The sequence below is a fragment of the Paenarthrobacter sp. FR1 genome, assembly GCF_051106045.1.
GTDB lineage: Bacteria > Actinomycetota > Actinomycetes > Actinomycetales > Micrococcaceae > Arthrobacter > Arthrobacter nitroguajacolicus_A.
In genome coordinates this window covers 114757-171465 of sequence record NZ_JBPFSF010000007.1, presented here as the reverse complement: position 1 = coordinate 171465, position 56709 = coordinate 114757, and the positions used below count along the sequence as shown (strand labels likewise).

Sequence of the window (56709 nt, the reverse complement as noted above, 5' to 3'; positions counted from 1 at the left end):
CCGGAGGGCATGCCGGCCATGCGGTACACACGCTTCCTTCAATCTCCGGTCCCTTGGACCATGCCTCTCCCATGATGGGCCTGGGGCACTGTCTCGCAGCCGTTGCCACCATTGCCGTCCTCCGCTACGGCGAGGTCACCGGCGTGCGCCTACTGACTGCCCTTGGCCTGAGGCTGATTCCTTTCCTGAGGATCATCCAGCCTTTGGCTGTGGAACCCGGGGCCAGCGTCATCCCTTCGGACTGGGCTGTCCGCCCGCTGCGGAATCTGGGTATTCCGTTCCTGACCATGCGGCACCGTGGACCACCGATGCTTCCTGCCCTGTCCCAGGCGCCCGGCGCCTTCGTCACCTCTTAAGCCCCGCCAGCCCAGCTACGGGCGGCGATCCCTTTCACGGACTGCCGAACCTTTGCCACAGGCCGCGGGGCGGGAAGCAGCCATGGCAAGACAAATCTTGCGCAAATTTTCATGGCGAAACCCAGGACTCAGCGGACCTACGCTTGCCGTCATACTGCTGTGCATGGCCTTCGGGCTGGCCACTGCGCCGGCGGCGTCCGCCCACGACCAACTGGTTTCGTCCACCCCTTCCACCGGCCAGCGCTTGGACGCGCCGCCGTCGGGCATTGAACTGAAATTCAGTGCCCCGCTACTGGCCATCGGCCACGAAGTCCGCGTCGTAGATGCGGCATCAAACAACTGGGTCCAAGGAGAGTCTGTCCTGGACCGCGGGACCTTGACCCAACCGCTCGCCCCGGGCATGCCCGACGGGGAGTACCAGGTCAGGTGGCGCGTGGTATCCAGCGATGGCCACCCCATCAACGGCAGTTACTCATTCCTGGTGGGGGCCGGCGCCACAGCCGGCGCCATTACGGCCCCCGGAAACACGGCCACCTCCGGCGTCCCCTCCGGATCGGCCGAATCCGGGGACATGGCGTCCACGGTCCAGGTACCCGATTGGCTGATTGCTGCAGCCCTCGGGGCGGTCGCAGGCCTCGCCTTGTACCTGGGCTGGGGACTCTTCACGCGCCGACGCCGGTCCAGCCCGCGGGACGGCTAAGTCACCAACCTGCCGTCCCACCTGTTCCGGAGCTGTTTCAGCCCGATGCAGGACACCATTTCAGAGAGAGCATCACTATGACAAAGAGAAAAATCCTTCCCGTTTTGTCCCTCCTAGCAGCGGCCTCGTTGGCCCTTTCAGGTTGCGGACAAAGCGACGCACAGACCTCCACCACCCAGTCCGCTTCCCCCAGCCAGTCATCCGAGCCATTGACGGTGAGTGACACGTGGATCAAGACTGCCGACTCAGGGATGTCAGCGGCCTTCGGGTCGATTCGGAACACGAGTGACAAAGATGTGACCATCGTCAGCGCGGCAGCACCGGTGGCCACCATGGTGGAACTGCACGAAACCGTGATGGGTTCGGACGGCACCATGAAAATGCAGGCAAAACAGGGTGGCTTCGTTGTTCCGGCACGGGGCGAACTCAAGCTCGAGCCCGGAGCCAACCACATTATGCTCATGGACCTGACAAAGCCCGTCCAAGCCGGTGACGAGGTCACGTTCGAGCTGAAAACGTCCGACGGCGGGACGGTCACCTTTACTGCCCAAGCGAAGGACTTCTCGGGTGCCAATGAGAACTACACGGCGGGCGAAGGCAGTGGGTCGGCAACGCCCGCGCCGTCCAAGTAGGGCAGCAGCTGTGGCAACTCCCGGACGGGAAAACACCACACCCAAGCCCGGAGCCGGAGTGCGGCGGCGGCACCTCCTCTTTGGCGGTGCTGCCGCGGGTGTCGGAGCATTGGCCGCCGTGGGCACGCAACTCGCCGGGAAGCCGGTCCCACTGCTGCCAAGTGATTCCGGGGACGGGGCGAATGGTGCCAGGACTGTGCCGTTCCACGGTGACAGGCAGGCGGGCGTTGGCACCGCTGCCCAGGCCCACGGTGTCTTCCTTGCCTTGGGCCTGAAGGAAGGGACAACGCCTGAGCGGCTCAAGTCCCTCCTGAAGCTGCTGAGCGACGATGCCGCGAACTTGACCCAGGGAAAGGCTGCACTGGCCGATACAGAGGGCGAATTGGCGCTCCGGCCTGCACGGCTGACCGTCACGTTCGGCTTTGGTCCTGGCCTGTTCCGGGTTGCGGGTACCGTGCCGGTCCCGGACGGCTTATCCGGACTTCCGGCATTCTCCATCGACAAGTTGGTACCGGAGTTCTGCGGCGGGGACTTGTTGCTGCAGATATGCGCCGACGATCCCCTTTCGGTTGCGCATGCGCAGCGTATGCTGCTCAAGGACGGCCGCCGTTTCACCACGGTGCGCTGGGCCCAAACAGGGTTCCGCCGCGCCTACGGAACAGAACAGTCCGGAACCACCATGAGGAACCTTTTTGGCCAGGTGGATGGCACATCGAATCCAGCGCCGGGGAGCGCGGAGTTTGAGAGGGTTGTCTATGGCGACGGCGGTACCGGGTCGTGGGCACCCCACGGAACCTCCCTGGTGATCCGCCGGATCAGCATGGACCTGGACAAATGGGACGAGCTGGACAGATCCGGACGGGAAGAGTCCGTGGGCCGCAAATTGGCGAACGGCGCTCCATTGACGGGCACGGCTGAGCACGACGAGCCGGACTTTGCCGCCGTCACGCCCGTCGGGTTTCCAGTCATAGCCGATTTCGCCCATCTGCGCAGGGCACGCCCGGAAGACCCGTCCCAGCGGATCTTCCGGCGGGCCTTCAACTACGACTCCGTTCCCGGGGCCGGGAGCGTGTCAGATTCCGGATTGATTTTCGCGTCCTACCAAGCGGACATCGGCCGGCAGTTCGTTCCCATCCAGCGCCGCCTCGACGAGCTGGACCTGCTGAATCTATGGACCACGCCCGTGGGTTCGGCCGTCTTCGCGATTCCGCCGGGATGCGCTCCGGGCGGTTTTGTCGGCGAAGGGCTTTTCGCCTGAAACACATGAAGGACCGGAGCGCTGGCTCCGGTCCTTCATGTTGCCGTAGCGGCTTGCCTAGCGGCCGGTGCCGCCGTAAACAGTAGCCTCGGCGTCGCCGTCGAGCTCGAACGCATTGTGGATGGCGCGAACGGCGTCATCCAGGGCGTCGGCACTGGTGACGACGGAGATGCGGATTTCCGAGGTGGAGATCATATCGATGTTGATGCCTGCGTCGGAGAGTGCCTTGAAGAAGGTGGCCGAGACGCCGGGGTGGGAACGCATGCCTGCGCCGATGAGGGAGAGCTTGCCAACGTGCTCGTTGTACTCGATGCTCTCAAAGCCGATCTGGCCCTCCGCAGCACGCAGGGCTGCCAATGCGTCCGCACCTTCGACGATGGGCAGCGTGAACGAAATATCCGTCCGGCCCGTGCCGTGGGTGGACACGTTCTGGACGATCATGTCGATGTTCGAGTGTGCGTCGGCGATCACCTGGAAGATCGCGGCAGCCTTGCCGGGGATGTCGGGGACGCCCACAACGGTGACCTTGGCTTCGGACCGGTCGTGTGCAACGCCGGAGATGATTGGCTGCTCCAAGGCAACTCCCTCTTGAATCGTGAACTTTTCGTCGGCGCCAGGGATGACCCAGGTGCCTTCGTTCTGGCTGAATGACGAACGGACGTGCAGCGGCACACCGAAGCGGCGGGCGTACTCCACACAACGCAGGTGCAGGATCTTGGCGCCGGAAGCTGCCAGCTCCAGCATTTCCTCGCTGGAGATGCGGTCAATCTTCTGGGCAGAGGACACTACTCGGGGATCCGCGGTGTAAATGCCATCCACGTCGGTGTAAATCTCGCACACATCGGCTTCAAGGGCAGCAGCCAAAGCAACGGCTGTGGTATCCGAACCGCCGCGGCCCAAGGTGGTGATCTCGTTGGTGATGCGGCTCATGCCCTGGAAGCCCGCCACGATCGCAATGTGACCCTTGTCCAAGGCAGTGCGGATTCGGTGGGGGTCGACGTCGATAATTCGCGCCTTGCCGTGGATACCGTCGGTAATCATGCCGGCCTGGGAGCCCGTGAAGGACTGCGCGGAGGCGCCGAACTTGTTGATGGCCATGGCAAGGAGGGCCATGGAAATTCGCTCGCCGGCGGACAACAGCATGTCCATCTCGCGGGCGGGAGCGGAGTCCGTGACCTGACTCGCCAGATCCAGGAGTTCATCGGTGGTGTCGCCCATCGCGGAAACAACAACCACAACCTCGTTGCCGGCCTTCTGCGCATCCACGACGCGCTGTGCGACCCGTTTGATGCCATCAGCATCTGCAACCGAGGAACCGCCGAACTTCTGAACGATCAGCTGCTTGGTAATGGCAGCCTCGTTGGAGAGCTCTTCGATCTTCACTTCGGTAGTGGGCATAGTCATGCGCGCACCCTCACTGCATCAATAGGGTTCGAACGCGGCATGCTGGATTCCAAATTGGAGCACGCCTGCGTAGCTTATTTGCCCAGTTTATCGCCGCGTGGAGTGCTGGCAGGAATTGTGACCATATGGCGGCCACACAGACAGCGGCCGGGGGAGCTCACCACCCGGCAGTGTTCGGAGCGCCCTTGAAAGGGCCCACGATGTTCCGCGTAATCCAGCCGCCGTAGAAGTTGCCGTCCTGAGGCGTTACCTGCTCGCCGTCCACCTCGCAGGAGTCCATCCGGCCGGGATAGAGGGCCACCCGGATCCGTAGTGCTTCGAAACCGCGGCTGGGTTCCGGGTACGTCCACCCGGCACGGGAAGCCACCAACCCGCCTGCTGCTACATCGAAATACCCGGCCATGCCCTTGTATTCGCAGAAGGTGGCTCCGTCCACGGGGACGAGCACCCCGGGCGCAAAGGCATCGAACGGCAGGTAATAGACGGGCGGATGACTTGTCTCCAGGACACGCACTGAATCCACGGTGTCAGCAATGACATGACCACCCAGCCGCACCAGGATCCTCTCCGAACGGGCCTCCACCCGCGGCGGCCGCGGATAGTCCCACACTGATTCCTGTCCAGACTCGGGAGGGATTCGGTGCGGCCGCTTGGAACGTGGGAAACCGGAAAGGGAAACCATGACTCCATGGTGCCACCTTCTCCCCGGAATGGATGTTGGTGCCGGCCCGCCCGGCGTACCATCCACATCATGAGGATTGCGTGTGGCAATGGCCGGCGTCCCTGACCGTCCAGGTGGCTCTGGGCCGGGAGGGAATGAGCCCGAATATGAGGTCATCGGTGGCGGGATGATCGATGACCAACGGCGGATGGCTGATACTCCACGGGCAGGCTCGGATTCGCGAACGCATCCCGGTGCGGTCTTCAGGACTGCCGCTGGTGCGGCATGGCAGAGCGCCCGGAACTCCTTCACTTCCTGGTGGTTTTGGCTCGCCTGCGCCGCAGGAGTAGCCCTGTCTTGGGGGTTGGCTGCGGTGGTGGTTGCGTGGGCTGATTCCAACGGGTGGTTCGAACGGAGCGTGCCGGGCGCCGTCTTGTTGATCATGGCCGCGATCCTGGCATTGGCCGCAGCCGTGCTGGGAACCGGCTGGGGATTCCGCCATGCGGGAGGAAGTGTCCTGGAGCTGCTGCTCGCAGGAGCCATGCGGGGCGTGGCCTTGGCCGCGTTAGCCTGCAGTGCCTTGTTTGCGGTGGGCTTCAGCGTCGGCGGGCCGATCGCGTTGGCCGGTGCCGCCGTCGTTGTGATTGTGCTTGAAGCAGCAGTGTTCGGGCTGATCGGTGCTGGATCGAGGGCGTGGTTCGCAAGCGCTGCGGCCGGTGTTGCACTGGCTACGGTGCTGGTAACCTTCCTCTGCTTCGGCAACGTGGCCGTCACCCTCCTATTGCTACCCGGGACCACGGAAATGGACCAGGCTTCCGTGCCCGTGAATGTGCAACGGGACGACTCCGGAAGGGTTACCTCCTACCTGTGCGTGGGCGATCTTCGCCCCGTGGAGGTGGCACACACGGAACGGGTTGCCTGGTTGGCGGCGTCCAACCCCGCTCTGCTGCTGGGCAGTGTCGGTGCCGAGTTCGTGTCCACTGACAATGACGTGGGCTGGCTGTTGGCCGGACTTCAGTGGGCTGCCGATGGGCCGTCCCGCGAAGTCCCATGCCTGGGAGGCGAATCAAGCGACGGGCAAGCCCCCGCGATGCCGGTGGCTCTGACTGGCTTGGCGCTGCAGGGGCTGGTGGCTGCGGTGGTGGTTATTCCGGGGCGCTGGCTGGCGTCCCGGAGGCTGGCTGCTGGATCGCGGTCCGGCTAGGGTTCCGCCGCACATACTCGGAGATCACTACGCCCGAGTCGAAGGCCGTGGTGCCTGCCTCGTCGAAAGCACGTGGCTGGTAGGTGCCGGGTGCAAAGAGCGGAATCCCGTCGCCAAAGAGCAGCGGGCTGCGTTTGAGCACAAGCCTGTCGATTTCATTCGCCAGCTGTGTGGCCAGCTCTCCGCCACCACAGAGCCAGATCGACCGGCCAGGCTCCGACTTCAACCGTCGCACTACCTCCACAGGGTCCTCGGAAGTCAACGTCAGGTTTGGATGTTCGCCCGGGATGTCAGCCTCGGACTTTGTCCGGGAGAACACCACTTGGCGGAGGTGTTGATACGGGCTGGTCATGCCCACTGGCAGTCCTACAGCGTAGGTGTTCCACCCCATGAGCACGGTGTCGAACATGGTCCCAGTGCTCTTGATGCCCATGGCGTCGGCAATGACCGTGGGGATGGCATCGGAAAAGCGTTCATTTTGGGCTGCCATATGATCGCCCTCCACGGGAAAAGCGTCGAACTCGCCTCCCGGTCCGGCAATGTAGCCGTCCAGGCTGACGGCAACGTAGTAGACAAGTTCTCGCACGGGACCCCAATCACGGTTGATGTTGTGGTTGCGAGATTACAACAGGGCGTTGCGCCGGCCTTCGAAGGCGCGTCCCAGGGTGACCTCATCGGCATACTCAAGGTCTCCACCGACGGGCAAGCCGGACGCCAGCCGCGTCACCGTGATCCCGATGGATTTGAGCATGCGGGCCAGGTAGGTGGCCGTGGCCTCACCTTCCAGGTTGGGGTCCGTGGCGATGATGATTTCCTGGATGGCGCCGTCGTTGAGCCGCGTCAGGAGTTCGCGGATGCGCAACTGCTCGGGGCCGACCCCCGCAATGGGATTGATGGCGCCGCCCAGCACGTGGTACCGGCCGCGGAAGGAACGGGTCCGTTCCACAGCCAGCACATCTTTGGACTCTTCGACCACGCAGATCACGGAGGGATCCCGACGGGGGTCACGGCAGATGTTGCATGTTTCCTGCTCGGTGACGTTGAAGCAGACGGAGCAGAACTTCACGCGTTCCTTGACCGTGGTGATAGCCGTGACCAGGCGCTTCATGTCCTCGGGGTCGGCCTCCAGGATGTGGAACGCCAGGCGCTGCGCTGACTTGGGGCCCACGCCGGGAAGCCGGCCGAGCTCGTCAATCAGCTCTTGAACTGCACCTTCGTACACAATGTCCTCGTTTGTTTGAAATCAATGCCGGGATCAGCGGGTTTGCAGGGGAGAACCGTCCAAGGCGCGCTCTTCGATCAGCTTTCCGCCCAGAATACGCTCCACCGCAGCGCGCCCAAAGACCCTCGATTCCTCGATGGTTTCGTCCTCGGGACTCGGAATGTCCTCCGGCGTGGCGGCTGGGGCTGCCTGCGTCCGAACAGGCGCCTGCACACGTCCTGCCTGGGCTTCGGGGCTGTTTGTGAGCCGTTGGTACAGGCTCTGGCGTCCGTTCGGATTGCCCGACGGCGCGTCGTCTTCGAGCGTCGCTACGGAACCGCGTGCTTCCTCAGGTTGCGTCGCCAACGACGGCCACGTGGGGATGCTGCCGGCGGCCGGTGCACCCGAAGCGGCCGCGCTGGACGCCTGAGTTCCCGGCCAGTTCGACGCCGGTGCGACGTCCCAGCTGGAGCTTGGGTTCTCGTCGGCGTTGGTTGGGTGACCGTACGATGCGGCGGGGGTCGGCTCCGGGACCTGTGCCGCGGCCGGCTCATAGTCCGGGGTGTCCGTTGCTGGAACGACGGCTTCTTCAGCTGCCTGCGGTTGCTTGCCGACGTTGGATTCCGTGCCAACCACCCATGTGCCCGGAGCTTGTTCCACAGCGCGGGACCACGGGTCATCCGAGGGGGCGTGTGCCGTGGTGGCAAGAGGCGCGGCGCTGCGTCCGGGCGCGGATACTGGTGCCGGTGCCGGTGCCGGTGTTGCAGGGGTCGCCGGGGCTGCCTGTGGGTTGCTCCGGGGTCCTTCCTGGCGGCTGTAGGGGGGCTCCCAATCAGCCGGCGGCTCTTCGTCCAGGGGAGGGGCATCTTCGTCCAGGGGCGGGCCCCAGTCGTCGTCAGGGTAGGAGTACTCGCCTGCGGAGGAGGCGACGGTCTCGACGACCGCGGGCACTGCCGGGGCAGGAGCGGGGGCCGGGCTCGGAGCGGGGCCCTGGGGCGGGGTGGCTGCCTGAGCGGGCACCGCAGGGGCAGGAACTGATGCTGCTGCCGGGATGGGGGTCGCCGGTGGCTGGGGCTTCTCTGCCGGAGCCACGTCAGCTGCACGGGATGGCGCCGAGGACGCAGTTGTGCCCGCCTGAGGGCTTGCCGATGGAACGGTCGCCGAGGCAGGGCCGGCTGGTGCGAGGCCCCATGCCGAGTCGACCGAAGACACCGGTGTCGGTGCCGTCGTCGACGCGGCCGGTGACTGCATGGCCGCAGCGGGTCCGCCCGCCGGTGTAGTCGTGCCTGCCGGTGCCGGGGCGCCCATTGGCGTTGAAGCAGCCGGACTCTCCCGGCTAGTAGGCGCTTTTGGGTTTGGCTCAGAGCTCGCTGAGCTGTTGCCGCCGGCCACTGCGACGATCTGGCAGTCGATGCCGATGGTCTTGTGGATTGCCTGGCGAAGGTTCTCGGAATGGTCAGCGCGTCCAAAGGCGCCAGCAAGGCCGCCGGTGGTGAATGCGAGGGTCAGTACCTGACCGTCGAACTGGGCAACTTGGGCGTTGGGTTCTACAAGGGCCCACGTGCTGCGCTTGATCTTGGTCAGCGTTTGGAGCACATCCGGCCATGCCCGGCGAAGGGCCTCGACATCCCCGCTGCCTCCGGCACTCGGAGCCGGTGCTGCCTGAGACGGTGCTGCCTGAGACGGCGCTGCCGGGGGCGTTGCTTGGGATGGCTGTGCCTGCGGCGCTGCGGAGGCAGGCGCTTGGACAGGCTCAGGCTGCGGGGTTTGTGCCGGGCTGGAAGCAGCCGCAGCACCCGGAGCAGCCCCAGCACTCGGAGCAGCCGGGGCCGGCGGAGCCTGGGCTGCGCGACCGGAGGCCGGACGTTCCTCCACGGGCCAATCGTTGGTGGACACCCTCGGTGCCGAGATGGCATCGCGCGGACCAGCTGCAGTGGATGGTTCCGGAACGGCAGGGACTGAAGCCGCAGGGACCGAAGCCGCAGGGGCCTGCTCCACTGCTGCGGGCTCAGTTGCAGGTGCGGGAGAAGCCGTGGGGGCCGGGGCCGGCTGTGTAACGGGCGCGGCCGTAGGCGAAACAGCCGAAGCAGCCGCAGCTATAGGCGTGCCTGCAGCAACAGCCGGTGTTCCGCCGTCGCCGGTGTAATTCAGGCGGCGTTCCACGCGGTCGATGCGCGCCGCGATGCCGCGCTCGGTCTGTTCAGCGCTGGGCAGCAGGATGCGCGCGCACAGCAGCTCAAGGTGGAGCCGGGGCGAGGTGGCGCCCGTCATTTCCGTGAGCGCGGTGTTGGTGACATCCGCCGCCCGGGACAGCTCGGCTGCGCCCAGGTTGGTTGCCTGGTTCCGCATACGGGCTATCTGGTCCGCGGGCATGCCCCGGAGGATGGCTTGGGCGCTTTCCGGCATCGCCTGCACGATGATGAGGTCTCGGAAGCGTTCCAGCAGGTCCTCAACGAAGCGCCGGGGGTCGTGGCCCGTCTGGATGACACGGTCCACGGCGCGGAAAACTGTGGCGGCGTCGGCGGCAGCAACGGCGTCGACGATGTCATCCAGCAATGAAGCGTGGGTGTAGCCGAGCAGCGCCACTGCGAGCTCGTAGTCCAGGCCATTGGGTCCGGCGCCTGCCATGAGCTGGTCCAGGACGGACAGTGTGTCGCGAACGGAACCACCACCGGCACGAATAACCAGTGACAGCACGCCGGGTGCCACCGGAACGTTCTCCTGCTGGCAGAGCAGCTCGAGGTACTGCATGAGCGGCTCGGGCGGCACCAACCGGAAGGGGTAGTGGTGCGTGCGTGAGCGGATGGTGCCGATGACCTTGTCAGGCTCCGTGGTGGCAAAGATGAACTTGATGTGTTCCGGCGGCTCTTCGACGATCTTGAGGAGCGCGTTAAAGCCGGCCGAGGTGACCATGTGGGCTTCGTCAATGATGAAGATCTTGTAGCGGTCCCGTACCGGGGCGAAGGTTGCGCGCTCGCGGAGATCGCGGGCGTCGTCCACGCCGCCGTGGCTGGCTGCGTCGATCTCAATGACATCCAGGGAGCCGGAGCCGCCGCGGGCGAGTTCGATGCAGCTGGGGCACTTGCCGCATGGTGTGTCAGTGGGGCCCTCGGCGCAGTTCAGGCACCGTGCAAGGATGCGCGCCGACGTGGTCTTGCCGCAGCCGCGGGGACCGGAGAAGAGGTAGGCGTGGTTCACGCGGTTCTTCCGGAGCGCCGTCATCAGGGGCTCTGTGACGTGTTCCTGCCCGATAACGTCCGCGAAAGAGTCCGGGCGATACCTTCGATACAGGGCAGTTGTAACAGTCACAAGTGAAACCTACCTATAGGGACTGACAGTTAAAGTAAGTGACCCCTCATGCACCCGCCAGAGCCCATCTACCCTTGCTACCTTCCGGTCCTGGGGGAGTTCAACAGGATGACGCCACATGAGGGGCCGTCGATAAGCTTACCCGAACTTGGTGCGGGGTTCGAATCGGTGCGGACGGCTGTGGATAACGCTCGACGGCGGGTGGTTGGGTCACCTTCCTGTCGGAGCCAGGTGGTAAACCCATAGTCAACGACGACGGTTAGCGGGGAGGTTTGCGGCTGTGGGGTGCCATGGGTAACGGCGATTGGTTGGATGTGGCCGACGCCTCCAACGAGATTCACAAGGACGTGCTGGCGGCGGTTCGAGCATTGGTGGCGGTGGGTTGGAGGCTGCGCAGGCAAGGGCACAAGTTTTATTTGTATTGTCCCTGCGGGCCGGAGGGTGCGCAGTTGAGGGTGGATGGCACGCCCAGGAATGCTACACAGCGGGCGAAAATCCTGCTGCGTGATGCCCGGCGATGTCCTGGGCAGCACGATCTGCTGAGAGGGAGGAGTTAGTTGTTGTCACTTGTCAACAACCGGTGATATCCTGAGGTCATGAGCATCGAGCAAACATTCGAAGTGAGGCTAAGGCTCGAGGAACTTCCGGACGAGATCGAAGACCTGTTGGTGGCGGAACTTGGCGGCATTGTTTCCCGCTTTGCAGGCGTTCCGTATGTGACCTTGCTTCAAGCAGCGCCCAACGGCCGGAAGGCTGCCCTGCGCCTTGTTGCCCGTGTGGTGGAACTGGGTGGCAAAGTCCGATCCGTCGATTTCGACTATGTCACTCGAAGCGAGATCGCAGAGCGGTTGGGGGCGACGAGGCAGGCCGTGACCCATTGGACAGCAGGACTGCGCCAGGCCGGCTTCCCCTTTCCCCGTCCGGCGATCCAAGCGGGGGTCTTTTTGTGGTGTTGGTCCGATGTTGTGGACTGGGCTGTGGCCTCGAATCACCCCGTTGACGAGGATGTCAGCCTCTTGTCGGCTGATGAGATCGCAGTCGTCAATGGTGAGTTGGCCGCTGGGCGACTGCCCATCTTCGCCTAGTGGATTCCCCGAATCACCGCCAGCCGTACACCGGCCACGTCATGAAGGCCGGTTCCTCGTAAGGGTGCGCCGCCCGCAGGGCCAGCACCACGCCGTCGAGCGCTGCTTCCTCAACCACGCACTCAACCCGGGTTTCGGGCACCTGTTCCTCGATGCCGACCGCTCCCACGAAGGGCTGCGCGCCGGGCTGGGGAGTGAACCGGCCTGTGCCGGGAGAAGTGTAGAAGCAGTGGGAGTAGTTGCCGATTCGTCCCGCGCCGGCGTTGCCGATTGCCAGGAGAACCTCTTCGATATGCGTCTCGGGGACGTAAACCACCAAGGCATGGAGCTGCGTCATGGGGACATCTTGTCAGTAACTTTGGCCATTAAGCAGCCCGCACCATTGCAAATCCGTGGGCCGCAGCGGACCATGGGTATGTACACCGATTGGGGCAATCTCAAGGTTGTGAGCTGCGGGGCCTGGGAGCGAGGGGCCGGACCCGGTAGCTCAACGGTGGTACCGCAAGAATGGGCGCGTTGGGGGCGTCCATTTTTCCGTTAAGCAGCTATTGCCCGCAGCCGCTGTGAGGGGGCAATTCTGCCCGATTACACGATGCCGAAATTCTCAGGTACAGTAGTATCTGCTTTCGAATCGGAAGCAAGGAGAATTCGCCTAGCGGCCTATGGCGCACGCCTGGAACGCGTGTTGGGTTAACGCCCTCGGGGGTTCAAATCCCCCATTCTCCGCGTTTGGCCCCAGTCCTCGGACTGGGGCCTTTTGCGTTCCTGGGATACGTCGGCTGAGCTTGTCTACTCGGCGTCGGCTTGCTGCTCCGCATCCAACTGCTGCGCCTCTGCCACGCGTTCCAGCACTTCGCGGCAAGCTGCCGTGGCTGGGTGGATGCGGCCGGCTGTCCTGGTGGACGTGAAAACGGTCCGCTTGGGCAGGCCCGGGAGATCCAGCAACTGGACGGTGCGGGTCCGGCCGGTCCAGACGAGGTCCGGCATGAGGGCCACAGCGTTTCCGGATTCGATGAGCCGGATCTGTGCTTGGAGGTCGGCGGTCTCGTATCGCACGTCCGGTTCGAAGCCCGCGGACCGGCAGGCCTGCTCGGCCCAATGTCGGGATGCGGCGCCGCGCGGCTCCATGACCCACGGCATGGACGCCGTGTCCGCGAGGGTGGTCACTGACTCTCCGCCAAGTCCCACTGGGGGAGTCGCCAGCCGGATGGCGTCGCTGGTGAGGATGACCCGGTCCAGGCCGCTGTGGTGCGGGGCCGCGTGGCCCGGGTATTGCTCGGCCACCACCAGGTCGAAGTCCCGCGCCCAGGTTTCATAAAGGGCGGTCTCCGGCTCACGCTGGGTCATTTCCACCCGCACCTCGGGGTACTCCTGGCGCATGATGCTGAGGAAGTCCGGAAGGAGTGCCAACGCAGCGGATTGGAACACAGCCAAACGCACCGTTCCGGTGACCATGGAAAGCGAAGCCGCGAGCTCGGTTTCAGCCCGTTCCAAAGTCTCCAGCAGCGCAGCGGTGTGCGCCACGAGGATCTCGGCTTGGGGTGTGAGCTGGACCCGTCGGCCGGCTTTTCGCAGCAATTCAACGCCGGCTTCCTTTTCCAGCAAGGTCAATTGCTGGGATACCGATGAAGGGCTGTACTGCATGGCATCGGCCACTTCCGCGAGGGTCCCGCGGATCTTCAATTCGTGCAGCAAACGCAGCCTGCGGACATCCAGCAAGGCGGCCTCCAAAGGTTCGGGATGGGTAATCAATATTCGTCAGAAAAGATCGCTTTTCCTAATGAGATTGTAGATCCATACTGATGGAAACAAACAAACTTCTCCGTCTCAGAAGGAGCCCCCATGACCAGCACCCTCCCGGATGCCACCGCCCCGCGCACCCAGGATTCCGGGCAGTTCGATGCTTTGGCTCAGGAAGCCATCGCCTTGGTCCGCCATTGGCTTACCGAAGCCGGCAAGATCCCCGTGGATGTCTCCGCCCAGCGACTCGCCGGCGTCCTGAAGGACCCGAACGGCCTTGACTTCACGGTTGGATTCGTCGACGGCGTCATCCGCCCTGAGGACCTGTCCGTCGCCGGCCGTAAACTCGCCGAGCTGGCTCCGAAGGTGCCCAAGTTCCTCCCGTGGTACATGCGCAGCGCTGTGCGCGTGGGTGGCGTCATGGCCCCGATCGTCCCGCAGGTCGTCATCCCGATCGCCCGTCGCGTGCTCCGCGAGATGGTGGGCCACTTGATCGTTGACGCCACCGACGCCAAGCTCGGTCCGGCCATCGCCAAGATCCGCCAGGACGGCGTGCACCTGAACGTGAACCTCCTCGGCGAAGCAGTCCTGGGCGAGCACGAAGCGCAGCGCCGACTGGAAGGCACCCTCAAGCTCCTGGCCCGCGAGGATGTGGACTACGTCTCCATCAAGGAATCCTCCACCGTGGCTCCGCACTCCCCGTGGGCCTTCGACGAAGCCGTCGACCACGTCGTTGAGAAGCTCACCCCGCTCTACCGCCTCGCAGCGTCCTTCCCCAAGCCCAAGTTCATCAACCTGGACATGGAGGAGTACAAGGACCTCAGCATGACCATCGCGGTGTTCAAGCGCATCCTGGACATGCCCGAGTTCAAGAACCTGGAAGCCGGCATCGTCCTCCAGGCCTACCTCCCGGACGCCCTCGGCGCCATGCAGGAACTGCAGGAATGGGCCACAGCCCGCCGCGCAAACGGTGGCGCTCCCATCAAGGTACGTGTAGTCAAGGGCGCCAACCTGCCCATGGAGCAGGTTGAAGCCTCGCTGCACGACTGGCCGCTGGCCACCTGGGGCACCAAGCAGGACTCGGACACCAGCTACAAAAACGTCATCAACTACGCCCTGACACCGGAGCACGTTGACGCCGTCCGCATCGGCGTCGCCGGCCACAACCTCTTCGACGTCGCTTTCGCCTGGCTCCTCGCCAAGCAGCGCGGGATTGCCGGGCCGGAACAGAAAGCAATCGAGTTCGAAATGCTCCTGGGCATGGCAACCGGCCAGGCCACTGCGGTCCGCAAGGATGTCGGCAGCCTCCTGCTCTACACACCGGTAGTCCACCCGGGTGAGTTCGACGTCGCCATCGCCTACCTGATCCGCCGCCTCGAAGAAGGCGCTAGCCAGGAAAACTTCATGTCCGCGGTCTTTGAGCTGAGCGAAAACGAAGCCCTGTTCCAGCGTGAACAGCAGCGCTTCCTGGACTCCCTGGCCGGCATGACGGCCGAAGTTCCCGGCCCCAACCGCAAGCAGGACCGTCGCCTCCCCGCCGAGCCCGCACCGCTCGAGGGCTTCAGTAACACCCCTGACACGGACCCGGCGCTCCCGGCCAACCGTGCCTGGGGCCGCGACATCCTCAGCCGCATCCCCGGTTCCACCGCCGGCAACAAGATCGTCGAGTCCACCAAGGTCTCCGACGCCGCCGAGTTGGACCGCATCATCGCCACCGCGGTGGACCACGGCAAGGCCTGGGGTGCCCGCCCCGCTGCCGAGCGTGCCGCCATCCTGCACCGCGCCGGTGAGGTCCTCGAAGCCCGCCGCGCTGAGCTTCTTGAGGTCATGGCGTCCGAAACTGGCAAGACCATCGACCAAGGCGACCCCGAAGTCAGCGAAGCAATCGACTTCGCGCACTACTACGCAGAGCGCGCCAAGGACCTGGAAACGGTCGACGGCGCCACGTTCGTCCCAGCCAACCTCACCGTGGTGACCCCGCCGTGGAACTTCCCGGTGGCGATCCCCGCAGGCTCGACGCTCGCAGCGCTCGCCTCAGGTTCCGCCGTCGTGATCAAGCCTGCAAAGCAGGCCCGCCGTTCCGGTTCGGTCATGGTGGATGCGCTGTGGGAAGCCGGTGTGCCGCGTGAAGTGCTGGCACTGGTGCAGCTCGAAGAGCGTGAACTGGGCACCCAGCTGGTTTCGCACCCGAGCGTTGACCGTGTGATCCTCACGGGTGGCTACGAAACGGCTGAGCTGTTCCGTTCCTTCCGCCAGGACCTGCCGCTGCTCGCGGAGACCTCCGGCAAGAACGCCATCATCGTGACCCCGAGTGCTGACCTGGACCTCGCTGCCAAGGACGTCGTGTACTCGGCCTTCGGTCATGCCGGCCAGAAGTGCTCGGCTGCCTCGCTGGTGATCCTGGTGGGTTCGGTCGCCAAGAGCGCACGCTTCCACAACCAGCTGATCGACGCCGCCCGCTCGCTGACCGTCGGCTACCCGGAGGACGCCACCACCCAGATGGGGCCGATCATCGAAGCCGCCAACGGCAAGCTCCTGAACGCCCTCACCACCCTGGGCGACGGCGAAACCTGGGCCATCAAGCCCGAACGCCTCGATGAGACCGGCCGTTTGTGGTCCCCGGGCATCCGTTCGGGCGTCAAGCGTGGCTCCTACTTCCACCTGACCGAGTTCTTCGGCCCAGTGCTGGGTGTCATGACCGCAGAAACCCTCGAAGAAGCCATCGCCATCCAGAACGAGATCGAGTACGGCCTCACGGCAGGCCTGCACTCCCTGGACTCCGCTGAAATGGGCGTCTGGCTGGACACCATTCAGGCCGGAAACCTTTACGTCAACCGCGGTATCACCGGCGCGATCGTCCAGCGCCAGCCGTTCGGTGGCTGGAAGAAGTCGGCAGTTGGCGCCGGAACCAAGGCCGGTGGACCCAACTACCTGATCGGCCTGGGCAGCTGGCTCCCGGCTGAAGCCAAGGCCAAGCGCGGCACCGTACTTCAAGGCGCTGCCGCACGGATTTTGGCCGCCGCACAGTCCGCTGACGTGACCGCCGAGGAACTCCAGACCCTCCAGCAGGCACTCTTCAGCGACGCCGCAGCATGGGAATCCGAGTTCGGCACGCGCAAGGACGTCTCCGCCCTCTCCGCAGAGCGCAACGTTTTCCGCTACCGCTCCCTCCCCGTCACCATCCGCCTCTCCGAAGGCGAGCGGCTCACTGAGCTGCTGCGCGTCGTAGCAGCCGGTGCAGTGGCTGGCTCGGCGCTCACGGTGAGCTCCGCCGTCGTGCTTCCTGATGCAGTGGTGACCGTGTTCGCGAACCTTGGCGTCAGCGTCCGGATCGAGGACGACGCCGCGTGGCTGGCCCGGGCGGCCAACTTCGACGCCGGTCGGATCCGCCTGATCGGTGGCGACTTCGCCGCGCTGAGCGCAGCGATGGGTGGCCGTCCGGATGTTGCGGTGTACCACGGCGCCGTCACCCAGGCAGGCCGCATCGAGATGCTGCCGTTCCTCCGCGAGCAGGCCGTGTCCATCACGGCGCACCGCTTCGGCACTCCGAACCACCTGTCGGACCACCTGATCTAGTTTCGTGCGCCGGAAGAGCCGGGCAGGACGGATTCCCACCGTCCTGCCCGGCTCTTCGCTTTTGGCCAGCCCGTACCTTCACCACCCCCTTTGACCAGTCCTCAACACGACACATGGCGGATTGCGGCGTGTCCACGGTGCCGTTGAAGCCAATGTGGGTGGTGGCAGACCGCGTTGGACGTTTTACCTATTACCGGGACAGGCAGATTCCAACCTTCCCGCAGGGGTCACACGGCGTAGCCGAGCCTCTGCAACCTTCGCCGGGCTGCTTGTTCGCTCGGTCCATGGGAGCCCAAGGCGAGTCGGACCATCCACAGCACCGCCCTGGCCGCAGTAATGGCGGGCAACGGAAGCGGGCCAAGTCGGGCGGCGCGGATCCCCAGCATGGTGCGGTACCTGGGTTCAAGGCTCGCGACGGCGGCCGCAAAGAGGATGCGGTAACCGGGCTTGAGCAGCGGGCTCAGTGGTGGATGCCGGATGAAGGACACGGTTTCAGCCAGGCGCTCGTCGGCCCGCAGCACCCCCGAGGAATACCAGGCTTCCAATTCGTCGCGGACCTGGGCCTCGGTAAGCGGGGGATTCTCTACGCCCATGAGCCTGCCGGCCGCCGCCCACTCCCGGACGTAGGCATCGGGGCCTCCGGGGATGGTTCGCCCCCAAATGCGGTTGGCGGTGATGAATGAATCCGCGTAGGTTACGTGGACCCAGCGGAGGAGTTCGGGGTCGTTGGCGGCATACTTCCTCACGGCGCCGTTTCCGTCCACGTAGGTTCCCTGGACGCGCTCGTGGATCTTCCGGACGCGGTACGTAGCGGTTTCGGCTGCCTCCTTGGATCCGTACGTGACCGTGAAGATCCACCGAACAGTGTTGGCGAGGCGGCCCAATGGGTCTTTCTGGAAGTCCGAATGTTCGTACACTCCCGCCAACGCGCCGGGGTGCAGGGCCTGCATCAACAGGACCCTGATCCCCGCCACGATGGTGGCAACGTGTCCGTGAACCGCCCAGACGGCCGACCCCGGAAGGTGGTATCCGGCGTCGTTCCCTTCCGCGAGGCGCGGCACCCACTCAGGCGGAGTGCCCGACGTCCCCGTGAATGTGCGCTGGAGTTCGTGTCTGTACTCGGTGAGGTAATTCCTCATGCCTTCAATTCGACCGCTCTTTGGCCGAGGTGTACAGGGCTAGGTGCGGACGCGACGACGCGAGGGTGCCGCTGCCACCAGCAAAGCAGCAATGGCGACGGCGGCACTCAGGATGAGTCCCGGCCGATACTGTTCCAGCATGGCTTGGGCGCTGACGGTCCCGGCAGCCTGTCCATGCCCGCTGACCAGGGCCGTGGTGACCGCCAGGACAAGCGCGGCGCCCACCTGGGTGCTGGTTTGGATCAGGCCGGCGGCCAGGCCCTGCTCGGAATCGCGGATGCCGGTGGTGGCCTGAACGTTGATGGACGGGAAGGCAAGGGCGAAGCCGATGCCCAGGAGGATAACCGAGGGCAGGATATCCAGGACGTAGTTGGGTGATGTGCCCACCCGGAGGAACAGGACGTAACCCAACCCCAGGGCTGTGAGGCCAGTGATAATGAGCTGCGTAGCGCCGAACTTCTCAATCAGCCGATCGGCGAAAGGTGCGCTGCTGGCCACCAGCAATCCAGTGGGGAGCAGGGCCAGTGCCATCCCCAGCGGCGACCAGCCCAGGACGGACTGAAGGTACATGGTCAGGATGAACTGGAAGCTCAGGTAGGACCCGAAGAGCCCCACCGCGCTCAGGTTGGCCCGGGCAACCCAGCCTTCCTTGAGGATGCTGAAGCGGATCAGCGGGTGCTTGACCTTGTTTTCAATCACCGCGAATGCTGCCAGCACGGCAACAGAAACTGCGAATCCGGCGATTGTTGCCACAGATCCCCAGCCCTGTTCCGGTGCTGAAACCAAGGTGTACACCAAGCCGAGCATGCCCAGGGCCAGTGTCACGGCGCCCCAGATGTCGTGCCCGCTGTCCTCAACGGACGGCTTGTCCTTGGGAATGAACCTCATGCCCAGGAGAACCACGAGGACGGCGATCGGCACCGAGACCAGGAACGTCCAGCGCCAACTGAGGCTGGTCATCAGGCCGCCCACCACCAGGCCCAGCGAGAAACCGCTGGCGCCGAAGGTGGTGAAGATGGACAACGCCCTGTTGCGCTCGCGGCCTTCCGCGAAGTTCGTGGTGATGATGGAGAACCCGGCCGGCGCGGTGAAGGCTGCCGCCAGTCCCTTGATGAATCTCGTTGCAATGAGGATGGCGGGATCGTCAACCAGTCCGCCAAGGAGCGACGCTGCGGCGAACACCGTCAGCGCAATGAGGAAAATTCGACGGCGGCCCAGCAGGTCCGCGAGCCGGCCACCAAGGAGCAGTAGGCTCCCGTAACCCAGGACGTAGGCGGAGACGATCCACTGCAGGGAATCGGTTCCGAGGTTGAGCTCTTGCCCGATGGATGGCAAGGCGACGCCAACCATGGAGACGTCCAGGGCGTCGAGGGCCAGGACGGTGCACACGACCATGAGCAGCAGCCACTGCGACCGCGTCCAGCGGACGGCTGAGACCAAGGGCGGCTCGGCGGAGGTTTTGAGGGTGGTGGGTGATGTCATGCGTTCAATGTATATGACGCGTCATTCAATGACAAGGAATATGACACGGAATCTTATGACGTGGATTCTAATGGCGGAATGAACTAGAATCAGGACATGGCAACGACGCGTGACCGTCAGCTGGTTGAGCAGTGGCGCAGCATCCAGAACTCCTACTTCCGTACCGCAGGAGCAATCGACCGCGCCCTGGAAGCCAAATTTGATATCGGCCTGAACGAGTTCGAAATCCTTGACCTCGTGGCCGACAGCGAAGAGTCTGCCTGCCGCATGAAGGCACTGGGGGAGCGCACTCCCATGACGCAGAGCGCCGTCTCCAAGGTGGTGGACCGGCTGGAAAAGGCCGGCTTGGTATCCCGCCAAACCTGCGTGGATGACCGCCGCTCACTGTTCCTGGAGCTGACCGAGGCGGGCCGGGCGCTGCACTCCTCGGCGGCGGTGGAACACCGGGCGCTGCTCGCGGAAAACCTCGGCTGAAGCAACCTTCCGGTGCGGCTATGCTCCGGTGCGCTTGTTCCTGCGTCTCTGTGCGATGAAGAATACCGCGGCGGCGACAGCAAGTATGGCGGCCGCGATGCCGACGGCCAGGGGTGCATTGCTGTCGTTGGGCTTGACCTGTTCCGGTGCCGTTTCGGCAGCCGGCGCGACACCGGTGGAGGCGGTACTGTCCGCCGGAGTCGGTATCACCGATGGCGAGGCCGGGACTGCCTGGGCCGGACCTTGGACGGTGAAGGAGTAGGTACCTTCGATGGGGTGCCCATCCGAGGAAACAGTCCTCCAGAGGACCTTGTAAATTCCGTTGGCCCCTCCGGCTATGGCGGTGGAGATGGTTGCGCCGTCCACGATGACGTTGCCGTCGCTGAGGGTCTTGCCCGCCTCGTCGGTAACGGTGATGACACTGAGGTTGAGCTGGCGGGCGTCCAAGGGCGGTTCCGACAACGTCAGGGAAACGGTACCGGGGGCTGCCGTGACGGTGGTGTTCCCAGCCGGCACGGTCGATTCCAGGGTGTCGTGCGCCATGGCCGGCGCTGCCGCGAAGGCCGGGATGAGGATGGCTGCGGAAAAGACCAGTCCGAAGCGGTTGCGTTGCTTGTTACGGGGATTCATAGGGATTCTGCGATTCTGCTCGATATAAAGAAATGAAGTAGCTGGGTGCGCGCCAGTGACACCTGACAACATGTTCAGTGCGCCATGTTCAGTGCGCCGCCGGAAGAATCAGAGGCGCTGATGGCCCTGGCTATTTGCCGGCGTCTGCCAACAGCTGGCGGAACTGCTCCTTGGTCTCAAGGTTGAGCATCTTCCCGTTCAGGAAAAACGTCGGGGTGCCCTTCACTCCCAAAGCGGTGCCATCCGCAATGTCCTTTTTGATCCGTTCCTTGGTTTTGTCGTCGGCGACGGCGGCATCATATGCGGCCAGGTCCAGGCCGAGTTCCTGGGCAAACGTGCGGAACAGGGGTGCTTGGGATTGCGTTTTTTCGCCCCATTGCGGTTGCGTTTCGAACATCTTGGCATACATCTGTTCGTACTTGCCTTGCTGGGCCGCGGCTTCGACGGCAAGCGCGGCCGTGGCCGAATTGCGGTGCGCCGGCAGCGGAAAGTAGCGGTTGACGAAGGTGATCCGGTCGCCGAATTCCTTCTTCAGATCTTCAACCACGGGTTGGGCGGCAAGGCAGGCTTCGCATTCGAAGTCCAGGAACTCGACCAGTACGGCTTTTTCCGTAGACGGTGATGTGACACGGTGGCTGTCCTCGCGGACCAGTTGCGCTTCCGCGGCGGGAGCCGGAGCCGTCGGGGCTGGCTTGTTCAGGGAGAACGCGGTGTACCAGATCACGCCGACGGCAACGAGGACGGCCAGCAGGACCCAGATAAAGACCCGGGCCTTCTTGGCTGTGTCCATGGGCGGGGGTGGGGTTTTGGTTTGAGTCATTAGTGGTGGATGCTTTCCTGGTCGCGATGGGCGGCGGGTTCGATCTGGAAGGTGGAGTGTTCGACGCTGATGTCGAAGTGCTGGGCCACGCAGTCCTGCATGTCTGCCAGGATGCTGGCTGCATGGCCGTCGGTCATGCAGTTGTCCTCCACGGTGACGTGGGCGGAGAGTATCGGTGTTCCGGAGGCTACGAGGGAAGCGTGAAGGTCGTGGACATCGATCACGTGCGGCAGGACCAGAATGTGTTCACGCACTTTGGCCAGGTCCAGCCCTTTGGGTGTGGATTCCATGAGCACGCTCACCGTGTCACGGAGCAGCTTGATCGTGCGGGGGATGATCAGGACACCGATCAGCAGGGAGACGAGGGCGTCGGCCTGCAGCCAGCCGGTGAGGGCGATGATGATGGCTGCCGTGATGACGGCCACGGACCCGAGCGCGTCATTGAGGACCTCCAGGAAGGCGGCCTTCATGTTGAAATTGTGGTTCCTGCCCGAGGCGAGGATGACAAGACCAACAGCGTTCCCGGCCAGGCCGATGATGCCGAACCAGAGCATCGTGGATTCCCCGATCTCCGGGGGTTCAAAGAGCCGGCGGATACCTTCGACGATGACAAAGCCGCCGACGGCGAGCAGCAGCGCGGCCTGCCCGGCAGCGGCAATGATTTCGGCGCGTTTGTAACCCCAGGTGCGCTCCAACGTGGCTGGCTTCAGGGCCAGCGACGCAGCGAAAAGAGCTATCAACAGCCCTGCTGAATCGGTGAACATGTGGCCGGCGTCGGCCAGTAGTGCGAGGCTGCCGGTCAGAACGGAGCCAATGATCTCGGCGATCATCACCGCGAAGGTGATGGCAAAGACGGTGATGAGTTTGCCTCGCCGAGCCGTTGCCTCGGCTGCGTGGTCGTGCTCGTGACCGCTCATGGGCGGACCTCCAGGGTGTAGGGAGAGGACGGATGGATGGCGGTAATGTCCGGCCAGAAGGTTGGAGGGAAACGCCGGGCCATCAGCTGCGGCAGGATCGCATCCCGTTCAGCGTTGGGATCCATGGCCCCGGCTCTCCGTGTCCCGTTCGCCAAGCCGGGCGAGCATGGCATTGTAGGCCGCCAGGTCAGCGTCGTTGGTCCGGGCTGCTGCCCGGTCGTTGCGCCGCATTTCGCGGGCATCGGAACGTGACCACATGATGGCGACGCCGACGGCGATGAGCAACGTCGGGACCTCGCCGATACCCCAGGTGATGGCGCCGGCCATTTGCTGGTCCTCCAGTGGTGTGGCACCCCAGTCGCGTCCAAGCTCGGTGAACCATTCCGCTTGGATCAAGGCCGTTGACCCCATCAGGGTGACGCCGAAGAAGGCATGGAAGGCCATGGTGGCAAGGAGCAGCAGCAGCCGCAGCGGGTACGGCGCCCGACGCGGAACGGGGTCGGTGCCGATCATCGACAGGACGAACAGGTAGCCGGTGATGACGAAATGGACCGTCATGAGTTCATGCCCGACATGTTCCCTCAGGGCGAAGCCGAACGCATCGGAGTAGTAGAACAGGACGATCGAGCCGGCAAAATTCGCCGCCACAAACAAAGGATGCGTCACGACGGCTGCCACCCGGGAATGAACCAGGACCATGATCCATTCGCGCGGCCCGCGGGAGCCGTCAGGTCGCGGTTTCAGTGCCCGAAGCGCCAGCGTCACCGGGGAGCCGAGCACAAGAAATACGGGCACGATCATAGTCAGGGCCATGTGGTCCACCATGTGGGCGCTAAAGAGGATCCGCCCGTACACTGACGGTCCGCCCGAGGTGAAGAACACCAGCGCCACCAACCCTGTGATCCAGAGCAGGCTGCGTATCCATGGCCACCCGTCCCCGCGGCGCCGCAGGTGCTGCGCCGCGCGAAGATACAGGTACGCGGCGAAAACGGCGAACGCAATCCAGAGCCAGTCCGGCCGCCAGATGGTGAACCACCGTTCGGGGGTCAGTTCGGGTGGCGGGAGATACCCGGTGAGGATCTCGGCCGGTGTCAGGGCTGGTCGGATGTCTTCCCCTGCCGGTGGTGGCGTGCGGCTCAATGCGGCGGCAAGGCCGCTGACGGCACCCATGATCAACAGCTCAACGACGATGAAACGCCAGAGCAGCCGGGTGGGCCGACCGGTTGCGGATTTCACGCTCAGGACCGGAATGAGCCTTTTCCGGTGCAGGAACCCGATCGCACCCAATGTGATCGAGGCCGCCGTCTTGGCCATCAGCATGACGCCGTACGGAGAGGCCAGTCCTGCCGGGAACTCGATGCGGATGGTGGCGTTGATGATGCCCGAGGCCACAACAAGGACGAAGGCGAAACCGGCCAGGGTGGAGAACCGCTTAAGGACCTCGGCGGTGTCTTTGCCAAAAGAGGTGCCGCCTACGGCGAGGGCTGCGAGCCCGCCAAACCAGAGGCACACTCCGAATAAATGCAGCCCCAGGGAGTTGATGGCCTGTTCGTGGTCGTCTCCGCCGGCGGCATGGCCAATCAGGATCACCGGCAGCAGGCCTCCCAGGGCCAGCAGGGTTGTGGTGGCCAGCCCTGTTGCAGACCTGACACCGAAGGTCAGGGTGGCGACGACCGCGGAGATGATAACGACCCACAGCCACGCCGCGCCGTTGGGAAGTTCGGTGACGTAGGAGGTCAGCTGCGCGGCGAATTCGCGGCTTCCCGACAGCGGGACGCCTGCGATGTCGGCGAAGCTGAACACTAGAACCACCAAGGCGGAAAGCGTCCACGTCAGGCTCGCCACCGACGCCAGGACCATGATCCGGCTGAAGGCGGGGTGCTCATGGCCGGCCGCGATGGTCGACGCCGATGAAGCTGTCGCGCTGGACCGGACCCGGCCGGTGCCTCTGCGGCCACGCAGAACGGGCGGAACGATGAACGCCGCGAAGACCAACGCGCCGATAGTGGCCGCGGATGCAACGTTCTGCACGGTCTGAGCCACGCCATACCCCCACCGCACCAGGGCCCCCGGATCGCGGGTCTCGGCCGCCAGGGTTCCTCGGCCGTACGCCGTGGCCACGAGGACCACGATCACCGCAATCACACCGGCGGCCGCCGGCCACCACAGCTTGGGCGCTACGGCCGGACGGTCGCCGGCAGCGGGGGCTCTCAAAGCCACAATGGTTCCCTAACGCTGGTCCCGGACCTGGCTCCGCATTCATTGGAGCAGGAAGCGCCGCTGCATTGCGGCGCGATATAAGAATATATGTAGAGTTGTTCAGACGTTAATCGGTGCCCGCTGCTCGCGGCGGGGATCCGTGCCCGTGGCCGTTGGCGGCGACCGGGTCGCCACAAGGCAAATGCGACGCATTAGCAGGTAGAGGTAGTCTTGATGAATGACCGGAACAGTACAGGGAATGCCGACAGCGCCCACCCGGCCGGGCAGCGAATGCGCCACCCGTCTGGTCGACGCCGAGAAGGTCCAGGCCGTCAGATCCCGGATGCCTGCGGAGGCAGATGTCGCGGAGCTCGCCGTGATCTTTGGCCTTCTTTCGGACCCCGGACGGGTGAGGATCCTGATCGCCCTGCTCGAAGGGGAGATGTGTGTGTGCGATCTGGCAGCCACCACCGGGCTGAGCGAATCAGGTGTGTCCCATGCACTCCGCCTCCTGCGGGGCCCGCGCGTGGTGCAGGTTCGTCGCGCCGGGCGGAGGGCCTACTACTCCCTGGCCGACTCGCACGTACGGATGCTGCTGGATCTTGGCCTGACCCACGTTGGGCATGCCGGTCAGGACCGGCTGAAAATGGTCACCAACAGCTAGCCTCATCCTCTTTACCTGCCGTTGCCTCCGGACGGCGGTACTGACATGGGAGAGCCCGGAATTGAAGGCCCGGTCTGGCTTCCCTCACTGCCTCCGTCGTTGGCCGAGTATCTGTCCCCGAACCTTCAACCTGTCCCGCTGATACCGGCCTTGACGCTGCTGGCGGCGGTGTTCTACCTCGCCGGGGCAGTCCGGCTCTGGCGGCAGGGGCGGCACTGGTCCCCGGTACGCACCGCGTCCTTCCTGTTCGGCTGCCTGGCCATCATCGTGGTCATGGGGGCCGGTATCGAAGGCTACGGCCTGCGGATGTTTTCCATCTTCATGTTCCAGCAGTTGACCCTGATGATGGCCGTGCCACCCTTGCTGGTCATCGGGTCCCCGGGCACGTTGCTGCTGCGGGCAACCCCGCACGGGATGTTCGGCCGACCGGTCCTGCGCGCGGCTCTGTGGGGACTGCGCTCCCGCTGGGGCCGGCTGGCCATCCACCCGGCCTTCATGGTGCCCCTGTTCCTGCTCAGTTTCTATGGCGTGTACTTCTCCGGCCTTGCGGACCTGCTGCTGCCCACCTGGTACGGGCACGTGGGACTGGAACTGTTGTTCCTGGCCGCCGGGATCCTGTTCACCGTGCCGCTGATCTCTGCGGACCCGCTGCCGACCAGGCAAACCCATTTCGGCCGGATGCTGGATATTTTCGCGGAGATGCCCTTGCACGCCTTCTTCGGCGTCGTCATCATGATGGCCACAGCCCCAATGGTCAAGTTTTTCTCCGCACCGCCGGAAAGTTGGAACGTTGACCCGATGGCCGATCAAGGCCTGGCCGGCGGACTGGCCTGGTCCTATGGGGAACTGCCCGGGGTGCTGTTGCTGATGTTCATCCTCGTGCGCTGGCAACGGGACGAGGCCCGAGGGTGGGCGAAGGCAGACAGGAGAACGGCGGTGGCCGGCGACCCGGATCTGGATGCCTACAACGAATACCTACGCCAACTGGCCAACCGTCCTGTGCGCCGCCGATGACCCCTTGGCTCCGCATCTCCCACCCGCACTGAAGAGAAGCACGGCCGGACGCTGCTTTGGCGGACCCGAAACTGCAGGCACTCCGCGTGTTGTGTTTTTTCCTGTGCAAGGCACCACAGCGTCGTTGTTCGAGCACTGGGATTCCCGCGCCGGGGAGGGCGCTTTGCGGGCAGTGGGTGGGCTCACCACAAAGCTCAAGACGTCTTGAGCCAAAACTGAGCGAACCTTTCTGTTGCCAGGGCCTGGGAAGCCTTTATTTCTGATGTGATTCCCGCAACAATGGTGCTTGCACGCCAGGCTGGGGTTTGGTGCCGCTGGCTTTTGGGGAGTGTTTTGTGGGCAAGCATCATGATTCAGACCGGGCAATAAACCTGATCCGCGCAGCGGGTTTCCATCGCGTCCTTATCGCGGGAAGCCTCGCCATCCTGGCCTTCTTCGCGTTTGGCTTCCAACCCCTGAGCTCCGTTCCGGCGGGCTCAGTGAACGGCGCTTTGGCGCAGGGTGTTGTTGGGCCCACAGCATTAGGCACGTTGGTGCCGCCAGAGGCAGAAACCCTGGTAATCGATGCCATGCCGGAACCTCCTGAACAGCTGCCCGGCACGCCCATGGTCTACTTCGACCGCGCCATGATCCGCACTGTCAGCAAGGATGGGTCTACTGGCCTGACCGTCGCCTCGGCCGGCCTTTCCCGTCCGCCGACCGGCGCCCTGTACGCACCTCTTGAGGTGCTCAACCCGAGTTCATCCTACGGATACCGGTACAGCCCACTGACAGGTTTGGCCGGCGAATTCCACTGGGGCCAGGACTACGCAGCAACCTGTGGCACGCGCGTCTATGCCGCGGACGCCGGTGTTGTCCGAGCCGTCGGTTGGCACATTTGGGGCGGCGGAAACCGTGTGGAGATTGAACACGGCAACGGCCTGGTCACTACGTACAACCACCTGCAGGCCATTGGCGTGACGAAGGGCCAATCAGTCCGCGTCGGCGAGGTAATCGCCCAGGTCGGCACCACTGGCTGGTCCACGGGCTGCCACCTGCATTTCGAGACCATCGTGAACGGCTTGCACACCAACCCCAACGGTTGGACGTACCTGCCCATGCGGCAGATAGATCCGCTGCAGAACATTGCCATGGTGAACTACCAGCCAGGCGCCGGTTCAAGCACGTCGTCCGCACCGCAGTGGGCCGTCCCGGTAGCCGACGGCACCAACCGTGCAGTTATCGGTGGCGAACACGAAGAGCCCGTGGCCCCACCGGTAGTTGTTCCGCCCGCCACTACGCCGCCGGCAACACAGACGCCGAATACGCCGCCAGCCACCACTACGCCGCCGGCAACCCAGACGCCGACGCCGTCCCAAACTCCGACGGCGACGCCCTCGCCTTCCGCGACAGCCACGCCGACCCCGACTCCGACGGCAACCGCCACACCAACTCCCACCGTGACACCAACTCCGACGGCAACCGCCACACCAACGCCCACCGTGACACCAACACCGACGGCTACTGCGACTACCCCAGCGTCGAGCACCTCGGCGCCCGCCACGACTTCAGTGGCACCCGCGGCGACCACGACGACGGCACCCGCACCCGCCGCCGTCGTGCCTCCCGCAGCGCCAGCGGCGCCCGCACCGGCTGCACCCGCCGTAGTGGCTCCAGCGCCTGCGGCAGTCCCAGCGGCCCCCGCTCCTGCTCCGGCCGTAACGAAGGCCGTGGCACCTGCGCCGGCTCCTGCCACTCCGGTGGCTCCTGCGCCGGCACCTACTCCCGTCGCGGTCCTGCCGCAGACGATCCCAGCCGTGGTTCTGCCGCCCGGATACACCCTGGTGGGAACGGACAAGGTCAAGCTTCCGAACGGCACCATTGTGCCGCTCTCCACGCTCATCCTTCCGACGCCCTAGGCGTCCACTCGCTGAGGGCACGTGAAACGCGGGTACCCCGGCGTTTCGCAGCCCACGCCAGCTCCCGTAAGCTCGATGGCGGCGATCCCGCCAGCCGACGTCGTCAGGAAGCGAATCCCATGACCAGCCTCTACAGCATTCCCCTCACCTTCAACGATGGCTCCGAAGCGGACTTCGGCCGGTTCGAGGGGAAAGCAGTCTTGGTGGTGAACGTCGCTTCCAAGTGTGGCTACACGCGCCAGTACGCTGGCCTTGAAGAGTTGTATGGCAAGTACCGCGAGCAGGGCTTCGAGGTGCTCGGTGTGCCCTGCAACCAATTCGGCGGGCAGGAGCCGGGCGCTGACGAGGAAATCGCCGAATTCTGCGAGCGTAACTTTGGTGTCTCCTTCCCCCTGACCAGCAAGGCCAACGTCCTGGGCAAGCAGCAGCACCCGCTCTTCGCCGAACTGACTCAGGACGAGGACGGCCAGCCGGTGAAAGTGAAGTGGAACTTCGAGAAGTTCGTCATCAACCGGGAGGGCGAATTGGTGGGAAGGTTCCCATCCGCAGTGGAGCCTGACTCCGAAGACCTGTTGAAAGCCGTAGAAGAGGCGTTGGCCTAAAGCCAGCAATCTTGAAGGGAGGAAAGTAATTTTCCAACATTCCGCCGGAAATTAGCCAGTTGTTGGCTTGTTGTCTGGTTGGATTGGCCCTACTGGATTGAACACGGGAGACGCCGTCTCCCACCAAACGCTAAGGCAAGCTATGGAGCTCATCGAGGCCGAGTACCCCAAACCAGGTCATGTGCTTTTGCACTTGAGCGATCTTCACCTGGTGGGTGGTCCGGGCACGCTCTACGGTTCTGTCGACAGCTCAACCAGGCTTCAGGAAATCTGCGACCAGATCATCGCCTCCAAGATCAGGCCCGAAGCCATCATTTTCACCGGAGACCTCGCAGACAAGGGCGAGCTTCAGGCATACCAGCGGCTCCGCGAGATGATCGAGCCGGTCTGTGACTTACTGGGAGCCAAGGCCATCTGGGCCATGGGCAACCACGACAACCGCGCCAACTTCCGCTCGGCGTTCGAGGATGCCTCTGAAGCCAGCAAGCCCCAGGACCCGGTGGACCGCAGCTACTTCGTCAACGGACTGCGCATCATCACTTTGGACACCACAGTTCCGGGCCACCACTACGGCGAACTGTCGGAGGCCCAGCTCGAATGGCTGGCCTCGGAACTGGCCACCCCGGCGCCCGACGGCACCATCCTCGCTTTGCACCACCCGCCCGTCCCGTGCGTCCAGGACCTCGCGGTGTTGGTGGAACTGCGCGGCCAAGCCGCACTGGCCGCCGTCGTCCGTAATACTGACGTCCGCACCATCCTGGGTGGCCACCTGCATTACTCCACGACGGCGGGCTTCGCCGGCATCCCGGTGTCGGTCGCCTCGGCCACGTGTTATACCCAGGACCTGGGGGTTCGCGCTGGCGGACAACGCGGACGCGACGGAGCACAGTCGTACAACATGATCCACGTCTACGAGCACACGATTGTGCACTCCGTAGTGCCGATGTCCGGCGGGGTCACCGTGGGGGAGCCCGTGGACGCAGCCGAGGTTCAGCGTCGGCTGGCCGAAGCCGGCATCCGGATCCCGCACGAGTCCCGGGTGGGTGCCCACACTTCTCCGGGAACCCTGACGTCGTCCCTGCCGCTTGTTTCTCCCGGCGGCTTTACTCCCAAGGCGCCGTAGCTACTTCTCCCGCCGTAGCTACTTCTCCCGCCGTAGCTACTTCTCCCAAGGAGCCTTGACCGGGAAGTACTTCTCCAGGAAGTCGGTCACCAGGTCGGCGCGTTCGTCTGCCTCGACCTCCGGGAAGCTGCCGTCGTTCAGGCAGAAGAAGTCCATGTGGCGCTTGGCCAAGAGCTTGGGCAAATAGTGCAGCCCTGCCCACATGGTGGAGTCCACGTACCTGACCTTGGCGTTGGTCTGCGTGACGGCGCGGCCCGTGAGCAGCGCGTAGTAGTGGTAGAACGAATTGGTCACCGAGATGTTGTCGGCGGCACGGAACCGGCTGCCGGCGGTCTTGGCGAACTCGGCAGGGAACTCCTTCTCCATCCGGGCCACAACGCTTCGCCGCAGGGGAGCGGCAGTGTGCTCAAGATGCCGGGTGGTGATCCGCCCAAAACGCTCCCACAACAGCTTGCGATTGACGCGGGCTGCGTTCTCGAAGCCGCTGCGTTCGGCATCGTTGTCGCCCAGCCCAATGCGGGTGTCGGCTTCAATGAACTTGGTAATGCCACCGGGTGTAAAGAACATGTCCGGACCCACGGGCCGGCCAAAGAACATGTCGTCGTTGGAGTACAGGAAGTGCTCCGACAGGCCCTCGATGTGGTGTAGCTGGCATTCCACGGCCTGCGAGTTGTGGGTGGGCAGCACCGACGGATCGGCGAAGAACTCCTCGCTGCGAACAATGGTCACGGACGGGTGGTCCGCAAGCCATTCCGGAGCGGGAGAATCAGTGGCAATGAAGATCCGTCGGACCCACGGCGCGAACATGTGCACCGAGCGCAGCGCGTACTTCAGTTCATTGATCTGGCGGAAGCGGGCCTCATGGTCGTCGCCTTCACCCAGGACGGTCCCGGCCTGTTGGGCGCGCCGCCTGGCGATGTACTCGGGGTCGCTGCCGTCCACCCATGAGAAAACCATGTCGATATCGAAGTCGATGTCGCTGGCATGGTCGGCGAACATGTTCTCGATGGTAGGCCAGGAAAGGCCATGCCGCTGGACCGTGCCCCGCACGGCGTCCTGCCGCAACATGGTGCGTCGGGTCAGGGAGTTCTCAACAGGGAGTTCCAGGTGGTCGCCTTCGAACCTCCACAGCTCAAGTTGCACGCCCAAAGCCGGTCCGTACCAGAGGCCGCCACCGGGCTCCACCCTGGGGCGGTAAAGGCGGAAGATGCGCGATTTCCGGTTGGCAGTCAGCTCGCCGTCCGCCACCAATACGGAAGTTTTCTTCTTGGCGTCCACAGTCATGGAGTAGAACGGCTCATTCCGGAACGCCGAAACCAGCGCCTCCCGAACGTCCTTGCGCGACTCCCAATCGACGGCGATGACCGGCCTCTCGTCATTACCTCGCACCAGGATGAAATCGACACCTGCGGCGTCCAGCGCAGCCCTGACAGCCAAGAGGTCGGACACCATGGCCTGTTGCGGCGTCAGGTCACTGTTAATGAGGGCGTACCGCCCGCGGTGACGCACGACGTCGGACCTGTGCTTGAGATGCGCAACGACGGCGGGCGAGACTGCCTCGGCAATCGTGTCCTCTTCGATGGACGGGCTGCCGTGGTAAATCGGATCGACCTGTGCTTGAGTGATGGCTGTTTCTCCGGGATCGTCTGGGGCGGGTTGCTCGATAACGTGAATGCGCTGTTGCTAGATGGAAAGGGCGTCGCGCCAGCTGCGGAGGAAAGCGCCGCCGGCGTCGTCGTGGATAACATCGTCCGCCAGTTCAAGGTCGGCGGCCGTCAGAATGGTGTAAGGCTTTACCGGTACGCCGTCTGCGGGCCGGACATCCACGTGCTTCACGTCGTGGTCGTTGTGGTGTAGCCAGTCTGCCATGGCATAGTCCGTGCGGGAATCGCCTACTGTCCGCCATGAGAGTGGGGTGATTCCCTGCGCAGCCAGCAGCTCGACGGCCCGGCTGGCACCGAGGTCCTTGCCAAGGCGGACCGACTCGATGTCCGTGGAGATGATGGTGGGGTCCAGGCGGTAGTCCGCGGCGTCGTCGGATTCCGGTGCGTGGTGGTCCAGGATGGCAGCATTCAGTCCGTGGCGCCCCATGATGTCCAGGGCGTCGGCGTCGAAGAGTTTCTGTTCGGCCAGATAGTCCGCGCTGGCAACGTCCAGGTGCTGCTCCACGGAAACCATGGCGCGCTTGGTCTCGTCAAAGAACATGTGCGCGGAATAGTCCTCGGCAACCAATCGGCGGATATCGTCACCGTAGGCCTTGGGCACGGCGAGTTCGTGGTCCACATGGATGGGACCCGGGCCGCTTGCGGTGTAGCTGAACCACACGGCACCCTTCTCACAGATGGCGTGGATGACAGTGGTTGCGGGCATCCCGGCGGCAATCATGGGTTCCATGACCTGTTCGCTGATGAACGCGTCCGAGCGTCCCGTGTTGAAGATGACCGGGATGCCGGCGGATGCCAGGGCCACCAGGTCCGCAATGATGTCCGGCTTGACGTCACGCGTCACAGGGCTGGCGATGGGGCCGTCGACATCCAGCAGCAACGCCAGGGCAGGCGTAGCGTGGGCAGCGGTCCTGTCAGTACCTTGGAACGGTTGAGTCATACCCCTATTCTGTCAGTCCGCGCCGTGACCCTCACAGCTGTGACGTCTGTGACGCCCCACGAGGATTTAGACGGCACTCGTGGAAAGTACGCGCCAGTACCGGTGGACCTTGCAGGTCACTGCTTCCTACCGGAATTTGTGAATCTGTCAGTGAACCAGAGCAGGGCTTTGCTCAGGGCTGGCGATCTGCGGACATCCAGGTCAGGGGCCGTAGGAGCATCATCCGGAAGTCACCTTTTGGCCACAACCTGCCTGTGCCGGGGGTCACAAGTTCCGTTAGCGCGGCATCTTCCATAGGCTTGCAGGGTGATCTTCAAAGCTGTGGGCGAGGGACGCCCGTACCCTGACCATGGATACTCTGCGCCGCGGGACTGGGCTTCCCTGCCCCCGCGCCCTGTCCGACTCGACGAATTGGTGACCACCAAACGGACCCTGGACTTGGAGGCCCTGTTGGCTGAGGATTCAACCTTCTTTGGCGACCTGTTTCCGCACGTTGTCCAGTATCAGGGCGTTATGTACCTGGAGGACGGACTCCATCGGGCGGTCCGCACGGCGCTCCACCAAAGGACAGCCATCCACGCTCGCGTATTGGTGATCAATGGCTAGGCTGCCGGGTCTGGAACAGGACACAGCCCGCGCAAAAAAACGTAAGCGTCCCAAGGATGTGACGCAGCTTCACGGCCACCATGTAGTGACAGGGCCGGAGCTTCGGGCAACGTTTGCCGAGGACGCCCGGCCCCCCAAAGGCCGTTTCGGGCGACGACTGTTCCACGGTATTGTCCTGGTCCTGCTGGTGGGCGTGATCGCGGCCGGCGCCGTGGGCGCCTGGGCCATCATGAACGGCGTCATCAAGGTACCCACCGCCATCGCCAGCAAGGCCCCCAGCAGCCTGTGTCCAGCCACCACATTCGACTACGTGCCGAATGAAACGGTGAACCTCAACGTCTTCAACGCCACGTCCCGTGGCGGCCTGGCCGGCACCGTCGCTGAGCAATTCACTGCACGCGGCTTCAAGGTGGCTTCGGTGGACAACAGCGACACCGCTTACTCGGGCGTGGGCGTGGTGGTCTCGGGTGTCAAGGGCCAAGCCGCAGCGTTCAACGTCCAACGCAACCTGCTGGGAACCGACTACTTCCAGGACAACCGCGAGGATGAATCAGTGGACGTCATCCTCACGCCGGGCTACGAGGGCTTGGTGGAGCCGCAGTTGGTGGATCAGACCCCTGGCAAACTGCTGTGCCCCCGCGAAGACCTGCGGATCGCGGATAACGCCAAGTGGCCCATTGTTCCCACGCTTCCAGCGGGACAGTAATCCTAGCCAGCCAGGGCGTCGTGGGCCGGTGAATCCAGTCTGAGGGGCCTGCCCGCTTCGTCGAAGCGGGCACCCGCACCCAGTTGGATGAACCGCACGGTTTGAGCCGTGTGGGCCTCGACGTCGGCGGCGGGGGCAGGCGGGGGAGTCTCGCCGTCGGGCGTCCGGTTGCGTCGCGCGGCGCTGGCCGACAGTGTTCCGTGAATTAGCCGCGCCAGTTGCGCGACGTCGATATCCGGAAGGTAACCCTGCTGCACGCCGTCCTGGAGGATGTCCTGGAGCAGGATGTTGAGGTCGCCCACATGGTCGGCGAGCTTCGCGAATGATCCCGGGGAGAGCACGGCTGCCATGGCAGGCCCAGGTGGCAGGTGGCGGCGGCTGAGGTCTTCCACTTGGGCGCGGACGTACAGGGCCAGCCGGTCAACCGGGTTCTCGAGCGCAGCCAGTGAATCACGGAGGTCCACGATGAAGCGTTCGGTCTCGTCCAGGGCGTACGCGATGAGCAGTTGCTCCATGTCCGCGTAGTAGTTGTAGACGGCGGTGCGGCCCACGCCGGCGTGGCGCGCCACGTCGGTCATGGTGAGGCCGGGGAGGCCGTGGGTGAAGAGGAGCTCACCAAAGGCGGTCAGAATCCGACGTTGGGTCTCGGCGCGTTGGGCAGCATTCGTGGCGGCCGTGATCCTGGGCATATAGACACTTTACAGTGATCTGTCAGCAAACAGGTGCTCGGCGCGATGGCGACCGGGCTGGGCGGTAACATCGTCAGCACAACCACATCAAGCAAGCTAGGGGGCGTTGTGCGCGCAACGGTCAAGGACGTAGCGCGCCGTGCAGGGGTTTCGCCAAAGACGGTCTCCAACGTCATGAACGGAATCGTGCCGGTCAGTGGTCCCACGCGGCTCAGGGTTGAGCAAGCCATGGCCGAGCTCGACTACGTTCCCAATCTGTCCGCCCGCGGCCTGCGCAATGGCCGCTCCGGAGTCATTGGATTGGCCTTGCCTGACCTTGCGACCCCGTTCTCTGCGGAGATCGCCCACCACATTGTTGAAGTGGCGCACGAGCAGGGTTGGAGCGTCCAAATCGAGGAAACCGGCTCCGACCCGCAGCGTGAACATGAACTCATGACCCGCGCCCGGTCCAATCTCATTGACGGCCTGATCCTAAATCCCGTGGTGCTCAAGGAAAGTGCCGTCCAGGTGGGCGTCGCGCTGCCTCCTGTGGTCCTGCTTGGTGAAGTGACGCAGCAACTGGCGGACCGGGTTTTTGTGGACAGCTTTGCCGCCGCGCGCGACATGACGCTTGCTTTGGCCAAGCCCGGACGTCGGCGGATCGCAGCCTTGGGGGTGAACCGCGGAAGGCAGTCCGCCACTGCCATCCAAAGAACCGGGGGTTACGAGGCTGCACTCCAGCAGCTCGGGATCCCGCTCGACGGGTCGTTGCTGATTTCGTGTGACAGCTGGACCCCGGCTTCGGCTGCTGAATCCTTGAGGGAATACCTGGAGGGGCATCCGCTGCCGGAGGCCCTGTTCTGCTTCACGGACTCCATGGCGATGGGTGCCTTGAATACCCTCTGGAAGAGGGGAGTGCGGGTGCCCGATGACATCGCGGTGGCTGGTTTCGACGACGTCGTTGACGGTCGCTACGCGGTTCCGTCCTTGACCACGGTCTCCTTCGACAAACGCGCCATCGCCACAGAAGCACTGCGTCTTCTCACCGAGCGGATGGCGGACCGATCCCATGGGCAGCGGATAGTGGAGATCGACTACAGCATCGAGGAGCGGGACAGCAGTCGGAGTTGAGCCTTTCCCGGGGCTGAGGCGAGAGTCATCCATCAAATTGTGCGCGCTAACAATTTTCTCTTGCCCTCGCTATTACATCGATGTAATGTGAGACCTGCGTCACCCGGGGGCCACCTTTTACCCATGCGTGGAGACGCGGCGAAGCCGGACTTTCGTGCAGCATTGTGTCCTTTCAGCGGACCCTTCCAAAGGAGTGACGGGTGAAGCAGTTTGAATCTTTGACCGGGAGAAGTTTGTCCCGGAGACATTTATTGATGGGCTCCGCGCTGCTGGGCGGCGGGCTTTTGGCCACGGGCCTCACAGGATGCGGCGGATCGGCGGGAGCCGCGTCCGTACCGACCATCAACTTCTGGCATCTCCTGTCCGGAGGAGACGGCACCAAGATGCAGGCCATGATCGCCAGTGCCAACAGCGCCAATCCGGGCTTCAAGGTCCACCCCACGGTTTTGGCCTGGGGACCGCCCTATTACACCAAGCTGGCCATGGCATCGGCCGGCGGACGGCCGCCGGAGGTAGCCATCATGCATGCCAGCCGGGTCCCCGGCTACGCCCCCGGCGGACTGATCGAACCCTGGGACCTGGGCCTGCTGGCGGAGAACGGCATCACGCCGGAGAACTTTGCCCCGCGTATCTGGGAAAAGAGCCAGCAGGACGGAAAGGTGTTCTCGCTTGCACTGGACTCCCACCCGTTCATCATGTTCTACAACACGGACATCGCCGGTAAAGCGGGGCTCCTGGAAAGCAACGGCCTCTTGCAGGAAGTGGACTCGCCGGACGGATTCAAAGCCATGGCACTGGAGATGCAAAAGGTCACCAAAGCCCACGGCCTCTCTTTCGGATACCTGAACCTCGGCTCACAGATGTGGCGCCTGTTCTACACGCTTTACAAGCAGCATGGCGCCGAAATTGTCCTGACGCCAGGCCAGCCCATGAAAGTGGACCGGGACGCTGCCGTTGAGTCACTGGAATTCATGGCGTCGCTCTTTGATGACACCATCGCAGCCAAGGGCAACGACATCAACACCGGCATCGCCGAGTTTGTCCGGGGCGACTCGGGAATGCTCTTCAGCGGCGGCTGGGAACTGCCCACCATGAAGAAGGCCAAGCTCCCCGTTGACGCAGCCACCATCCCGACCCTCTACGGGACGCCCGCGTCGTACGCCGATTCGCATTCCTTCGTGCTTCCGCGGCAGCTCGTGGCCAACGAGGAAAAACGCAAGGACGCCTACAAGTTCGTCAGCGACATCCTCAAAGGTTCGTTGTCGTGGGCCGAGGCAGGCCACATCCCGGCATACCAGCCCGTGGTGCAGTCAACGGCCTATAAAGAACTCACTCCGCAGGTCCACTACGCCAACGCGGCGGACATCATTGCCTACGATCCCGAGGCCTGGTTCAGCGGATCGGGCTCGGACTGGCAGAACTATTTTGCCGAGTACATCCAGAACGTACTTCTGGGACGCAGCAAAGCAGCTGAGGGGTGGGACGGTTTCGTGGCCCGCACCAACGACCTTCTATCCCGGCCCAACCCGGTCTGACCGGCACAGCACACCGAGCGACAAAGGAGTCCTTCATGAGTTCCTCTACAGTGTCCCGGCAGACCAGCCAAGTACGGACAAAACCCACACCCGGCATCAAGACCGGGCCGTCCCTGCGCAGAAGCAGGGACAACGTGAGCGGCTGGACCTTCGCAGCGCCGTTCCTCGTCTTCTTCCTGGTGTTCCTTATATGGCCCATCCTCTACGGCTTCTACATGAGCCTGACAGGCAAATCCCTCACGGGAGCCAACGACGTCCTCATTGGTTTTTCCAACTACTCCGAGGCTTTTGCCGACGCCGGTATGTGGCGTTCCCTGGGCAACACGCTCTATTTCACCGTGATCAGCACTGTGCCGTTGGTGCTGGTGGCGCTGGTGATGGCTGCATTGTTAAACATCGGCCTTCCCGCCCAGTGGCTGTGGCGGCTTTCCTACTTCGCGCCGTTCCTGCTGGCATCCACGGTTGTCTCCCTGTTCTTCGTCTGGATGTACAACCCGCAGCTCGGACTGATCAACGATTTCCTGTCCAAGTTCGGTATCCCGAAGATCGGTTGGCTCAACGATCCCAATGTGGCCATGTGGTCGATCGTGATCGCCACGCTCTGGTGGACCGTGGGTTTCAATTTCCTTCTGTACTTGGCGGCAATGCAAAACATCCCCGCTCAGCACTATGAAGCCGCATCGCTGGATGGCGCCGGCGCCTGGCGGCAGTTCTTCTCCATCACGCTGCCACAGATCACCCCCACCACGGTGATGATCGTGCTGCCCCAGATCCTCGCTTCCCTGAAGGTCTTCGACCAGATCTACCAGATGACATCCGGCGGTCCGGGCGGATCAACGAGGCCCGTGGTCCAGTACATCTTCGAAACCGGGTTTACCGGATACCGGCTGGGATACTCCGCAGCCATCTCCTACATCTTCTTCGGACTGATCGTGCTGGTCTCTGCCTTGCAGTTCGTCATCACCCGCCGCAGGAGTGCATAGCCATGGCAAATACAACCCTCACCCGCTCCGTCCCGCGAACCGAACCCGGCCAGGTCATCCGCCAACCCCGCAAGAAGCTGACAGTGGGCAAGGCCGCAGCCATCGTTGTCGCCGCCGTCCTCGCCGTCCTCTGGTTGGTTCCCTTCGCCTGGGCAACGGTCACTGCCTTCAAATCCGAAGCGGACGCCTCGGCGTCGAAGGTCAGCTGGATCCCGCCGTCGGGCTTTACGTTCGATGCTTTTGCCAGCGTATTCCAGGCCGGCAACATCCCGCTCTGGACGTGGAATTCGCTCTACACCTCCGCTGCGATCACCCTCATCACGCTGGTGATTTCCGCCCTCATCGCTTATGCGTTGTCGCGGATCGACTTCAAGGGCAAGAAGCTGCTGATGACGGCGATTATCGCCAGCATCATCGTGCCGCCGCCGGTCCTCATGATTCCGCTTTTCTACCAAATGCTTGCGTTCAAGATGATCGATACCCCGTGGGCCATCATCCTTCCGCAGGTGATCCACCCTGCCATGGTGTTCGTCCTCAAGAGGTTCTTCGACCAGATTCCGCGTGAACTCGAAGAAGCGGCCGTGATGGACGGGGCCAGCCGGATCCGGATCTTCATGCAGATCATCCTGCCGTTGTCCCGGCCGATCCTGGCCGCCGTCGCGATCTTCGTGTTCATCGGCGCGTGGAACAACTTCCTGTGGCCGTTCATCTCAACCAACGACGATTCCCTGCTGACCCTTCCGGTAGGCCTGCAGACCATCAAGAGCGCCTACGGCGTGCAGTACGCCCAGAACATGGCGTCGGCATTGCTGGCCGCGCTGCCGCTGATTGTCGTCTTCCTGTTCTTCCAGCGCCAGATCATCAAGGGCATTTCCACCACCGGACTTGCCGGGACCTGACCGCCCCGTTCCTGCACCACCAGACCTGAAACACACAACCAAGGAGATACATGTCCCGCGCACGCATCACCCTCGATCGCGACTTCACCATCGGGGAGGTACCCCGGCGCCTCTTCGGCTCCTTCGTGGAGCACATGGGCCGCTGCGTCTACACCGGCATCTACGAGCCCGGGCATCCGGAGGCCGATGAGCACGGCTTCCGCCAGGACGTCCTCAAGCTCGTCAAGGAACTCGGCGCCACCGTTGTCCGGTACCCCGGCGGCAACTTCGTCTCCGGCTACAACTGGGAAGACGGAATCGGCCCGCGTGAAAACAGGCCCCGCCGCCTTGATGGCGCCTGGCACACCGTGGAGACCAACGCCTTCGGCCTGCACGAATTCGTGGACTGGTCGAGGCAGGCCGGGACCGAAATCATGGAAGCCATCAACCTGGGCACGAAGGGAGTGGAGGAAGCCCGCGCCATTGTGGAGTATTCCAACCACACCGGAGGCACGTACTGGTCAGACCTCCGGGCGAAGAACGGCCACAAGGACCCGTTCGACATCAAACTCTGGTGCCTCGGCAATGAGATGGACGGCCCGTGGCAGATCGGGCACAAGACAGCCGATGAATACGGCCGCTTGGCACAGGAAGCTGCCAAGGCCATGCGATACGTGGATCCGTCCATTGAACTAGTGGCCTGCGGCAGCTCAAATTCCAGGATGCCCACCTTCGGCGACTGGGAGCAGACAGTCCTCACCCACACCTACGAGGAAGTGGACTATGTGTCCCTCCACGCGTACTACTTCGAGGAAGAAGGTGACGTGGGCAGCTTCCTGGCCTCCGCCGTCGACACCGACTACTTCATTGAGTCAGTGATCGCTACGGCCGATGCCGTCAGGGCCAAGGGGAAGCACAAGAAGCACATCAACCTGTCCTTCGACGAATGGAACGTTTGGTACCAGCGCGGCCTGGACACCGAGGACCAGCCGCACAACGTGATCAAGGCCGGTTGGCGGGAGCACCCGCGTGTCATCGAGGACAAGTACAACGTCACCGACGCCGTGGTGGTGGGTACCCTTCTGAACTCGCTGCTCCGCCACGGCGACCGCGTCCATATCGCCAACCAAGCGCAGCTGGTCAACGTCATTGCGCCAATCCTGAGCGAGGAAAACGGCCCGGCCTGGAAGCAGACCATTTTCCACCCGTTCGCGCGGATGGCCGAGCTCGCCAAGGGCCAGATCCTGCGTCTCTCGGTGGACTCGGACAAGTACGAGAATGCCCGGTTTGGCGGCACGGACCTGGTGGACGTAAGCGCCACATGGAATGAGGAAACGGGCCGCTTGGCGTTGTTCTTCGCCAACCGAGGCCTTGAGGAAGCAGCCGATGTGGAGGTGGCCCTGCGCGGTTTCGACGCCCGGCAGGTGCTCCGGGCCGAAGTCCTCGAAATCCCCGAGGGCGGGGACCGGTTCACCATCAACACCCAGGAGCAGCCGGGCCGTGTCGGCCTGACGCCACTGGAAGGCGTCAAGGCGAATGGTTCGGAGCTGCGCCTGACGCTGCCCGCACTGTCTTGGGCCGTCGTTGAGCTTGAGGTGGTGAAGGCCTAGCCCTCGCCAATAAAGCAACGCGGGGTCACTTATGGCCTACCCCAAGGGGGATTTTGGGCCACAAGTGACCCCGCGTTGGGTTAAACGCTGCAGCCGTCCGGGCCGCAGGCCTCGGCGTCGGAAGCGCCGACCGGGATCAACGGATTGGCTTCCTGCCATGCCTGGTTCAGGGCCTGGCTGAACAGGTCCGCGGGTTGGGCGCCGGAGATGCCGTACTTGCGGTCGATGACGAAGAACGGGACGCCCGTGACGCCGATGGCGCGGGCCTCGTTGATGTCCTCGTTGACTGCGTCGGTGTACTTGTCCGAGGTGAAGAGCTCAGCGACCTCGTCGGCCGGCAACTCGAGCGCAGCACCGAGTTCCGTCAGGTACTCCTGGTTTCCGATGTCCTTGCCGTGCTCGAAGTGGTCGCTCAGCAGCTGCTCCTTGGCGGCGTCCTGGCGGCCGTGGGTGGCGGCGAGGTGGATGAGGCGGTGGGCTGTGAAGCTGTTGGCCACCACCACCTTGTCGAAGTGATAATCCAAGCCCTCGCCCTTGGCTGTCTCAGTGACGTGGGCGAACATCTGCGTGACTTGCTCGGGGGCCATGCCCTTGCGCTTGCTCAGGTAGTCCAATTCTGTGCCGTCATAATGCTCAGGAACGGAGGGGTCCAGCTGGTAGCTCTTCCATTCGATGTCCACGGAATCGCGGTGCGGGAACTGTGCCAGGGCGGTCTCGAAACGGCGCTTGCCGATGTAGCACCACGGACACGCGACGTCTGACCAGATCTCAATCTTCATGCTCTGGACAACCTGTTCCGCTGGCGCGGCATTCCTTACACGGCTGTTATTTTCGTCACCCGTTGTTGTTCCAGCCGAAGCCCAATACTCTTGTAAAGGGTTATGAAGTCAGCCCTCGGACTGGGGGTTATGCGCGGAGGCCACACGTGCGCATCGGACTCATCGTTGGACCCTGGTTCACCGTACCGCCGGAAAAATACGGTGGAACTGAGCGCGTTGTTGATGCCTTGGCGCGGGCATTGGTAGATGCGGGCCACGATGTACTGCTGGCTACGGCATCGGACAGCACCTGCCCTGTCCCGCAGCTTCCGGGCTTCGCATCCAGTCAACCCGACGAGGTAGGCCTCACGCTGAGCGAGCTGGCCCATGTGATCAAGGCCTACCGCGACATGGGCGATGTGGACATCATCCACGATCACACCTTGGCGGGCCCCCTTTACTCCCACCGCCCGCAGGATGTGCCTGTTGTGACCACCATCCACGGGCAGCTCTCAGCGCCGGCGGCAACCCTGTACCGGGACATGGCGAAAGATACCGCCATCATCGCTATCTCCCACGACCAGTGCAGCCGGGTTTCTGGTTTGCCTGTGGCAGCTGTTATCCACCATGGGATCGACCTCTCCGCCGTGAGCGTCGGCCAAGGAGCCGGCGGTTATGCGTGCTTTGTGGGACGCATGTGCCCGGACAAGGGGCTGATGGAAGCCGTGGACATCGCCAGGGAAGCAGGCGTCCCGTTGCGGATCGCGGCAAAGATGCACGCCTCGGAGGAACAAAGCTACTTCCGTGAGGTGGTGCAGCCTGCGTTGGGGTCGGGTGAGGAGTTCCTTGGAGAGCTTTCCGATCCCGAAAAATTCGAGTTGATGGGCGATGCCATAGCGCTCCTGAACCCCATCCAATGGCATGAACCCTTTGGGCTGGTGATGATCGAAGCACTCGCCACGGGAACACCAGTCCTGGCAACGCCGATGGGGGCCGCACCGGAAATTGTGAGGCACGGAATCACGGGTTTCGTGGGTTCTACCGGTGAGCTGGCAGCCTGCCTCGAGCGGGTCCCTTCCCTCAGCCGCGAGGCATGCAGGCGATCAGTGGAAGAGTCCTTCAGCTCAGGACGCATGGCCGCGGAACACGTGGATTTGTACGGCCGGCTGATCGGGGAATTCAAGGACAAAAGCCTTCCCGTCAAGCACCACTTGCAAGACAATCAGAGGCAAGCCCCCATCAACCTGTGATCGACAACCAGGACGTTTGCGGAAGAAGGATTCGTGGGCCATGACAGCTTGGAACGAAGACACCGAAGCCGGAGCATCAGAGCTCGGTGCCGTCACCGTCGTCGAAGGTTCATCCTTCTGTATCTCCTCGCATTCCGGTGACATCCACGGGGGTGGTTCCCAAGGCGCCTACTATCAGGACACCAGGATCGTGTCGCGGTGGATCCTGCGGGTTAACGGGGCGCTCAGGGAACCGCTGGTGGCCCGAAACCCTACCGCCTTCCAAGCCGAATACGTGGGCCGGGCGTGCTCCGCCGATGGCAGGTTCGACAGTCCGCTGGTGGTCCAGCATCAACGGCACGTCGGTGCCGGTCTCCGGGATGACATCACCATCAGGAACTACTCGGGACAGGAAGCATCCTGCGAGATTGAACTGCTGATCGACGCCGATTTGGCCGACCTCTTCGACGTCAAAGGGGGCCGCACCAACAAAGCCGGGACACCCACCAGGAAGGCCCATAAGAAAGACCTGCACATCGATTCCCTCCACTCCAGCGGTCAACGCAGGGGAGTATCCTTCCGGGCCTCCGGCGCCAAGGTGTCCGAGGACGGGTTGCGGTTCCACATCACCATCCCTGCCCGCAGTCAATGGTCCACCAGCATCATCGCCCTCCCACTGGTCAACGGAAAGGGCCCCAACGATCCCTTCACCGAAACCACCCCGCTGCACCACACCCCGGGCGTCCGCCGACACGTCGCCTGGGAAGAGCACGTACCCCGGATTGCCGTCACCGATGCCAACGTGGAGGAGGTCCTGGAGCGAAGCCAACGTGACCTGGGCTCGCTGCGGATCTTCGACCCCGCGCACCCGGGACGCGCCGCTGTGGCCGCCGGTGCTCCCTGGTTCATGGCCTTGTTCGGACGCGACTCGCTCCTGGCCTCCTACATGTCGCTCATGGTGGATCCCAACCTGGCAGCCGGAACTTTGCAAACATTGGCAGGGCTGCAAGGTACCAAAGTGGACTTAGACTCCGAGGAAGAGCCTGGACGCATGCCCCACGAGGTACGGCTCGGCGTCACGGCCGGACTGGCCCTCGGCGGGACCGCCTACTACGGAACCGCCGATGCAACCCCGTTGTTTGTGTCCACGCTGGGCGAGCTCAGCAGGTGGGGGCTGGGAGCGGACATCATCGACTCGCTCCTGCCGCATGCCGACCTGGCCATCGAATGGATGGAACAGTACGGGGACCGCGACGGCGACGGCTTCATCGAATACCAGCGGCCCAACCAGCACGGACTGGTGAACCAGGGCTGGAAGGACTCCTGGGACGGCATCAACTTCGCCGACGGCCGGATGGCCGAGACGCCTATTGCCCTCTGCGAAGTGCAGGCCTACGCGTACGCGGCTTACGTGGGCCGTTCGCTGTTGGCCAGGGCGGCGGGTGATACCGCCGTCGAACGCCGTTGTGCAGACCGCGCCGAAGCCCTGAAAGTTGCCTTCAACAAGGCCTTTTGGCTTCCGGACCAGGGCTACTTCGCGCTGGCGCTGGACAAGGACAAGAAACCCGTGGACTCGTGCACGTCCAACATGGGGCACTGCCTGTGGGTGGGCATCGTGGACGAGGACAAAGCGCCACTCGTGGCGGAGCGGCTCATGTCCCCGGAAATGTTCACCGGGTGGGGCATCCGGACCCTCGGCTCCAACATGGGTGCCTACAACCCCGTCAGCTACCACAACGGTTCGGTGTGGCCCCACGACACCGCGCTGGTTGCCACCGGACTCATGCGGTACGGCTTCGTAAAGGAGGCCAGCCGGGTTGCGAGCGGACTGTTCGACGCCGCCGAGTACTTCGGCGGTCAGCTTCCGGAGTTGTTTTGCGGCTTTGACCGTTCAGACTTTTCGGAGCCGGTTCCGTATCCGACGGCGTGTTCCCCACAAGCGTGGGCGGCTGCCGCGCCGGTACAACTCGCCCGGATCCTGCTCCGTTTCGATCCCGACTTCACCCGGAAGGTTCTGCACCTGGCGCCGATCCTGCCGGACGCGTACGGGTCGTTCCGCGCGGACAACGTGTTGCTGGGGCGCTCGCGGATCACGGTGGAAGCTTCCGGTTCGTCCGGTACAGTGACCGGGCTGCCGGCAGGGCTTGAACTGCGCTCCGATCCACGGCCCCCGCTGACCGGGGACCTGTTCGGGTAGTTCCCTAGAGCTCGTTTTCCATGACGAAGTCGTGTTCCACCGTGTCGCCCAGTGTGAACGTCTTGGTGCCCACCCGTTGGAATCCACTCTTCTCGTAGAAGCGGATGGCTTTCGCATTCTCGCTGTTGACGCCGAGCCAAACGCCGGCAGCCCCTTTGTCTGCTGCATGGGCCAGCGAAGCCTGCATGAGCCGGGATGCTGCCCCTTGGCCGTGGTGCTCGGGGTGGACGTAGCACTTGCTGAGCTCGGTGGAGGGCAGTGCCGAGAGCACGGACGCCACGTCAGGGTCGCTGGCCGGCTTGGCAACCAGGAGGGTGTACCCGTTGAGCCGCCCATCGTCGTCGAGAACCAGGACGGTGATGTTCGCATCGGCGAGATACTCCTCGAAGTTGGCTTCGCTGAGGGTCTTCTCGATATGGGCCTGAATGTCCGCCGGTGAGGCGCCCGGCGGGCAGGCCAGCGGGAAGGTGACGGCCGCAAGCTCAGCAAGCTTCCCGGCGTCGTGCGTTGTTGCTGTGCGGATGGTCTCGGCCATGGTGTCCCCTCGGAGGTTTGGTTCAGCTATTGCCCCTTGGAACGAATCTTAAGGGCATTAGCTGGACGTGAACTCCCAGGTTAAGACAGGGCTGTGACGCTCAGTCTCCGCACCATCGCCGTGCCGCCTTCCACAGTGAGACCGATGGCCACGTTTCCGGGTGTGGGGAAGACCAGATCGGTAATTGTCACCTTGCCGCCTTGGGCAAACACCTCCACGGAGCCGTGGTCAACGACCACCTGCAGCTTGAGCACGCCGTCCTCAAGAGTCACTGGTGTCGACTCTGCGGACGCGAACTTCGCATGGAAAGAGGTGTTGCCAGACCTTCGGCGATCCAGCGTGAGCTGGTTCGTGACGGTGTCGAAGCTGAGAACCGTTGCGGCGCCCCCGTCCGGAGCGCCCAGGAGCGTCAAGGCAACTGTCCGGGCCGTGCCGGGCAGGATGTCGGCCTCGATCATCTGCACTGAGCCGTGCTCCGCGTCCGGCAGGGCCACGGTGGAATCGTGGACCTCCAGCTCCGCAACGGTAAGCAGCGACCGCCCTGAATCCGTTGGGAGGACCGGCCGCTGGATCAAGCGGGGACGTCCGTTGACGGTGGCCAGTCCAACCTCGCGGGCAAGCGACATGCTGGAGCGCCACGGGGAGGTCGGCAGCGAATTGGCGTAATCCCAGTTGCTCATCCAGGCGATCATGACGCGGCGGCTGCCCGGTACGTTGCTGAAGGAAACCGCTGCATAGTAATCGCGGCCCCAATCCAGCCAAAGGCAATCCCGGAGATTCGCATTCCCGTCCTCAACCATCGAATCAGCGTCCGCAGTGAACCGCACGCCATCGAAATGGCCTACGAAGTACTGCCCGCCCGAACCACCCGCCACGGCACCGGGGTTGATGTTGACCACCATCACCCACCTGACGTCGTCGGGGTTACCGTCGACGGGAAGCGGGAACAGGTCAGGACATTCCCATTCGCCGCCCGTGGCATTGGCCGGGCCGAAAGTGCTCAAGTACTCCCAGTCCTTGAGATCGGCAGAGCGGTACAGGACAACCTCCTGGTGCTGGGCCTCGACCGCCACCATCACCCAGTAGGAACCTGCCGGACCCTCGAAGCGAAACACCTTGGGATCCCTGAAGTGGGCCGAGCCCCGGCCCAGGACCGGATTCCCCGCATACTTATGCCAGGTCATGCCGGCGTCAGTTGAGAACGCCAAAGACTGCGCCTGGGTTCCTTGGTGCTCCGTGCCTTCCTTGAAAGCACTCGTGTAGATGGCCACCAACGCCGGATTCCCCGGAGTGCCGAAACCAGCGGTGTTCCCGGCGTCCACCACAACGCTGCCGGAGAAGATGTCCTCTTGGTCATCGCAGGCAATGGCCACCGGGTGTTCGGTCCAGTGGAGCAGGTCCTCCGAGGTGGCGTGACCCCAGGACATGTTGCCCCAGACGTTGTCGAACGGGTTGTTTTGGTAGAAGAGATGGTAGAGGCCTTGGTAGAAAACCAGGCCGTTGGGGTCGTTCAGCCAGGTGCTGTGGGCCGTGTAGTGCAACAGCGGGCGGATGGTGGGGGCGGTGTCCTCGCCGGGACCGGCCGGGCGGATTGTTGTATCAGTCATTCGGGTTCTCCCGGGAAGCGTGTGCCAGTTCCAGCGATTCGGCCAGTTCGGCACGGGTGGGCGGGTTTGCTCCATGCCGTCCCACCGTGATGGCAGCCGCGAGCGATGCGACGGTGCCCAGGCGGGTGAGTTTGGCGGCGTCGAACTCACCGTCACCTTCCTCCAGCAGGCCAGCGATCAGGGCTGCCATGTAGGAATCGCCCGCGCCGACCGTATCTTTGACGTCCACCGCGCGCGCCGGCACGTGGACTTCGGCGCTCTTGGACCACAGCAAGGAACCTGCGCCGCCGTCGGTGATGATTGCGGCTTCCGCGCCAAGGTCAAGCAGGCGGCGTCCGACGGCGGGCAGCGACCACCCGGGGTAAAGCCACAAGGCGTCTTCCGAACTGAGTTTCACCACCGTTGCCAGGGCTGCTGTTTCTTCGAACGTTTGCAGAGCTTCGTCGTGGCGGGGGAGCAGCGTCGGACGGATGTTGGGGTCGTACGTGATCAGGCAGCGGCCGGAGAACAGTTCCAGCAAAGCGCGCACCTGCGTTGCCCCGGGGTCGAGGAAGGTCGCCAGCGAGCCTGTGTGCAAAACCTTCGGCAGGAAGGTCGGACTGATCTGTGGGAGGTCCCAGTGGAAATCGAATTCATACTCCGCGGAACCGTTGCTGTCCAGGACAGCCGTGGCAGTGGAGGTCTTGGGGAGGGATTCGGCGCCCGGGAGCAACCGCACTCCGGCTTTAGCCAGGTGTGACTGGATGCTTTGGCTGCGTTCGTCCTTGCCCAGTGCCGTGAGGAAGGCGGTGCCTACCTCCAGCTGGCCGAGACCGAAAGCGACGTTCAGTCCTGATCCGCCGGGAAATTCGACGGCCCCGGCTGCGGTGTCGATGATATCGATGAGGGCCTCGCCCACGACGACGACGTCCGTTTCCGGGCAGGAGGGGACTGGGCGGCTGTGCATTATTGTCCTTTTGGTCTGGTGGCGAACGGTGTCGGACGCCAGTGAAGTCAGGTGGTGGTGCGTGCGGAAAGATCTGTGCCACGACTGTGGCTGTTGGAGGGTGGTGCGGCAACGGATTCCCGAAGCACCATGGGGCAGGGGAGGATGGTGGGCTGCGCAGTGAACTGCTGCAGGTCCGTCTTGCCCTCGATGGCGTCGATCAGGTTCTTTGTTGCCCAGGCACCCATTTCATAGTGCGGAAGAGCCACTGTTGTGAGGGCAGGGTAGAGGTTTTCGGCGATGAGCTGTTGGTTGTCGAAACCTACGATGGAGATGTCCTCGGGTATCCGCAGCCCAAGTTTCGCCGCCGCCCTGTAGGTGCCCATGGCCATGCGGTCGTTGTAGCAGAAGATGGCCGTGGGACGGTTGGGGGATTTCAGTACCCGCAGTGCAGCTTGGTAGCCGCCGGGTACCTCGGAAATTTCCGAGTGGACCAACTCTTCATGGAACGTCAGCCCGGCGTCGGCCAGCGTGTCCTGGAATGCCTTGAGCCGTGAGTGTGTTGCGGGTACGTCGTCGGTGTTGTTGATCATTCCAATGCGCGTGTGGCCGGCGTCGATCAGCGTTTGCACCGCGAGCCGTGCGCCCCCGGCTTCGTCGGGGATAACCGAGGAGACCGAGTTGCTGATGTCCTCGGAGTCCACAAGGACTGCCGGAACACCCGACAGGTTCCTGGGGACGGACAGCTTCCGGTGGTACATGGTGGCGTACAGGATGCCGTCCACCTGGCGGTCCAACAGATCTGCAACGTCGCTTTCGCGCGAGTCCTGGGAACCGGTGCTGGTGGAGTTGATGATCATGATGTTGTACCCCCGGGCCCTTGCTGTTTCCTCGGCTCCAAGGATGATCCTGCCTGCATGCGGGGTGGTGGCGATTTCCTCGCTGATGAACCCGATCATGCCGGAACGTTGGGTGCGCAAGGCCTGGGCCAGGCGGTTTGGTCCGTAGCCCAGACGCTGGGCCGCCTCGTGGACCCGTTCCCTTGTTTCGGTGCCTACGCGGGCATAAGCAACGTCATTGAGGACATGGGAGACGGTGGTGACAGAGACACCGGCAGCGGCGGCCACGTCTTTGATACCTACAGGTCTTTTGGTCATTGCTTGTCCCACGTCCTCATGGTTTTGATGTTGTGTTGCTGATCCTACGTTCGCGTACCCGTCCCAGTAGGCTATCGAGGAATTTCCACGGCCTGGCCTGATGGGACGGCTCCTTCCGGCTCGAAGCTGATGGTCGGGGTTGCCCTCACCGCGTTGGCCCTCCTGTCTGCGATTACTTGGGCGTCATTTCCGGAGTCCAGGATCGTGTTCCGGGCAGAGCCGGATTCAACAAGGACCGTTGTCACGGCCAGGCCGTCCGAAGCCCCGGTGGTCAACAACGCATCCACTTGGGCAGCGAAGCACGAGTCGCTTGATTCTGCGCGAACGTCGAGGGCCACCACGTGGTTGTTGGACACGAAGTTGCCTGCTCCCTCCACCAAGCGCACGATGACAGGGGCCGCCCCTGTCGGCCGGACGCCCCTGGCGTCCAGGACCTCGGAGAAGTGGTTGCCGATCACGGAGTTGTTGTTGCCGCTGACACTGAGGAGCCCGAAGAGGTCGTTGCGCCCGTTGTCGACTCCCAGGAAGGGGGTCCACGGTTCGTGGTCCCGCAGGAAATGGTTGGTGGCCACAAGGTTCTCCGAACTGTTCCCGGCAAGGATCACCATCCCCGGGTAGAACGAGTGCAAGCGGTTGTTGGAAACGCTTGAACGCGTTACCCCGTCGAAATGGATGCTGCTTGCCCCGCGGGGAAAGATGTTGTTGGCAGTAATCAGAAGGCCGCCGTGGTTCTCGGCATAGATCGAATGCCCCTTGAAGCCGGCCCCGATCAGGTTGTCGGTGATCTTTGACGCCTGCCCCCAGCCACGGAGTTCGATGCAGCTCCCGCATTCGGCAATGAAGTTGTCGTGAATGGAGAGAGCGTCCGCTTTGTGGATGGTGAGCGCGTTCTCGAGGTAGATGAATCCCATCCCGTTGATGCGGAAGGAATCATTGGCGCTCGCCACGTAGATTCCGGTCTTGCCGTTGACATAGCTGTTCTCCGCGGGCAGCTCTGAACCGTCCGGGATGAAGTGCAGTCCGTCGATGCAGAAGTTGGAGAACTCCACCGAGCTGATCCGCGGGCTCCCTTCCCGCTCGATGAGGAAAGCGGCGCCCGTGGAGTCGCCGGCTTCGCCGGGGGGAAGATCGACAATCACCCGGCTCCCGCCGGGCCACAATTCGTGCAGGCCGGCCCATTCGTCCTTGGGCACGTTGAAACGGATGCTTGAGGACGTGAAGCCGTGGCCCGAGCCTTGGATCCCGAGGAAGCTGATGTCGATCACCACCTGGGTGCGAAGGTGATAGTCCCCGGGCGGAAGGTAGATCACCGCCCCCGGCTTGCCGCCGTCGTTCTCATCCGTGGCCGTCTGACGGTCCTTGATGTCCGCGATGATGCTGTTGATGACTTCCCCGATGTCCTCGGACGGGTTGCCGACCGGCCAGGTGGTGACGTCGTAGTAGTTGCTGTGTGACATGGATTCCTCTCTTAGCCTTTGACCGCACCGAGCGTCATGCCGGCCACAATCTTGCGCTGCAGCAACAGTGTCAGCAGGATGACCGGGATCGAGTACACGGCGGCAAGGGCCGTCATGGATCCCCAATCCAGGCCGAACTGGGTCTGGAAGTTCGCAATCACCACGGGGGTGGTCTGCGAACGGATGGCCGTCATGAGAAGCGCGAACAGGAACTCGTTCCAGGAAGCCAGGAAGGCAAAGATCGCTGTGACCGCGATGCCGCCGGACACCACCGGGATCACCACCCGCCACAGGGCGCCCAGCCTGCTGCAGCCGTCCACGGTTGCGGCCTCTTCTAGGTCCCGGGGGACGGATTCGAAGAAGCTGCACATCAGCCAAATGGAGAGCGGCAGCGAGATGGTGGTGTGGGCAATGGAGAGGGCGATCGGGGTATCGGACAAGCCCACCGAGGCCATCATCGACGCCAGCGGAATGCCGATGGCCACCGGTGGAACCATACGGGTCACCAGTGCAGCCATGATGAATACCTGGCCGCTGGGGGTCTTGTAGCGGGTAATGCCGTAGGCGGCCGGAACGGCCAGAACCAGCGATAGCAGGGTGCTGATGACGGCGGTCTGGATGCTGTTGATGAAGGATGCCAACACCCCGCTCCGGCCCAAGGCGTTGGTGTAGTTCTCCAGCGTCCATTCCCTGGGAAGGATGGTCGGTGGGACGGCGATGGTATCGATCGGCGTCTTGAAGGACGTGAACAGCAGGTACAGGAACGGGAAACCGTAGAGGACCATGGCCACTGCCAGCAGGATCCACAGGATGGTCCGGGTGCTGCGCCGGCCGGCTTCGAGGCCTTCACGGTTGGCCCCGCGCCGCTTGCGCAGCGGCTGCGCTTCCGGGAAGTCCGACGACGGCAGGCTGGCTGTGGTGGTGACGCTTGTGGTGCTCATCAGTTGTCCTTTCCTGGCCGCCAGATGGTGGTCACTGCAACAAAGGCAATGGCCAGCATTGCCAGAAGGTAGATCGTGCCCATGGCACTGGCCAGGCCGGGGTCGCCGAAGCGGATCATGGTGCGGTAGATCAACAGGCTCATGGTTTCGGAGGCTGACTGCGGTCCGCCGTTGGTCTGGATGAGGATGGTGTCAAAGGCCCTGGCTGCATCGATTCCGCGGACCACCAGTGCAACGGCGATCACTGGGCGAAGCAGGGGAAGGATGATCCGGAACAGGAGTGCCGGAGCCCGTGCACCATCCAGGCGGGCGGCCTCAATCAGATCGCCGGGGATGTTCTGGAGGCCTGCGAAGAGCACCAAGCACATGAAGGACGTGGTGAGCCAGATGTCCGGGATGGCTACCGAGAACAGCACGATGTTGGGGTCGGACAGCCAGCCGATCTGGTTGGGGTCCGAAAGGATCCCTGCCTGGTGGAGGAGCGTTCCGATCAGACCGAAGTTGTCGATCATCAGGAACTTCCACAGCAGGCCCGCCACGATCGGGGCGATCATCAACGGGTAGAGGAAGACGGTCCGCCAAATCTGGGATTTCTTGCCCAACGTGGTGAACAGCAGTGCCATGCCCAGGCCGAGCGCGAATTCGAGGGTCACCACCACCAAGGTGTAGGCGAACGTACGCCATCCGGCGCTGGTGAAGGCCTCGGAGGTGAAGGCGGTGACGTAGTTTTGGAACCCCACAAAATCGCGGGGCCCGCCGGCGATGGGGGAGATCTTGAAGAAGCTGTCTGCCACCAGGCGGAAGAGGGGGTAGGCCACGAATACGGCCAGGAACAGTGCCGCGGGCGTCATCAGATAGAGAGCGAAGCGGCGATCGGAGATACGCACGGTATTTCTTTTCTGCTGGTTGGGACCGCGGCCGGCACTGTCATTCAGTTGCTAACGGTGCCGGCCGCGGAGTTCTACTTCAGGAGGTCCTGGATCTGCTTCTTGGCATCGGCCAAGAGGGCGGAGGTGTCGCCACCGGCCACGGCCTTCTGCAGCAACGGGATCAGGACGGTATCAACGATCTGCTGCCACTTGGCGGTGGCGGGCCGGGTGGCCGTGGCCTGGCCGTTGAGGGTCTCGATCAGCGGCTTGAAGCTCTCGTAACCGGGCTGGTCCTGGTACTTCTGGAAGGCGCTGATCCGGGAGGCCAAACCGAGCTTGGATTCGATTCCCTTGTCGTTGTAGTCATAGGCGCACTTGACGAACTTCTTGGCGGCGTCAGTGTTCTTGGTGGCTTTGGGAACGGACAGGTACCAAGGTCCCGGAACGCCTGCGACGCCGGCGCTGCCGCCAATCATTGCTGCGGCTCCCACCTTTCCTGCCACCGGGGCATCGGCGGGAATCTGGCGGTAGGCGTGGGCCCAGAAGCGGGTCATGGCTGTCTTGCCTTGGTTGAACAGGTTCTGTGCTGCTGCCCAGTCAACCTGTGCTGCACCGCTCGGGGCGTCTTTGGCCAGGCTTACGTAGAAGTCCAGGGCTTCCTTGTGGGCGGCGTTGTCGATGACCACGTTGTTGTCCTTGTCCAGGACCATCGGAGAGCCGGCCTGGAGGACGTGGGCCAGCCATTCGGTTTCCACGGCGCCCTTGACGTCCGTGCCGTACATTCCATCCTTGGTGAAGAACTCGGAAACGTCCTGGTACTGCTTCCACGTCTTGGGGGCGGCGAGCTCGTAACCGTACTTGGCTTGGAAGTCAGCCTTGTTCTTGGCGTCCTCAAACAGGTCCTTGCGGTACAGGATGATCTCGGCATTGGTCCATGCCGGCATGCCGATGAAGTGGCCATCCACGTTGGCTTCCTTGACGAGGGCCGGGAAGATGTCCTTCTTGACGTCGTCCGTGAAGAGTTCGTCCATGGGCTGCACGGCGTCCTTGAAGCTGGGAAGCCATACGGAGTCGAGTGCGGCGACATCGAAGGAGACGTTGCCGGAGGAGAACTCGCTGGAGAGTCGGTTGAACATGCCGTCGTAGGGGAGTTCGACGAAGTTCACGTCGATGCCGGCGTCCTTCTTGCACTGCTCGGCTACACCTGTCAGTTCGGCGTGGCCGCCGGCTTCAACCAGGACGTTGATGGAGCTGGAGCCGCCCGAACCGCCTGAGGATGGTGCGGGACCGCCGGCGCCACAACCGGTGGCAACGAGTGCGACGGCGGTGCACAGCCCGCCGAGGGTGACGAGCTTGGAGATGGTGTTTCGAGTGGACATCGCTGTCGACTCACTTTCTCTTGAACGGAAATTGCAGAGAGATGGGGATGACACGTCTTTGGCTTGAAAAATCGTTTTGCCAAAACGACTTGGCAACACTCTAGGTCTGGAAGTTGGAGAGTGTCAAGGGTCACTTGCGGTGCGCGGTCTTGCCAAAATTACTCCCCGGATTTTGTCGTTGACAGTGTTGTTCGGCGCCACTTACTGTTTGTTCCAGCTCCCGATAAAACGATTTGGCATTTTGGCATGGAAGCCACGCTCACTAAGCCATTGCCCGGACGCGGGAGTCCGGGCCAATGGGGCGGGGCCAATCAAGCAAGACCCAATGAACAAGGACTGGCAGGAGACCCCTATGGAAATTGACGAGACGCTTGACGTGAAAAACACCAGTCGTCGGATGCTCGTCGGCGCTGGAGCCGTGGGCACGCTGGCGGCCGCGCTAAGTCTGGGAATGTCCCCGAAAGCTGAAGCTGCGCAGGATGCGAAAGCCGGCAACTTCAACTCGCCGAACACCTATGACGTCACAGCTTGGCGGATCAAGGGCCAGCCCCAGGTCACAGCTGAGTCGGATATCGGCGCCGTCATCAACGACATCATTGCCGATATCAAAAAGCGCCAAACGACGCCGGACACCAGGCCGGGAGCCGTGGTGATCATTCCCCCAGGGGACTACGACCTTCGCACCCAGGTGGTGGTGGACGTGGATTACCTCACCATTGCGGGCTTCGGCCATGGCTTCTTCTCCCGCAGCATCAAGGACAACGTGGACCCTGTGGGATGGCTGAACCTCCAGCCGGGCGGCAGCCACATCCGGGTCCTGACGCCCTCTTCCGCGCCACAGGCATTCCTCGTGCGTCGGGGCGGCAGTCCGCGCCTGTCCGGAATCGTGTTTAGAGACTTCTGCCTGGACGGGGTCAATTTCATCCCGGACGGGAACAGCTACAGGAACGGGAAAACGGGCATTGAGGTCGCATCCGACAATGACTCCATCCATATCACCGGGATGGGGTTCGTCTACCTTGAGCATGCCCTGATAGTTCGCGGCGCAGATGCCCTCCGGATCCACGACAACATGATCGCCGAGTGCGGAAACTGCGTCGAACTAACTGGTGCCGGGCAGGCAACGATCGTCAGCGACAACCTGATGGGTGCAGGCCCCGAGGGTGTGACGCTTCTGGCCGAAAACCACGAGGGCCTGCTTGTCACGGGGAACAACTTCTTCCCGCGAGGACGAAGCCTCATCGAGTTCAATGGCTGTAACCGCTGCTCCGTATCGTCGAACCGGTTTCAGGGCTTCTATCCTGGCATGATGCGCCTGCTGAATGGATGCAAGGAAAACCTCATCACGTCCAATCACTTCCGCAGGGGCACCGAGGGGTTCCCCCCGTTTATCAATCGCACAAACGGTCTGGACGACCTCTACGGCGTCCTCCATACGCTGGGAGACAACAACCTCATTTCAAACAACCTCTTCGCCTATGACGTCCCACCGAACAAGGTTGTCCCCGCAGGCGCCCAGCCAACCATCATCCTGATCGCGGGAGGGGATGGCAATGTCATAGCCACCAACCACGTGGTCAGCAACGTTGCCACCCAGCACGTGGTTCTTGACGGATCCACCACCCATTCAAAGGTGCTCGACAGCGGATCCGCAACCACCATTACGTCCTACAGCCCGGACACGGCAATCCGGCCCACACCCTAAGGCCCGGAAAGGAAGGCGCGGCAGTACGACGGCGGCTGGTCACCAAGGGCGACCAGCCGCCGTCGTGCGTTTTGTACAGCTAATGCCCCTAAGAACGCACCTTGAGGGCATTAGCTGTACGAAAACTCCTAGTCCGCCTTGACCGCAAGGACCGGGCAGTCCGCTTCCAGGAGGATGCGCTGGGAAACGCTGCCCATGATGAGCTTGCCTACCGGGCTGCGGCGGCGGAGGCCGATGACGATGAGCTGGGCATTGTTCTCGTCGGCGGCGTCCAGGACTTCCGCGGCCGCGTCATGGCCGCGGACCGGCTGCTTGATGATGTGCTGGATGCCCTGATCGGCAAGGCGTTCCTCGATGCTTTGGATGTCCGGTTCCTGGGCGTAGCGGTTGTCCACCAGGGCGTCGCCCTTGGAGGAATTGATGACCAGGAGGGTGTCGTTGCTCTTCTTGGCCTCGGCGATGGCCTGCGTCAGCGCCGCTTCGCCTTCTGGTGTGGGGACGTATCCCACCACGATGGTCATGGTTTCTCCTTGTTGTGCTGAAAATGCCTGGGTGGGAGTGGTCAGTCGCTGTAGTCGGCAGCTCCTGAATTGGCCGGGAGCAGCGGTTTCTTCGCTGGACGGTTGCGCCGGACGAGCTTGAAGATCAGCGGCCAGGCCAGGATGAGCGCCACGATGATGTAGACCACGATCGCGATTGGCTCACTGAAGAGGCCCGCGGGGTCGCCGGCGCTCAGCTGCAGGGTCTTGCGGAGCTGGCCTTCAATGCGCGGTCCCAGAATGACTCCGAGGATCAACGGCAGGACGGGCAGCCCGAAGCGCCGCATCATGAAGCCGAGTGCGCCCAGCACCAGCAGGATCACCAGATCAAAAGCCTGCAGGTTGACGGAGTACGCGCCCAGGGTGGCGAAGAACAGGATGCCCGCGTACAGGTACGGGCGGGGGAGCTGCAGCAGCTTGGCCCAGACCGGTGCCAGTGGAAGATTGATCAGCAGGAGCAGGAAGTTGCCGATGAAGAGGCTGGCGATCAATGCCCACACCAGGGGACCCTGGCTTGAGAACAACTGGGGGCCCGGCTGGATGCCGTAGGACGTGAAGGCAGCGAGCATGACGGCGGCGGTGGCGTTGGTGGGCAGGCCCAG

The 56709-nt window shown here is 63.4% G+C and carries 50 protein-coding genes, 1 tRNA gene and 1 other RNA gene (2 of these 52 cut by a window edge); 24 read left to right on the top strand and 28 right to left on the bottom strand.

Annotated elements, in window-relative coordinates:
• The 4 genes from ACR30Z_RS15160 to ACR30Z_RS15145 all read left to right on the top strand — a co-directional run.
• Positions 1-356 carry the 3' portion of a hypothetical protein gene (locus tag ACR30Z_RS15160; RefSeq protein WP_434373344.1) on the top strand. 280 nt of this gene lie to the left of the window's left edge, so only the last 356 of its 636 coding nucleotides appear in the window; its start codon lies beyond the left edge, outside the window; its stop codon occupies positions 354-356.
• A gap of 163 nt (positions 357-519) precedes the next feature.
• Positions 520-1056, top strand: coding sequence for a copper resistance CopC family protein (locus ACR30Z_RS15155; RefSeq protein ID WP_434373342.1), 537 nt, complete (start codon positions 520-522; stop codon positions 1054-1056).
• 104 nt (positions 1057-1160) lie between these two features.
• The gene (locus ACR30Z_RS15150; protein WP_434373341.1) at positions 1161-1688 is read left to right on the top strand and encodes a copper chaperone PCu(A)C; all 528 of its coding nucleotides are present in this window, start codon (positions 1161-1163) and stop codon (positions 1686-1688) included.
• Positions 1689-1698: 10 nt separating this feature from the next.
• Complete coding sequence (locus ACR30Z_RS15145) at positions 1699-2946, top strand: Dyp-type peroxidase (RefSeq protein ID WP_434373340.1); 1248 nt, start codon at positions 1699-1701, stop codon at positions 2944-2946.
• A 57-nt stretch (positions 2947-3003) separates the two neighbouring features.
• On the opposite strand, the gene ACR30Z_RS15140 is transcribed toward ACR30Z_RS15145, so the two are convergent.
• Both ACR30Z_RS15140 and ACR30Z_RS15135 read right to left on the bottom strand, forming a co-directional pair.
• Entirely contained in the window at positions 3004-4350 is a 1347-nt protein-coding gene (locus tag ACR30Z_RS15140; RefSeq protein ID WP_062069961.1) for an aspartate kinase, read from the bottom strand.
• 157 nt (positions 4351-4507) lie between these two features.
• Complete coding sequence (locus tag ACR30Z_RS15135) at positions 4508-5032, bottom strand: DUF427 domain-containing protein (RefSeq protein WP_434373338.1); 525 nt, start codon at positions 5030-5032, stop codon at positions 4508-4510.
• Positions 5033-5120: 88 nt separating this feature from the next.
• Here ACR30Z_RS15135 and ACR30Z_RS15130 point away from each other — a divergent pair, with 88 nt between their 5' ends.
• Positions 5121-6215 carry a hypothetical protein gene (locus ACR30Z_RS15130; RefSeq protein WP_434373387.1) on the top strand — a complete coding sequence of 365 codons (1095 nt, stop codon included), beginning with the start codon at positions 5121-5123 and terminating at the stop codon, positions 6213-6215.
• Here the strand turns inward: ACR30Z_RS15130 and ACR30Z_RS15125 are convergent.
• From ACR30Z_RS15125 to ffs, 4 genes are all read right to left on the bottom strand, one after another.
• A complete protein-coding gene (locus tag ACR30Z_RS15125; RefSeq protein ID WP_434373336.1) occupies positions 6157-6801 on the bottom strand; it encodes a dihydrofolate reductase family protein in 645 nt (214 codons plus the stop codon). The genes ACR30Z_RS15130 and ACR30Z_RS15125 overlap by 59 nt on opposite strands.
• A gap of 36 nt (positions 6802-6837) precedes the next feature.
• Positions 6838-7437: a recombination mediator RecR gene (gene recR / locus ACR30Z_RS15120; RefSeq protein WP_144650148.1), complete on the bottom strand. Its 600-nt coding sequence runs from the start codon at positions 7435-7437 to the stop codon at positions 6838-6840.
• A gap of 33 nt (positions 7438-7470) precedes the next feature.
• Complete coding sequence (locus ACR30Z_RS15115; protein WP_434373334.1) at positions 7471-10725, bottom strand: DNA polymerase III subunit gamma and tau; 3255 nt, start codon at positions 10723-10725, stop codon at positions 7471-7473.
• A 34-nt stretch (positions 10726-10759) separates the two neighbouring features.
• Positions 10760-10856: signal recognition particle sRNA small type (gene ffs / locus ACR30Z_RS15110), an RNA gene on the bottom strand.
• Between the two features lie 465 nt (positions 10857-11321).
• Here ffs and ACR30Z_RS15105 point away from each other — a divergent pair.
• A complete protein-coding gene (locus tag ACR30Z_RS15105; protein ID WP_144650152.1) occupies positions 11322-11810 on the top strand; it encodes a hypothetical protein in 489 nt (162 codons plus the stop codon).
• A gap of 13 nt (positions 11811-11823) precedes the next feature.
• Here the strand turns inward: ACR30Z_RS15105 and ACR30Z_RS15100 are convergent, their stop codons facing one another.
• The gene (locus ACR30Z_RS15100; RefSeq protein ID WP_434373332.1) at positions 11824-12147 is read right to left on the bottom strand and encodes a hypothetical protein; all 324 of its coding nucleotides are present in this window, start codon (positions 12145-12147) and stop codon (positions 11824-11826) included.
• 304 nt (positions 12148-12451) lie between these two features.
• Between ACR30Z_RS15100 and ACR30Z_RS15095 the strand changes: the two genes are divergently transcribed.
• Positions 12452-12536: transfer RNA gene (locus ACR30Z_RS15095), tRNA-Ser, on the top strand.
• Positions 12537-12599: 63 nt separating this feature from the next.
• Here ACR30Z_RS15095 and ACR30Z_RS15090 read toward each other — a convergent pair.
• Entirely contained in the window at positions 12600-13529 is a 930-nt protein-coding gene (locus ACR30Z_RS15090; RefSeq protein ID WP_144650395.1) for a LysR substrate-binding domain-containing protein, read from the bottom strand.
• A gap of 123 nt (positions 13530-13652) precedes the next feature.
• Between ACR30Z_RS15090 and ACR30Z_RS15085 the strand changes: the two genes are divergently transcribed.
• A complete protein-coding gene (locus tag ACR30Z_RS15085; protein WP_434373331.1) occupies positions 13653-17126 on the top strand; it encodes a bifunctional proline dehydrogenase/L-glutamate gamma-semialdehyde dehydrogenase in 3474 nt (1157 codons plus the stop codon).
• A 227-nt stretch (positions 17127-17353) separates the two neighbouring features.
• Here the strand turns inward: ACR30Z_RS15085 and ACR30Z_RS15080 are convergent, their stop codons facing one another.
• A complete protein-coding gene (locus tag ACR30Z_RS15080) occupies positions 17354-18265 on the bottom strand; it encodes an oxygenase MpaB family protein (RefSeq protein ID WP_434373330.1) in 912 nt (303 codons plus the stop codon).
• Between the two features lie 39 nt (positions 18266-18304).
• Positions 18305-19747 (bottom strand): MFS transporter, encoded by a 1443-nt coding sequence (locus ACR30Z_RS15075; RefSeq protein ID WP_434373328.1) that lies wholly within the window; start codon positions 19745-19747, stop codon positions 18305-18307.
• Positions 19748-19843: 96 nt separating this feature from the next.
• On the opposite strand from ACR30Z_RS15075, the gene ACR30Z_RS15070 reads away from it, so the two are divergent.
• Entirely contained in the window at positions 19844-20221 is a 378-nt protein-coding gene (locus ACR30Z_RS15070) for a MarR family winged helix-turn-helix transcriptional regulator (RefSeq protein WP_144650162.1), read from the top strand.
• An 18-nt stretch (positions 20222-20239) separates the two neighbouring features.
• Here ACR30Z_RS15070 and ACR30Z_RS15065 read toward each other — a convergent pair whose 3' ends face one another.
• The 4 genes from ACR30Z_RS15065 to ACR30Z_RS15050 all read right to left on the bottom strand — a co-directional run bounded on the left by ACR30Z_RS15065 (position 20240) and on the right by ACR30Z_RS15050 (position 24808).
• The gene (locus ACR30Z_RS15065; RefSeq protein ID WP_434373326.1) at positions 20240-20851 is read right to left on the bottom strand and encodes a copper resistance CopC family protein; all 612 of its coding nucleotides are present in this window, start codon (positions 20849-20851) and stop codon (positions 20240-20242) included.
• A gap of 130 nt (positions 20852-20981) precedes the next feature.
• Positions 20982-21671: a DsbA family protein gene (locus ACR30Z_RS15060; protein ID WP_434373324.1), complete on the bottom strand. Its 690-nt coding sequence runs from the start codon at positions 21669-21671 to the stop codon at positions 20982-20984.
• Positions 21671-22588 carry a cation diffusion facilitator family transporter gene (locus ACR30Z_RS15055; protein WP_144650168.1) on the bottom strand — a complete coding sequence of 306 codons (918 nt, stop codon included), beginning with the start codon at positions 22586-22588 and terminating at the stop codon, positions 21671-21673. The genes ACR30Z_RS15060 and ACR30Z_RS15055 overlap by 1 nt, the downstream gene beginning before the upstream one ends.
• A gap of 108 nt (positions 22589-22696) precedes the next feature.
• Positions 22697-24808: a cytochrome c oxidase assembly protein gene (locus ACR30Z_RS15050; RefSeq protein ID WP_434373323.1), complete on the bottom strand. Its 2112-nt coding sequence runs from the start codon at positions 24806-24808 to the stop codon at positions 22697-22699.
• 217 nt (positions 24809-25025) lie between these two features.
• Here ACR30Z_RS15050 and ACR30Z_RS15045 point away from each other — a divergent pair, with 217 nt between their 5' ends.
• The 5 genes from ACR30Z_RS15045 (at position 25026) to ACR30Z_RS15025 (ending at position 30088) form a co-directional block, all read left to right on the top strand.
• Positions 25026-25451, top strand: a complete 426-nt coding sequence (locus ACR30Z_RS15045; protein ID WP_144650171.1) for an ArsR/SmtB family transcription factor — start codon at positions 25026-25028, stop codon at positions 25449-25451.
• A gap of 45 nt (positions 25452-25496) precedes the next feature.
• On the top strand, positions 25497-26465 hold the full coding sequence (locus tag ACR30Z_RS15040; RefSeq protein ID WP_434373321.1) for a cytochrome c oxidase assembly protein: 969 nt from the start codon (positions 25497-25499) through the stop codon (positions 26463-26465).
• A 335-nt stretch (positions 26466-26800) separates the two neighbouring features.
• Positions 26801-28363 (top strand): M23 family metallopeptidase, encoded by a 1563-nt coding sequence (locus ACR30Z_RS15035; RefSeq protein ID WP_434373319.1) that lies wholly within the window; start codon positions 26801-26803, stop codon positions 28361-28363.
• A gap of 119 nt (positions 28364-28482) precedes the next feature.
• Positions 28483-28965 carry a glutathione peroxidase gene (locus ACR30Z_RS15030; protein ID WP_144650177.1) on the top strand — a complete coding sequence of 161 codons (483 nt, stop codon included), beginning with the start codon at positions 28483-28485 and terminating at the stop codon, positions 28963-28965.
• Between the two features lie 142 nt (positions 28966-29107).
• The gene (locus tag ACR30Z_RS15025) at positions 29108-30088 is read left to right on the top strand and encodes a phosphodiesterase (RefSeq protein ID WP_144650180.1); all 981 of its coding nucleotides are present in this window, start codon (positions 29108-29110) and stop codon (positions 30086-30088) included.
• A 36-nt stretch (positions 30089-30124) separates the two neighbouring features.
• Here ACR30Z_RS15025 and ACR30Z_RS15020 read toward each other — a convergent pair whose 3' ends face one another.
• Together ACR30Z_RS15020 and ACR30Z_RS15015 are read right to left on the bottom strand one after the other, a co-directional pair.
• The gene (locus ACR30Z_RS15020; RefSeq protein WP_144650181.1) at positions 30125-31540 is read right to left on the bottom strand and encodes a stealth family protein; all 1416 of its coding nucleotides are present in this window, start codon (positions 31538-31540) and stop codon (positions 30125-30127) included.
• A gap of 231 nt (positions 31541-31771) precedes the next feature.
• The gene (locus tag ACR30Z_RS15015) at positions 31772-32692 is read right to left on the bottom strand and encodes a hypothetical protein (RefSeq protein WP_434373316.1); all 921 of its coding nucleotides are present in this window, start codon (positions 32690-32692) and stop codon (positions 31772-31774) included.
• Between the two features lie 306 nt (positions 32693-32998).
• Here ACR30Z_RS15015 and ACR30Z_RS15010 point away from each other — a divergent pair, with 306 nt between their 5' ends.
• A complete protein-coding gene (locus tag ACR30Z_RS15010) occupies positions 32999-33298 on the top strand; it encodes a type II toxin-antitoxin system VapB family antitoxin (RefSeq protein ID WP_144650183.1) in 300 nt (99 codons plus the stop codon).
• Between the two features lie 58 nt (positions 33299-33356).
• Positions 33357-34004, top strand: a complete 648-nt coding sequence (locus ACR30Z_RS15005; protein WP_144650185.1) for a LytR C-terminal domain-containing protein — start codon at positions 33357-33359, stop codon at positions 34002-34004.
• Positions 34005-34006: 2 nt separating this feature from the next.
• Here ACR30Z_RS15005 and ACR30Z_RS15000 read toward each other — a convergent pair whose 3' ends face one another.
• Positions 34007-34693, bottom strand: coding sequence for a TetR/AcrR family transcriptional regulator (locus ACR30Z_RS15000; protein ID WP_144650187.1), 687 nt, complete (start codon positions 34691-34693; stop codon positions 34007-34009).
• 108 nt (positions 34694-34801) lie between these two features.
• Between ACR30Z_RS15000 and ACR30Z_RS14995 the strand changes: the two genes are divergently transcribed.
• The 5 genes from ACR30Z_RS14995 to ACR30Z_RS14975 all read left to right on the top strand — a co-directional run bounded on the left by ACR30Z_RS14995 (position 34802) and on the right by ACR30Z_RS14975 (position 40809).
• A complete protein-coding gene (locus ACR30Z_RS14995; protein ID WP_144650189.1) occupies positions 34802-35803 on the top strand; it encodes a LacI family DNA-binding transcriptional regulator in 1002 nt (333 codons plus the stop codon).
• A gap of 200 nt (positions 35804-36003) precedes the next feature.
• Complete coding sequence (locus tag ACR30Z_RS14990) at positions 36004-37338, top strand: extracellular solute-binding protein (RefSeq protein ID WP_434373314.1); 1335 nt, start codon at positions 36004-36006, stop codon at positions 37336-37338.
• 35 nt (positions 37339-37373) lie between these two features.
• Positions 37374-38321, top strand: a complete 948-nt coding sequence (locus ACR30Z_RS14985; RefSeq protein ID WP_434373313.1) for a carbohydrate ABC transporter permease — start codon at positions 37374-37376, stop codon at positions 38319-38321.
• A gap of 2 nt (positions 38322-38323) precedes the next feature.
• A complete protein-coding gene (locus ACR30Z_RS14980) occupies positions 38324-39220 on the top strand; it encodes a carbohydrate ABC transporter permease (RefSeq protein WP_144650192.1) in 897 nt (298 codons plus the stop codon).
• A gap of 50 nt (positions 39221-39270) precedes the next feature.
• Positions 39271-40809: an alpha-N-arabinofuranosidase gene (locus tag ACR30Z_RS14975; RefSeq protein ID WP_434373312.1), complete on the top strand. Its 1539-nt coding sequence runs from the start codon at positions 39271-39273 to the stop codon at positions 40807-40809.
• A gap of 80 nt (positions 40810-40889) precedes the next feature.
• On the opposite strand, the gene ACR30Z_RS14970 is transcribed toward ACR30Z_RS14975, so the two are convergent.
• Positions 40890-41588, bottom strand: coding sequence for a DsbA family oxidoreductase (locus ACR30Z_RS14970; protein WP_144650197.1), 699 nt, complete (start codon positions 41586-41588; stop codon positions 40890-40892).
• Between the two features lie 146 nt (positions 41589-41734).
• Here ACR30Z_RS14970 and ACR30Z_RS14965 point away from each other — a divergent pair, with 146 nt between their 5' ends.
• Positions 41735-42817, top strand: coding sequence for a glycosyltransferase family 4 protein (locus tag ACR30Z_RS14965; RefSeq protein WP_434373311.1), 1083 nt, complete (start codon positions 41735-41737; stop codon positions 42815-42817).
• 40 nt (positions 42818-42857) lie between these two features.
• Positions 42858-44993: an amylo-alpha-1,6-glucosidase gene (locus ACR30Z_RS14960; protein ID WP_434373309.1), complete on the top strand. Its 2136-nt coding sequence runs from the start codon at positions 42858-42860 to the stop codon at positions 44991-44993.
• Between the two features lie 4 nt (positions 44994-44997).
• Here ACR30Z_RS14960 and ACR30Z_RS14955 read toward each other — a convergent pair whose 3' ends face one another.
• The 8 genes from ACR30Z_RS14955 to ACR30Z_RS14920 form a co-directional block, all read right to left on the bottom strand.
• Positions 44998-45528: a GNAT family N-acetyltransferase gene (locus tag ACR30Z_RS14955; protein WP_434373307.1), complete on the bottom strand. Its 531-nt coding sequence runs from the start codon at positions 45526-45528 to the stop codon at positions 44998-45000.
• An 80-nt stretch (positions 45529-45608) separates the two neighbouring features.
• A complete protein-coding gene (locus ACR30Z_RS14950) occupies positions 45609-47135 on the bottom strand; it encodes a glycoside hydrolase family 32 protein (protein WP_434373305.1) in 1527 nt (508 codons plus the stop codon).
• On the bottom strand, positions 47128-48081 hold the full coding sequence (locus ACR30Z_RS14945; protein ID WP_434373304.1) for a carbohydrate kinase family protein: 954 nt from the start codon (positions 48079-48081) through the stop codon (positions 47128-47130). The genes ACR30Z_RS14950 and ACR30Z_RS14945 overlap by 8 nt, the downstream gene beginning before the upstream one ends.
• 47 nt (positions 48082-48128) lie before the next feature.
• A complete protein-coding gene (locus ACR30Z_RS14940; RefSeq protein WP_434373302.1) occupies positions 48129-49217 on the bottom strand; it encodes a LacI family DNA-binding transcriptional regulator in 1089 nt (362 codons plus the stop codon).
• Positions 49218-49288: 71 nt separating this feature from the next.
• Positions 49289-50674, bottom strand: coding sequence for a NosD domain-containing protein (locus ACR30Z_RS14935; RefSeq protein WP_434373301.1), 1386 nt, complete (start codon positions 50672-50674; stop codon positions 49289-49291).
• A gap of 11 nt (positions 50675-50685) precedes the next feature.
• Positions 50686-51615 (bottom strand): carbohydrate ABC transporter permease, encoded by a 930-nt coding sequence (locus ACR30Z_RS14930; RefSeq protein WP_434373300.1) that lies wholly within the window; start codon positions 51613-51615, stop codon positions 50686-50688.
• Positions 51615-52502: a carbohydrate ABC transporter permease gene (locus ACR30Z_RS14925; protein ID WP_144650214.1), complete on the bottom strand. Its 888-nt coding sequence runs from the start codon at positions 52500-52502 to the stop codon at positions 51615-51617. Before ACR30Z_RS14925 ends, ACR30Z_RS14930 begins: the two co-directional genes overlap by 1 nt.
• Before the next feature lie 74 nt (positions 52503-52576).
• Positions 52577-53863 (bottom strand): ABC transporter substrate-binding protein, encoded by a 1287-nt coding sequence (locus ACR30Z_RS14920; protein WP_144650216.1) that lies wholly within the window; start codon positions 53861-53863, stop codon positions 52577-52579.
• Between the two features lie 352 nt (positions 53864-54215).
• Between ACR30Z_RS14920 and ACR30Z_RS14915 the strand changes: the two genes are divergently transcribed.
• Positions 54216-55568, top strand: coding sequence for a NosD domain-containing protein (locus ACR30Z_RS14915; RefSeq protein WP_434373298.1), 1353 nt, complete (start codon positions 54216-54218; stop codon positions 55566-55568).
• A 128-nt stretch (positions 55569-55696) separates the two neighbouring features.
• On the opposite strand, the gene ACR30Z_RS14910 is transcribed toward ACR30Z_RS14915, so the two are convergent.
• Positions 55697-56089 (bottom strand): universal stress protein, encoded by a 393-nt coding sequence (locus ACR30Z_RS14910; protein WP_434373296.1) that lies wholly within the window; start codon positions 56087-56089, stop codon positions 55697-55699.
• Between the two features lie 41 nt (positions 56090-56130).
• Positions 56131-56709, bottom strand: partial view of a tripartite tricarboxylate transporter permease gene (locus ACR30Z_RS14905; RefSeq protein ID WP_434373295.1) — the final stretch only. The gene runs 960 nt beyond the window's last position; the window shows 579 of its 1539 coding nt (coding positions 961-1539); the start codon falls outside the window, past its right edge; the stop codon is at positions 56131-56133.

What these genes read in the sequence shown, in the direction of transcription:
- ACR30Z_RS15155 (WP_434373342.1), top strand. Translation starts at nt 520, where the DNA reads ATGGCCTTCGGGCTGGCCACTGCGCCGGCGGCGTCCGCCCACGACCAA.
- ACR30Z_RS15140 (WP_062069961.1), bottom strand. Translation starts at nt 4,350, where the DNA reads ATGACTATGCCCACTACCGAAGTGAAGATCGAAGAGCTCTCCAACGAG.
- ACR30Z_RS15135 (WP_434373338.1), bottom strand. Translation starts at nt 5,032, where the DNA reads ATGGTTTCCCTTTCCGGTTTCCCACGTTCCAAGCGGCCGCACCGAATC.
- ACR30Z_RS15130 (WP_434373387.1), top strand. Translation starts at nt 5,121, where the DNA reads ATGGCCGGCGTCCCTGACCGTCCAGGTGGCTCTGGGCCGGGAGGGAAT.
- ACR30Z_RS15105 (WP_144650152.1), top strand. Translation starts at nt 11,322, where the DNA reads ATGAGCATCGAGCAAACATTCGAAGTGAGGCTAAGGCTCGAGGAACTT.
- ACR30Z_RS15100 (WP_434373332.1), bottom strand. Translation starts at nt 12,147, where the DNA reads ATGACGCAGCTCCATGCCTTGGTGGTTTACGTCCCCGAGACGCATATC.
- ACR30Z_RS15085 (WP_434373331.1), top strand. Translation starts at nt 13,653, where the DNA reads ATGACCAGCACCCTCCCGGATGCCACCGCCCCGCGCACCCAGGATTCC.
- ACR30Z_RS15080 (WP_434373330.1), bottom strand. Translation starts at nt 18,265, where the DNA reads ATGAGGAATTACCTCACCGAGTACAGACACGAACTCCAGCGCACATTC.
- ACR30Z_RS15075 (WP_434373328.1), bottom strand. Translation starts at nt 19,747, where the DNA reads ATGACATCACCCACCACCCTCAAAACCTCCGCCGAGCCGCCCTTGGTC.
- ACR30Z_RS15070 (WP_144650162.1), top strand. Translation starts at nt 19,844, where the DNA reads ATGGCAACGACGCGTGACCGTCAGCTGGTTGAGCAGTGGCGCAGCATC.
- ACR30Z_RS15065 (WP_434373326.1), bottom strand. Translation starts at nt 20,851, where the DNA reads ATGAATCCCCGTAACAAGCAACGCAACCGCTTCGGACTGGTCTTTTCC.
- ACR30Z_RS15060 (WP_434373324.1), bottom strand. Translation starts at nt 21,671, where the DNA reads ATGACTCAAACCAAAACCCCACCCCCGCCCATGGACACAGCCAAGAAG.
- ACR30Z_RS15055 (WP_144650168.1), bottom strand. Translation starts at nt 22,588, where the DNA reads ATGAGCGGTCACGAGCACGACCACGCAGCCGAGGCAACGGCTCGGCGA.
- ACR30Z_RS15045 (WP_144650171.1), top strand. Translation starts at nt 25,026, where the DNA reads ATGACCGGAACAGTACAGGGAATGCCGACAGCGCCCACCCGGCCGGGC.
- ACR30Z_RS15040 (WP_434373321.1), top strand. Translation starts at nt 25,497, where the DNA reads ATGGGAGAGCCCGGAATTGAAGGCCCGGTCTGGCTTCCCTCACTGCCT.
- ACR30Z_RS15030 (WP_144650177.1), top strand. Translation starts at nt 28,483, where the DNA reads ATGACCAGCCTCTACAGCATTCCCCTCACCTTCAACGATGGCTCCGAA.
- ACR30Z_RS15025 (WP_144650180.1), top strand. Translation starts at nt 29,108, where the DNA reads ATGGAGCTCATCGAGGCCGAGTACCCCAAACCAGGTCATGTGCTTTTG.
- ACR30Z_RS15020 (WP_144650181.1), bottom strand. Translation starts at nt 31,540, where the DNA reads ATGGTGTCCGACCTCTTGGCTGTCAGGGCTGCGCTGGACGCCGCAGGT.
- ACR30Z_RS15015 (WP_434373316.1), bottom strand. Translation starts at nt 32,692, where the DNA reads ATGACTCAACCGTTCCAAGGTACTGACAGGACCGCTGCCCACGCTACG.
- ACR30Z_RS15000 (WP_144650187.1), bottom strand. Translation starts at nt 34,693, where the DNA reads ATGCCCAGGATCACGGCCGCCACGAATGCTGCCCAACGCGCCGAGACC.
- ACR30Z_RS14985 (WP_434373313.1), top strand. Translation starts at nt 37,374, where the DNA reads ATGAGTTCCTCTACAGTGTCCCGGCAGACCAGCCAAGTACGGACAAAA.
- ACR30Z_RS14980 (WP_144650192.1), top strand. Translation starts at nt 38,324, where the DNA reads ATGGCAAATACAACCCTCACCCGCTCCGTCCCGCGAACCGAACCCGGC.
- ACR30Z_RS14975 (WP_434373312.1), top strand. Translation starts at nt 39,271, where the DNA reads ATGTCCCGCGCACGCATCACCCTCGATCGCGACTTCACCATCGGGGAG.
- ACR30Z_RS14970 (WP_144650197.1), bottom strand. Translation starts at nt 41,588, where the DNA reads ATGAAGATTGAGATCTGGTCAGACGTCGCGTGTCCGTGGTGCTACATC.
- ACR30Z_RS14960 (WP_434373309.1), top strand. Translation starts at nt 42,858, where the DNA reads ATGACAGCTTGGAACGAAGACACCGAAGCCGGAGCATCAGAGCTCGGT.
- ACR30Z_RS14955 (WP_434373307.1), bottom strand. Translation starts at nt 45,528, where the DNA reads ATGGCCGAGACCATCCGCACAGCAACAACGCACGACGCCGGGAAGCTT.
- ACR30Z_RS14950 (WP_434373305.1), bottom strand. Translation starts at nt 47,135, where the DNA reads ATGACTGATACAACAATCCGCCCGGCCGGTCCCGGCGAGGACACCGCC.
- ACR30Z_RS14945 (WP_434373304.1), bottom strand. Translation starts at nt 48,081, where the DNA reads ATGCACAGCCGCCCAGTCCCCTCCTGCCCGGAAACGGACGTCGTCGTC.
- ACR30Z_RS14940 (WP_434373302.1), bottom strand. Translation starts at nt 49,217, where the DNA reads ATGACCAAAAGACCTGTAGGTATCAAAGACGTGGCCGCCGCTGCCGGT.
- ACR30Z_RS14935 (WP_434373301.1), bottom strand. Translation starts at nt 50,674, where the DNA reads ATGTCACACAGCAACTACTACGACGTCACCACCTGGCCGGTCGGCAAC.
- ACR30Z_RS14930 (WP_434373300.1), bottom strand. Translation starts at nt 51,615, where the DNA reads ATGAGCACCACAAGCGTCACCACCACAGCCAGCCTGCCGTCGTCGGAC.
- ACR30Z_RS14920 (WP_144650216.1), bottom strand. Translation starts at nt 53,863, where the DNA reads ATGTCCACTCGAAACACCATCTCCAAGCTCGTCACCCTCGGCGGGCTG.
- ACR30Z_RS14915 (WP_434373298.1), top strand. Translation starts at nt 54,216, where the DNA reads ATGGAAATTGACGAGACGCTTGACGTGAAAAACACCAGTCGTCGGATG.
- ACR30Z_RS14910 (WP_434373296.1), bottom strand. Translation starts at nt 56,089, where the DNA reads ATGACCATCGTGGTGGGATACGTCCCCACACCAGAAGGCGAAGCGGCG.